Annotated in this window: 43 protein-coding genes (1 of these 43 running past the window's edge); 26 read left to right on the forward strand and 17 right to left on the reverse strand. The window is 59.7% G+C overall.

Features of this window, described 5'->3' with window-relative positions:
* A protein-coding gene (mfd, locus tag CAF74_RS26815; protein ID WP_085748346.1) for a transcription-repair coupling factor crosses the window boundary here: on the reverse strand, positions 1-2,998 show its 5' portion. Its footprint begins 452 nt before the window's first position; only the first 2,998 of its 3,450 coding nucleotides appear in the window; its start codon is at positions 2,996-2,998; its stop codon lies off the left edge, out of view.
* A gap of 355 nt (positions 2,999-3,353) precedes the next feature.
* Between mfd and CAF74_RS26820 the strand changes: the two genes are divergently transcribed.
* Positions 3,354-4,817, forward strand: coding sequence for a glyceraldehyde-3-phosphate dehydrogenase (locus tag CAF74_RS26820; protein ID WP_085748347.1), 1,464 nt, complete (start codon positions 3,354-3,356; stop codon positions 4,815-4,817).
* A gap of 65 nt (positions 4,818-4,882) precedes the next feature.
* Here the strand turns inward: CAF74_RS26820 and CAF74_RS26825 are convergent, their stop codons facing one another.
* Positions 4,883-6,175: an MFS transporter gene (locus CAF74_RS26825; protein WP_085748348.1), complete on the reverse strand. Its 1,293-nt coding sequence runs from the start codon at positions 6,173-6,175 to the stop codon at positions 4,883-4,885.
* 53 nt (positions 6,176-6,228) lie between these two features.
* Between CAF74_RS26825 and CAF74_RS26830 the strand changes: the two genes are divergently transcribed.
* Both CAF74_RS26830 and sthA read left to right on the forward strand, forming a co-directional pair.
* Positions 6,229-7,278, forward strand: coding sequence for an FAD:protein FMN transferase (locus tag CAF74_RS26830; protein WP_176240517.1), 1,050 nt, complete (start codon positions 6,229-6,231; stop codon positions 7,276-7,278).
* A gap of 197 nt (positions 7,279-7,475) precedes the next feature.
* Positions 7,476-8,870 carry a Si-specific NAD(P)(+) transhydrogenase gene (gene sthA / locus CAF74_RS26835; protein ID WP_007953019.1) on the forward strand — a complete coding sequence of 465 codons (1,395 nt, stop codon included), beginning with the start codon at positions 7,476-7,478 and terminating at the stop codon, positions 8,868-8,870.
* A 42-nt stretch (positions 8,871-8,912) separates the two neighbouring features.
* Here sthA and CAF74_RS26840 read toward each other — a convergent pair whose 3' ends face one another.
* Positions 8,913-9,635 (reverse strand): glycerophosphodiester phosphodiesterase family protein, encoded by a 723-nt coding sequence (locus tag CAF74_RS26840; protein WP_064381085.1) that lies wholly within the window; start codon positions 9,633-9,635, stop codon positions 8,913-8,915.
* A gap of 14 nt (positions 9,636-9,649) precedes the next feature.
* Positions 9,650-10,231: a PilZ domain-containing protein gene (locus tag CAF74_RS26845; protein WP_039772787.1), complete on the reverse strand. Its 582-nt coding sequence runs from the start codon at positions 10,229-10,231 to the stop codon at positions 9,650-9,652.
* Positions 10,232-10,325: 94 nt separating this feature from the next.
* Here CAF74_RS26845 and CAF74_RS26850 point away from each other — a divergent pair, with 94 nt between their 5' ends.
* From CAF74_RS26850 to CAF74_RS26860, 3 genes are all read left to right on the forward strand, one after another.
* A complete protein-coding gene (locus CAF74_RS26850; protein WP_039772786.1) occupies positions 10,326-11,576 on the forward strand; it encodes a lipoprotein-releasing ABC transporter permease subunit in 1,251 nt (416 codons plus the stop codon).
* 7 nt (positions 11,577-11,583) lie between these two features.
* On the forward strand, positions 11,584-12,267 hold the full coding sequence (lolD, locus tag CAF74_RS26855; protein ID WP_162831788.1) for a lipoprotein-releasing ABC transporter ATP-binding protein LolD: 684 nt from the start codon (positions 11,584-11,586) through the stop codon (positions 12,265-12,267).
* A 63-nt stretch (positions 12,268-12,330) separates the two neighbouring features.
* A complete protein-coding gene (locus CAF74_RS26860; protein WP_011335181.1) occupies positions 12,331-13,575 on the forward strand; it encodes a lipoprotein-releasing ABC transporter permease subunit in 1,245 nt (414 codons plus the stop codon).
* Positions 13,576-13,694: 119 nt separating this feature from the next.
* Here CAF74_RS26860 and CAF74_RS26865 read toward each other — a convergent pair whose 3' ends face one another.
* A complete protein-coding gene (locus CAF74_RS26865; protein ID WP_085748349.1) occupies positions 13,695-15,032 on the reverse strand; it encodes a heavy metal sensor histidine kinase in 1,338 nt (445 codons plus the stop codon).
* A complete protein-coding gene (locus CAF74_RS26870) occupies positions 15,032-15,712 on the reverse strand; it encodes a heavy metal response regulator transcription factor (RefSeq protein ID WP_007951608.1) in 681 nt (226 codons plus the stop codon). The genes CAF74_RS26865 and CAF74_RS26870 overlap by 1 nt, the downstream gene beginning before the upstream one ends.
* 154 nt (positions 15,713-15,866) lie before the next feature.
* On the opposite strand from CAF74_RS26870, the gene CAF74_RS26875 reads away from it, so the two are divergent.
* Complete coding sequence (locus CAF74_RS26875; RefSeq protein ID WP_085748350.1) at positions 15,867-16,400, forward strand: plastocyanin/azurin family copper-binding protein; 534 nt, start codon at positions 15,867-15,869, stop codon at positions 16,398-16,400.
* Positions 16,401-16,461: 61 nt separating this feature from the next.
* Positions 16,462-17,292, forward strand: a complete 831-nt coding sequence (gene queF / locus CAF74_RS26880) for an NADPH-dependent 7-cyano-7-deazaguanine reductase QueF (RefSeq protein ID WP_085608218.1) — start codon at positions 16,462-16,464, stop codon at positions 17,290-17,292.
* A gap of 64 nt (positions 17,293-17,356) precedes the next feature.
* Here the strand turns inward: queF and CAF74_RS26885 are convergent, their stop codons facing one another.
* Positions 17,357-17,620 (reverse strand): DUF4404 family protein, encoded by a 264-nt coding sequence (locus CAF74_RS26885; protein ID WP_039772780.1) that lies wholly within the window; start codon positions 17,618-17,620, stop codon positions 17,357-17,359.
* A gap of 108 nt (positions 17,621-17,728) precedes the next feature.
* Positions 17,729-18,349: a phosphatase gene (locus tag CAF74_RS26890; RefSeq protein ID WP_085748351.1), complete on the reverse strand. Its 621-nt coding sequence runs from the start codon at positions 18,347-18,349 to the stop codon at positions 17,729-17,731.
* Positions 18,350-18,535: 186 nt separating this feature from the next.
* Here CAF74_RS26890 and CAF74_RS26895 point away from each other — a divergent pair, with 186 nt between their 5' ends.
* The 3 genes from CAF74_RS26895 (at position 18,536) to rssC (ending at position 21,211) form a co-directional block, all read left to right on the forward strand.
* Positions 18,536-19,225 carry a VacJ family lipoprotein gene (locus CAF74_RS26895; RefSeq protein WP_085748352.1) on the forward strand — a complete coding sequence of 230 codons (690 nt, stop codon included), beginning with the start codon at positions 18,536-18,538 and terminating at the stop codon, positions 19,223-19,225.
* A gap of 322 nt (positions 19,226-19,547) precedes the next feature.
* The gene (gene rssB, locus CAF74_RS26900; protein ID WP_041475374.1) at positions 19,548-20,729 is read left to right on the forward strand and encodes a two-component system response regulator RssB; all 1,182 of its coding nucleotides are present in this window, start codon (positions 19,548-19,550) and stop codon (positions 20,727-20,729) included.
* Positions 20,729-21,211: an anti-sigma factor antagonist RssC gene (gene rssC / locus CAF74_RS26905; RefSeq protein ID WP_003226553.1), complete on the forward strand. Its 483-nt coding sequence runs from the start codon at positions 20,729-20,731 to the stop codon at positions 21,209-21,211. The genes rssB and rssC overlap by 1 nt, the downstream gene beginning before the upstream one ends.
* 73 nt (positions 21,212-21,284) lie before the next feature.
* Here rssC and tal read toward each other — a convergent pair whose 3' ends face one another.
* Both tal and CAF74_RS26915 read right to left on the reverse strand, forming a co-directional pair.
* The gene (gene tal / locus CAF74_RS26910; protein ID WP_085748353.1) at positions 21,285-22,211 is read right to left on the reverse strand and encodes a transaldolase; all 927 of its coding nucleotides are present in this window, start codon (positions 22,209-22,211) and stop codon (positions 21,285-21,287) included.
* A gap of 188 nt (positions 22,212-22,399) precedes the next feature.
* Positions 22,400-23,344: a glycosyl hydrolase family 5 gene (locus CAF74_RS26915; RefSeq protein WP_085748354.1), complete on the reverse strand. Its 945-nt coding sequence runs from the start codon at positions 23,342-23,344 to the stop codon at positions 22,400-22,402.
* Positions 23,345-23,634: 290 nt separating this feature from the next.
* On the opposite strand from CAF74_RS26915, the gene CAF74_RS26920 reads away from it, so the two are divergent.
* Genes CAF74_RS26920 through CAF74_RS26955 form a run of 8 tightly spaced genes read left to right on the forward strand, consistent with a single transcriptional unit; the run spans position 23,635 to position 33,121 of the window.
* Complete coding sequence (locus tag CAF74_RS26920; protein WP_085748355.1) at positions 23,635-24,075, forward strand: low molecular weight protein-tyrosine-phosphatase; 441 nt, start codon at positions 23,635-23,637, stop codon at positions 24,073-24,075.
* 38 nt (positions 24,076-24,113) lie between these two features.
* A complete protein-coding gene (locus CAF74_RS26925) occupies positions 24,114-26,336 on the forward strand; it encodes a polysaccharide biosynthesis tyrosine autokinase (RefSeq protein WP_085748356.1) in 2,223 nt (740 codons plus the stop codon).
* Positions 26,337-26,377: 41 nt separating this feature from the next.
* On the forward strand, positions 26,378-27,454 hold the full coding sequence (locus CAF74_RS26930) for a glycosyltransferase family 4 protein (RefSeq protein ID WP_085748357.1): 1,077 nt from the start codon (positions 26,378-26,380) through the stop codon (positions 27,452-27,454).
* 14 nt (positions 27,455-27,468) lie between these two features.
* On the forward strand, positions 27,469-28,581 hold the full coding sequence (locus CAF74_RS26935) for a polysaccharide pyruvyl transferase family protein (RefSeq protein WP_007951622.1): 1,113 nt from the start codon (positions 27,469-27,471) through the stop codon (positions 28,579-28,581).
* Complete coding sequence (locus CAF74_RS26940; RefSeq protein ID WP_085748358.1) at positions 28,578-29,810, forward strand: polysaccharide biosynthesis C-terminal domain-containing protein; 1,233 nt, start codon at positions 28,578-28,580, stop codon at positions 29,808-29,810. Before CAF74_RS26935 ends, CAF74_RS26940 begins: the two co-directional genes overlap by 4 nt.
* Positions 29,801-30,904, forward strand: a complete 1,104-nt coding sequence (locus tag CAF74_RS26945; RefSeq protein WP_011335164.1) for a hypothetical protein — start codon at positions 29,801-29,803, stop codon at positions 30,902-30,904. The genes CAF74_RS26940 and CAF74_RS26945 overlap by 10 nt, the downstream gene beginning before the upstream one ends.
* A 12-nt stretch (positions 30,905-30,916) precedes the next feature.
* Positions 30,917-31,960, forward strand: coding sequence for an acyltransferase family protein (locus tag CAF74_RS26950; RefSeq protein ID WP_085748359.1), 1,044 nt, complete (start codon positions 30,917-30,919; stop codon positions 31,958-31,960).
* A 12-nt stretch (positions 31,961-31,972) separates the two neighbouring features.
* On the forward strand, positions 31,973-33,121 hold the full coding sequence (locus CAF74_RS26955) for an SGNH/GDSL hydrolase family protein (RefSeq protein ID WP_085748360.1): 1,149 nt from the start codon (positions 31,973-31,975) through the stop codon (positions 33,119-33,121).
* 3 nt (positions 33,122-33,124) lie between these two features.
* On the opposite strand, the gene CAF74_RS26960 is transcribed toward CAF74_RS26955, so the two are convergent.
* Positions 33,125-33,532, reverse strand: coding sequence for a mannose-1-phosphate guanylyltransferase (locus CAF74_RS26960; protein ID WP_085748361.1), 408 nt, complete (start codon positions 33,530-33,532; stop codon positions 33,125-33,127).
* A 47-nt stretch (positions 33,533-33,579) separates the two neighbouring features.
* Positions 33,580-34,413 carry a UTP--glucose-1-phosphate uridylyltransferase GalU gene (gene galU, locus CAF74_RS26965; protein ID WP_007951629.1) on the reverse strand — a complete coding sequence of 278 codons (834 nt, stop codon included), beginning with the start codon at positions 34,411-34,413 and terminating at the stop codon, positions 33,580-33,582.
* A gap of 380 nt (positions 34,414-34,793) precedes the next feature.
* Between galU and galE the strand changes: the two genes are divergently transcribed.
* From galE to CAF74_RS26995, 6 genes are all read left to right on the forward strand, one after another.
* On the forward strand, positions 34,794-35,810 hold the full coding sequence (gene galE / locus CAF74_RS26970; RefSeq protein WP_039772766.1) for a UDP-glucose 4-epimerase GalE: 1,017 nt from the start codon (positions 34,794-34,796) through the stop codon (positions 35,808-35,810).
* Positions 35,811-36,037: 227 nt separating this feature from the next.
* Positions 36,038-36,274 carry a hypothetical protein gene (locus tag CAF74_RS26975; RefSeq protein WP_003226528.1) on the forward strand — a complete coding sequence of 79 codons (237 nt, stop codon included), beginning with the start codon at positions 36,038-36,040 and terminating at the stop codon, positions 36,272-36,274.
* Between the two features lie 90 nt (positions 36,275-36,364).
* Positions 36,365-37,480: a polysaccharide biosynthesis/export family protein gene (locus CAF74_RS26980; RefSeq protein WP_172829496.1), complete on the forward strand. Its 1,116-nt coding sequence runs from the start codon at positions 36,365-36,367 to the stop codon at positions 37,478-37,480.
* A gap of 11 nt (positions 37,481-37,491) precedes the next feature.
* Positions 37,492-38,157 (forward strand): YjbF family lipoprotein, encoded by a 666-nt coding sequence (locus CAF74_RS26985; RefSeq protein WP_085748362.1) that lies wholly within the window; start codon positions 37,492-37,494, stop codon positions 38,155-38,157.
* Positions 38,154-38,918: a capsule biosynthesis GfcC family protein gene (locus tag CAF74_RS26990; RefSeq protein WP_371855520.1), complete on the forward strand. Its 765-nt coding sequence runs from the start codon at positions 38,154-38,156 to the stop codon at positions 38,916-38,918. The genes CAF74_RS26985 and CAF74_RS26990 overlap by 4 nt, the downstream gene beginning before the upstream one ends.
* Positions 38,915-40,993: a YjbH domain-containing protein gene (locus tag CAF74_RS26995; protein WP_085748363.1), complete on the forward strand. Its 2,079-nt coding sequence runs from the start codon at positions 38,915-38,917 to the stop codon at positions 40,991-40,993. The genes CAF74_RS26990 and CAF74_RS26995 overlap by 4 nt, the downstream gene beginning before the upstream one ends.
* A 362-nt stretch (positions 40,994-41,355) precedes the next feature.
* Here the strand turns inward: CAF74_RS26995 and CAF74_RS27000 are convergent, their stop codons facing one another.
* The 3 genes from CAF74_RS27000 to CAF74_RS27010 all read right to left on the reverse strand — a co-directional run bounded on the left by CAF74_RS27000 (position 41,356) and on the right by CAF74_RS27010 (position 44,822).
* On the reverse strand, positions 41,356-42,750 hold the full coding sequence (locus CAF74_RS27000) for an undecaprenyl-phosphate glucose phosphotransferase (protein ID WP_064598067.1): 1,395 nt from the start codon (positions 42,748-42,750) through the stop codon (positions 41,356-41,358).
* A 381-nt stretch (positions 42,751-43,131) separates the two neighbouring features.
* Entirely contained in the window at positions 43,132-43,791 is a 660-nt protein-coding gene (locus CAF74_RS27005; RefSeq protein ID WP_085613143.1) for a helix-turn-helix domain-containing protein, read from the reverse strand.
* Between the two features lie 290 nt (positions 43,792-44,081).
* Positions 44,082-44,822 (reverse strand): winged helix-turn-helix domain-containing protein, encoded by a 741-nt coding sequence (locus CAF74_RS27010; protein ID WP_039772760.1) that lies wholly within the window; start codon positions 44,820-44,822, stop codon positions 44,082-44,084.
* A gap of 506 nt (positions 44,823-45,328) precedes the next feature.
* Between CAF74_RS27010 and CAF74_RS27015 the strand changes: the two genes are divergently transcribed.
* Positions 45,329-46,162, forward strand: a complete 834-nt coding sequence (locus tag CAF74_RS27015) for an undecaprenyl-diphosphate phosphatase (RefSeq protein WP_007951638.1) — start codon at positions 45,329-45,331, stop codon at positions 46,160-46,162.
* On the opposite strand, the gene CAF74_RS27020 is transcribed toward CAF74_RS27015, so the two are convergent.
* Together CAF74_RS27020 and dusA are read right to left on the reverse strand one after the other, a co-directional pair.
* The gene (locus tag CAF74_RS27020) at positions 46,163-46,534 is read right to left on the reverse strand and encodes a DUF2388 domain-containing protein (RefSeq protein WP_085748364.1); all 372 of its coding nucleotides are present in this window, start codon (positions 46,532-46,534) and stop codon (positions 46,163-46,165) included.
* Positions 46,535-46,618: 84 nt separating this feature from the next.
* Positions 46,619-47,614 carry a tRNA dihydrouridine(20/20a) synthase DusA gene (gene dusA, locus CAF74_RS27025; protein WP_011335151.1) on the reverse strand — a complete coding sequence of 332 codons (996 nt, stop codon included), beginning with the start codon at positions 47,612-47,614 and terminating at the stop codon, positions 46,619-46,621.
* Positions 47,615-47,644: the final 30 nt, after the last annotated feature.

Here is a 47,644-nt window from a genome sequence, read left to right on the forward strand (position 1 = left end):
GCGGTTGATCGAGGTTCGGCTGTTCGCCCTTGCGGATCGATTTCACCGCGCGCTCGAGCATTTCCATGTACAGCGTGAAACCCACGGCCTGAATCTGACCGCTCTGGCCGTCGCCCAGCAGTTCGCCGGCGCCACGGATTTCCAGGTCGTTGGTGGCCAGCACGAAGCCAGCGCCCAGATCCTGAGTATTGGCAATCGCCTCCAGGCGTTTTTCCGCATCGCCAGTGATTTGCTGGCGCGGTGGGGTCAGCAGGTAGGCGTAAGCCTGGTGGTGGCTACGACCAACGCGACCGCGCAACTGGTGCAACTGCGCCAGACCGAACTTGTCGGCGCGCTCAATGATGATGGTGTTGGCGCTCGGTACGTCGATGCCGGTCTCGATGATGGTCGAGGCGATCAGCACGTTGAAGCGCTTGTGGTAGAAGTCGCTCATCACCTGTTCGAGTTCGCGTTCGCGCATCTGCCCGTGGCCGATGCCGATCCGCGCTTCCGGCACCAGTTCGGCCAGTTCGGCGGCGCACTTCTCGATGGTCTTCACGTCGTTGTGCAGGTAATAGACTTGACCGCCGCGCAACAGCTCACGCAGCAAGGCTTCTTTGACCGTGCTCTTGTTCTGCTCCATGACGAAGGTGCGCACCGACAGGCGTCGCGCCGGCGGCGTGGCGATGATCGACAGGTCGCGCATGCCCGACACTGCCATGTTCAGCGTGCGCGGAATCGGCGTGGCGGTCAGTGTAAGAATGTCGACTTCGCTGCGCAGGGCCTTGAGCTGTTCCTTCTGACGGACGCCGAAACGGTGCTCTTCGTCGATGATTACCAGCCCGAGGTTTTTGATTTTGACGTCGTCCTGCAGCAGCTTGTGCGTGCCGATGACGATGTCGATATTGCCTTCGGCCAGTTGGGCCACCGCAGCGTTCACTTCCTTGGCCGACTTGAAGCGGCTCATCACTTCCACGGTCACCGGCCAGTCGGCGAAGCGGTCGCGGAAGCTGTTGTAATGCTGCTGGGCGAGCAGGGTGGTCGGCACCAGGATCGCCACTTGCTTGCCGCCGTGCACCGCTATGAACGCGGCGCGCATGGCCACTTCGGTCTTGCCGAAACCGACGTCGCCGCAGACCAGTCGGTCCATCGGTTTCGGCGAAAGCATGTCCTCGCGCACGGCTTCGATAGTGGATTGCTGGTCCGGGGTTTCTTCGAACGGGAAACCGGCGCTGAAGGTTGCGTAATCGGCCTTCGGATCGGCAAACGCATAACCTTCGCGGGCGGCGCGACGGGCGTAGATGTCGAGCAATTCGGCAGCCACGTCGCGGACCTGTTCGGCGGCCTTGCGCTTGGCTTTCTGCCAGGTCTCGGAGCCGAGGCGGTGCAACGGAGCCAGCGCATCGTCGCTGCCGGTGTAACGGGCGATCAAATGCAGGTTGGCCACCGGCACGTAAAGCTTGGCGTTCTCGGCGTATTCGAGGGTCAGGAATTCGGCGGCCTGATTGTCGATTTCCAGAATCGTCAGGCCGAGATAGCGACCGACGCCGTGGTCGATGTGCACCACCGGCGCGCCTTCACGCAGTTCGGTGAGGTTCTTGATCACCGCATCGTTGTTGGCGTCGGCGCGTTTTTCGCGGCGACGACGCTGCATCACGCGTTGGCCGAACAGCGGACTTTCCGCGACCAGTGCCAACGCCGGCTCGTCCAGCATCAGGCCTTCGTCGAGCGGGGCGATGGTGATCGCCAGGCGATCCTTGCTCGCGACAAAGTCCGGCCAGCTGTCGACGGTTTTCGGCCGCAGCTTCAGGCGATCCAGCAGCTCCAGCAGCACTTCGCGACGACCGGCGGATTCCGCGGTAAACAGCACGCGTCCGGGAAATTCGTCGAGGAATGCCGAGAGTGCGGCCAGCGGCTGGGTAGCCTTGGCTTCGATCGCCAGATTCGGCAGCGCCTGCGCCGGGAAGCGCTCACGACCGACGCCGGATTCAACGTCCTGCTGACTGGCGACCACGCGCGGCCAGTTCTTCAGGCGGGCGAAGCAGTCTTCCACCGGCAGGAACAGTTCGGCCGGCGGCAATAAAGGACGCGATGGATCGACGCGGCGCTCTTCATAACGATTGCGCACATCGTTCCAGAAGTTTTCTGCCGCCTGCTCGATACCTGGTAGCGAAAACACTTGCGTGTCCTGCGGCAGATAATCGAACAGGGTCGAGGTTTCTTCGAAGAACAGCGGCAGGTAGTACTCGATACCCGCCGGCGTGATGCCGCTGCTCAGGTCCTGAAAGATCGGGCAGCGACGGAAGTCGACGTCGAAACGCTCGCGAAAGCGCGCCTTGAAGCGGGTGACCGCGTCTTTCTGCAGCGGGAATTCCTTGGCCGGCAGCAGCTTGACCGAATCGACCTTGTCGATGGAGCGCTGGTTTTCCGGATCAAAGGTGCGCAGGGTTTCGATTTCGTCGTCGAACAGGTCGATGCGATACGGCAGTTTGCTGCCCATCGGGAACAGGTCGATCAGTGCGCCACGCACCGTGAACTCGCCGTGCTCGTAGACCGTGTCGACGTAGCGATAGCCGCTGGCTTCAAGCCGCGAGCGCATTTGCTCGACATCGAGTTTCTGCCCGACATCCAGCACCAGGCTGCTGCCGAGCAGGAATTTGGTCGGCGCCAGACGGTGCAGGGCGGTGGTGATCGGTACCACCAGCACGCCATGTTCCAGCTCCGGCAGTCTATAAAGGCTGGCGATGCGCTGGGAGATGATGTCCTGGTGTGGCGAAAACAGGTCGTAGGGCAGGGTTTCCCAGTCGGGGAAATGCAGCACCGGCAAATCCGGGGCGAAGAAGCTCAGCTCCTGCTCCAGCCGTTCGGCACTCTGGCTGTCGGCGGTCAAAAGCAGCGTGAAGCGCTTGGCAGCGCTGGCAGCCTCGGCAATCGCCAGGCTCAGGGCGGCACCGGGGAGGTTGCCCCAGTGCTGTTTACCTGCCGCGGCAGGGAGAAGCGGTAGACGCAGAACAGGCACGGAAGGTTGAGCTCCAGGCGTTGCGACAAAGTCGGTAATTGTAGCGGCGTCCGGTGCCGCCTGTCAGTTGCAGGATGCGTCTATCTGCGCTGTTTCGGAAAAATGTAGTGGTAACCATAAAAACCAGCGCTTTTTTTACGGTTATGTAGTGCCAAATGTTGGTGGTGTTACGGAGGGTTACAGACATCGTCTAACAGTCGTCGAAAAAATGGCTGCGCTGGAAGCCCCGGTTTTACTGGGCTGGCGGGGAGCGTTATTTTTTTTGGACGGATTTTTGTTACCGATTGCGCGACAAGCGCGCATTGCTACAAGAGGTTCTCGGCGGCATAATGTAGCCCCTTTTTTCTGCCCCTACATGTGGAAGGTTACCGTGACTCAGAAGCCCGACCAGTGTCTTGGTGAATGGATCGACCGTGAAGCACTCGCAGAAGCGATGATTCCGCTTATCGGTCAGCTCTACCGCAACAACAACGTGGTGAGCTCGATCTATGGCCGCAGCCTGATCAACCAGTCTGTCATCGCGATTCTCAAAGCTCACCGCTTTGCTCGCCACCGTTCTGCCGACGACAGCGAACTCTCCGTCCACGAAACATTCCCACTGCTCAAGGCCATGAGCGAGCTCAAGCTCGGCGCGGCCTCGGTAGATCTGGGCAAGCTGGCGTACAAATTCCGCAACGAAGGCAACGGCCGTACCGCCGAGCAATTCGTTCGCGAAGAAATGGCTGACGTGGTTGGCCAGCAAAACGCTTCGGCACGCAAAGGCACCGACGTTGTACTGTACGGCTTCGGTCGTATCGGCCGTCTGCTGGCGCGTATCCTGATCGAGAAAACCGGTGGCGGCGACGGCCTGCGTCTGCGTGCCATCGTGGTGCGCAAAGGCGCCGAAAACGACCTGACCAAACGCGCCAGCCTGCTGCGTCGCGATTCGGTACATGGTTCGTTCAACGGCACCATCACCATCGATGAAGAAAACAACACCATCACCGCCAACGGCAACCTGATCCAGGTTATCTACGCGAAGAACCCTACCGAAGTGGATTACACCCAGTACGGCATCAAAGATGCGCTGCTGGTGGACAACACCGGTGTATGGCGTGACGCCGATGGTCTGGGGCAGCACCTGGCGTGCCCGGGTATCGACCGCGTTGTTCTGACCGCGCCTGGCAAAGGCAAGCTGAAGAACATCGTTCACGGTATCAACCACAACGAAATCACTGCTGACGACAAGATCGTGTCCGCCGCTTCCTGCACCACCAACGCCATCGTGCCGGTGCTGAAAGCCGTGAATGACAAGTTCGGCATCATCAACGGTCACGTCGAAACCGTTCACTCGTACACCAACGACCAGAACCTGATCGACAACTTCCACAAGGGCGATCGCCGTGGCCGTAGCGCCGCGCTGAACATGGTGATCACCGAGACCGGTGCTGCCACCGCTGCTGCCAAGGCCCTGCCTGAGCTGGCCGGCAAGCTGACCGGTAACGCGATCCGTGTTCCGACGCCGAACGTGTCGATGGCCATTCTCAACCTGAACCTTGAGAAAGCCGCCTCCCGTGAAGAGATGAACGAGTACCTGCGCTACATGGCGCTGCACTCCGATCTGCACAAGCAAATCGACTTCGTCAACTCGCAGGAAGTGGTTTCGACCGACTTCGTGGGCTCGCGCCACGCCGGTGTGGTCGATGCTGAAGCGACCATCGTTCAAGACAACCGCGTTGTTCTGTACGTCTGGTACGACAACGAGTTCGGCTACAGCTGCCAGGTGATCCGCGTGATGGAAGACATGGCCGGTGTAAACCCGCCAGCGTTCCCGCGCTAAGCTTTAGCTGCAAATGAAAACGCCCCGACTTAGGTCGGGGCGTTTTTGTTTGTGCGCGATTTGTCTCAGCGGGGGATGGCGGCTTGTGCCGTTCGCAGTTCGTGCCTGTTGCCACGGAACAGCACCAGCGTAGCGATCAGGCCCAATACGGCTGCGCCACTGAGCCAGATCCCCGGTGCCGCCTTGTTGTCCAGCACATGGATCAGGTAAGTGCAGGCCGCCGGCGTAAAGCCACCGAAGGTTGCGGTCGCCAGGCTGTAGGCCAGCGAGAAACCGGTCGTACGAACTTCCACCGGCATGATCTCGGTGAGGGCAACCACCATCGCCCCGTTGTACGAGCCGTACAGGAACGACAGCCACAACTCGACGATCAGCAAGTGACTGAAGCTCGGGTTCGCCACCAGCCACGACAACGCCGGATAAGCGGTCAGGATCGCCAGAATCGTCGCCGCCAGCAGTAGGGGTTTACGCCCGACCTTGTCGGACACCGCGCCCATCACCGGCAGCCAGAAGAAGTTCGACAGGCCGATGCACACAGTCACTAGAAGCGCATCGAAGTCCGACAGGTGCAATTCCGCCTTGCCGAAGGTCGGTGTGTAGGCAGTGATCAGGTAGAACGACACCGTCGTCATGACCACCAGCGCCATGCCGGCGATGACGATGCCAAAGTTCTGACCGATCGAACGGACGATTTCCTGCAGGGTTGGGCGATGTTTACGCGCCTGGAACTCCGGGGTTTCCTCCAGCGAGCGGCGGATGACAAAAATCACCGGGACGATCATGCAGCCGATCAGGAATGGCACGCGCCAGCCCCATTCGCCCATCTGTTCCGGGCTCAGCCAGTGGTTGAGGCCGACACCGAGCAGCCCGGCGAATACCACCGCCGCTTGCTGGCTGGCTGACTGCCAACTGACGAAAAAGCCCTTGCGGCCCGGCGTGGCGATTTCCGCCAGATACACCGACACACCGCCCAATTCCACGCCGGCCGAGAAGCCTTGCAGCAATCGGCCGAACAGCACGATCAACGGCGCGGCAACCCCAAGGGTGGCGTAGCCCGGCACGCAGGCAATCAGCACGGTGCCGGCCGCCATCATGGCCAGCGTGATGATCAGGCCCTGGCGGCGGCCGTGACGGTCGATGTAGGCGCCGAGAAAAATCGCCCCCAACGGACGCATCAGGAAGCCGGCGCCGAAAGTGGCCAGGGAAAGCATCAGGGACGCGAAGGCGCTGTCGGTGGGAAAGAAGGTCTTGGCAATGGCCGTGGCGTAGAAGCCGTAGACCATGAAGTCGAACATCTCGAGAAAGTTGCCGCTGACAACGCGAAAAATCGCCTTGCCTTTGCCGGTCGTGGAGGACATGGGTAGGTACTCACTCTAAATCTTGTAAGAAAGCGTTGCGCTCGTAGCCCATAATGGCCGGCGCGGTTTTGCGGGGAGATGAAGAATTGTTAACTGGACGGTGGGGGATTCTCGTGCTGCTGACCGGCTTTTTGTCCGGCTGCGGCAACGGCGATTCTCTGGAGACTTTCGGCGGCCCGACGATGGGCAGCACCTATTCGATCAAGTACGTGCGCCACGCCAATCTGCCTGCCCCGCAGGAGGTGCGTGTCGAAGTGGAAAAAATCCTCGCGGACGTCGACCGGCAGATGTCGACTTATCGCGCAGACTCCGACATCTCGCGCTTCAATGCATTGCCGGCTGATCGCTGTCAGATCATGCCCGCACCGATCCTTGAATTGATCCGCGTGGGCGAGCAGCTGTCGCAACAAAGCGAAGGCTCCTACGACCTCACGGTTGAGCCGCTGATGAATCTATGGGGATTCGGCCCGCAAGGGCGTGAAGAAAAAGTCCCGGATGCGGCGGCGCTGGCCGAAGTGCGGCAGCGGGTCGGCCATCAGCACCTGCGCATCGACGGCGATCGCTTGTGCAAGGACGCGGCGGTCGAGGTGGATTTCAACAGCATCGCCGCCGGTTACGCGGTCGACACCATTGCCACGCGGCTCGAGGCCCTGGGCATTCATGATTACCTTGCGGAAGCCACCGGCGAGCTCAAGGCGTCCGGCAAAAAGCTTGATGGTTCGCCATGGCGTATCGCTCTGGAAGAACCGCGTGACGATCAGCAGGTGGCAGAGCGCGTCATCAATGTCGATGGCTATGGCCTGTCCACGTCCGGCGACTACCGCAACTATTTTCAGCAAGATGGCCGGCGCTATTCCCACACCTTCGATGCCCGGACCGGTGCGCCCGTCCTACACGATCTGGCGTCGGTCACGGTAATTCATCCTTCAGCGCTGATGGCCGATGGACTATCGACGCTGTTGCTGATTCTCGGGCCTGAAAGGGCCTGGGACTATGCGGAAAAACACGACATTGGTGCATTCTTTGTGATTCGTGCCGATACAGGTTTCGTCACACGCACCAGTCACGCTTTCGAACGGCTCAGTGGCGCAAAAGTTGACTGAGAACAGTACGAAAGCTGGCGTTGTAGTGCAGGCAAAAGTAGCCTACGACGCGACCAAGGGTTAATGTGCGCGGCGTTGACGCTTCTATAGACTGTGTCCGGGTTTTCTACTGGCCCCCAATTGTTCCTTCGCGCCGTCGTTCGGCGTGATTTAGCCGCCGGTGCTGCTGGCACCGCGGCCTGTTCTGAGGAGTACGCATGGCTGTCTACAACTACGACGTGGTGGTGCTGGGTTCCGGCCCGGCGGGAGAAGGCGCGGCAATGAACGCCGCCAAAGCAGGGCGCAAGGTGGCGATGGTCGACAGCCGTCGCCAGGTCGGCGGCAACTGCACCCACCTGGGCACCATCCCGTCCAAGGCCCTGCGTCACTCGGTGCGGCAGATCATGCAGTTCAACACCAACCCGATGTTCCGTGCGATCGGCGAGCCACGCTGGTTCTCCTTTCCGGACGTGTTGAAAAGCGCCGAGAAAGTCATTTCCAAACAAGTCGCTTCGCGTACCGGCTACTACGCCCGTAACCGCGTCGACGTGTTCTTCGGTACCGGCAGCTTCGCCGACGAGCAAACCATCGAAGTGGTCTGCGCCAACGGCGTGGTCGAGAAGCTGGTGGCCAAGCACATCATCATCGCCACCGGTTCGCGTCCTTATCGCCCGGCGGACATCGATTTCCACCACCCGCGTATCTACGATAGCGACACCATCCTCAGCCTCGGCCACACCCCGCGCAAACTGATCGTTTACGGCGCCGGCGTGATCGGCTGTGAATACGCTTCGATCTTCAGCGGTCTGGGCGTGCTGGTCGAGCTGGTCGACAACCGCGGTCAATTGCTGAGCTTTCTCGACTCGGAAATCTCCCAGGCGTTGAGCTACCACTTCAGCAACAACAACATCACCGTGCGTCACAACGAAGAGTATGACCGCGTCGAAGGCGTGGACAACGGCGTGATCCTGCACCTGAAGTCCGGCAAGAAGATCAAGGCCGATGCCTTGCTCTGGTGCAACGGTCGTACCGGTAACACCGACCAGTTGGGTCTGGAAAACATCGGGGTCAAGGTCAACAGCCGTGGCCAGATCGAAGTCGACGAGAACTACCGCACCTGCGTGCAGAACATCTACGGCGCCGGTGACGTGATCGGCTGGCCGAGCCTGGCCAGTGCCGCCCACGACCAGGGTCGTTCGGCCGCTGGCAGCATCGTGGACAATGGCAGCTGGCGTTTCGTGAATGACGTGCCGACCGGCATCTACACCATTCCGGAGATCAGTTCGATCGGCAAGAACGAGCAGGAACTGACCCAGGCCAAGGTGCCGTACGAAGTGGGCAAGGCGTTCTTCAAGAGCATGGCGCGTGCACAGATCGCCGGCGAGCCGCAAGGCATGCTGAAGATCCTGTTCCACCGTGAAACCCTGGAAGTGCTGGGCGTTCACTGCTTCGGTTATCAGGCGTCGGAGATCGTGCACATCGGTCAGGCGATCATGAACCAGCCGGGCGAACTGAACACCCTGAAGTACTTCGTCAACACGACGTTCAACTACCCGACCATGGCCGAAGCCTATCGGGTAGCGGCGTACGACGGCCTCAACCGGCTTTTTTGACGGGCTCCGGCCGGTGGCCTGAGCCGGCCGGGGAGACCGATTTCAGCCATTCCCGAGGGTGGCAGTGGCCAAACCGGGAAAGTCTGTAATCAGGCTGTCAACGCCGAAGTCGGCGAGTCTGCGCATCAGCGCAGGCTCGTTGACGGTCCACACCGACACATGCAGTCCCTGACGCTGCGCCTTTTGCAGGCGTTCCGGCGTACACAGCGTCCAGTTCAACGCCAGAATCTCGCAACCGTAACTTTGCGCGACCTTCAATGGGTCGAGCCAGGCATATTCGGCCACCAGGCCGCGTGACACGTCGGGCACCAGATCCAGCGCAGCCTTCAATACTTCCCGCGAACTCGAGGTGATTGTCACCTTGTCGAGCAGCCCGTGTCTGACCGCCATTTCACGGATCGCCAGCACGGTGGTCGCGGCGCGGGTGCGCGAAGCGCTTTTGACTTCCAGCTGCCAGTGCTCGAAATCACACTTTTCGAACAGTTCTTCCAGCGTCGGAATCGGGCACGGCTTGATCCAGCCCGGACCGCCCTTGCGCGCATCGTAGGTCACCAGCTCGGCGGCGGTGTGCTCGACTACCTTGCCGCGCCGGTCGGTGGTGCGCTTGAGGGTCGGGTCGTGGATGACCATCAGCTCGCCGTCCTTGGACAGGTGCAGGTCCAGCTCGCAGCGGCGCACGCCGTGCTTGAGACATTCCTGAAAGCTGCTCAGGGTGTTTTCCGGTGCTTCGCCCTTGGCGCCGCGGTGGCCGTAGATGAGGGTCACGGTTCTTCCTTAATTTAGATGCCTGATTCGTTCTGTTCGCGGGCCAGACGTCGTTCCTGGGCCTGCTTCTGCAAGATATAGCGGGCGAGCAACTGGCGCTGGGCGTCGGTCAGGTGTTCGAACTCGGTGCCGACGTCGTACCCGTCGCCCTTGCGGTCGCAATGGGTCACGCGAGCGCGCAGCAACAGGCCAAGCGCCTGGGGCATCAGCACCAGTTTCACCGACAGGTGGGCGCCGGTGGCGATTGGGGTCGGGTGCTGAAAGTCGATGCCACCCTCGGAGATGATCACCGGTTGCGGCTCGCCGATATGGCCGAGCACGGTCAGGGCGACCACCTGGCTGAGCAGGTCGATGCGTTTGTTCTGGGATTTCAGGAACGCCGCGATGGCGCGGTCGCGTTCACTGATCTGGCGCAGCAGGTGCTGCGACTCGAATTCGCTCAGGTGCAATTCGCTGAGCAGGTTGAACAGTGGAGAAGCATCCTGCAACACTTCCTGGCCTGCGGCTTCGGGAGCGGACAGGGGCCGAATTTCCAGTGCGATCGTGTCCTCGATACGGTAGTATTCGCGGCGATCTTCTTCATCTAATGTCGACATGGCGAACCCATGGTAGCGGCGGTGGTCTGAGTGTAAAGCTGGTTATCGACCCCCGCCACAAGGACGTTCCTTTTCCCTCCGAACAAGCCCCGACATGTTCAGACCTCTCTTCGTATTTATCGGCACGCGTTATACCCGTGCAAAGCGTCGCAATCATTTTGTGTCATTCATTTCCCTGACTTCGATGATCGGGCTCGCCCTTGGCGTGGTCGTGATGATCGTGGTGCTGTCGGTGATGAACGGCTTCGATCATGAGATGCGCACCCGCGTGCTGGGCATGGTGCCCCACGCGACCATCGAGTCCGGTGAAGCCATCAACGACTGGCCGAGCCTGGCCGCCAAGGTCAAGCAGAACCCGCAGGTGGCGGCCGTCGCGCCGTTCACCCAGATGCAGGGGTTGCTGACCAACAACGGCCAGGTGTCCAAGGTGTTGCTCAATGCCATCGACCCGGCGCTGGAGCGCAACGTCTCGATCATCGACAACTTCATGAAGCAGGGCAAACTCGACGATCTGACGCCGGGCAGCTTCGGCATCGTGATCGGCGACAAGGCCGCGACCAAGCTCGGCGTGGGCCTCGGTGACAAGATCACCTTCGTCGCGCCGGAGGTCAGCGTGACCCCGGCCGGGATGTTCCCGCGCATGAAGCGCTTCACCGTGGTCGGCATCTTCCATGTCGGCGCCGGTGAGCTGGACGGCTACCTGGGCGTCACCAACCTGCAGGATCTGGCGAAGATGCACCGCTGGAAGCCTGATCAGGTACAGGGCCTGCGCCTGAAGTTCGACGATCTGTTCCAGGCGCCGCGTGAGGCGTGGAACATCGCCCAACGCCTCGGCGAAGACCGTTACTACGCCCGCGACTGGACCCGTACCCACGGCAATCTGTATCAGGCGATCCGCATGGAAAAAGCCATGATTGGCCTGCTGTTGCTGCTGATCGTCGCCGTGGCCGCGTTCAACATCATTTCCACGCTGGTGATGGTGGTGAACGACAAGAAGGGCGACATCGCCATTCTGCGCACACTGGGCGCCACACCGGGCACGATCATGCGCACGTTCATGGTGCAGGGCACGGTGATCGGCGTGGTCGGCACGGCCATCGGCGCCGTGGTCGGGATCTTCGCCGCGCTCAACGTCAGCGCCGCGATTTCGGCCCTCGAAGGCGTGATCGGACACAAATTCCTCAACGCCGACGTGTATTTCATCGATTACCTGCCGTCGCAGGTGCAGAGCCAGGACGTGGTCATGGTCTGCGCCGCTGCGTTGGTCCTGAGTTTCCTCGCCACCCTGTATCCAGCCTGGCGTGCCGCGCGCACCCAGCCGGCGGAGGCGCTACGTTATGAGTGAGTCGGGCATGAGTGAAAAAGCAATCTTGAGCTGCCGCAACCTGGGCAAATCCTACGAGGAAGGCCCGGAGTCGGTGGAAGTGCTGGCCAACCTGCAACTGGAACTGCATCCGGGTGAGCGGGTGGCGATCGTCGGCAAGTCCGGTTCGGGCAAAAGTACCTTGCTCAACCTGCTGGGCGGTCTCGACACGCCGACCAAGGGCGGTGTCTGGCTCGACGGTGAAGAACTGTCGGCGCTGAGCGAAAAAAAGCGTGGCCTGCTGCGTAACCGTGCCCTCGGCTTCGTGTACCAGTTCCACCACTTGCTGCCGGAATTCACCGCGCTGGAAAACGTCTGCATGCCGCTGCTGATCGGCAAGACCGCTATCCCGGAAGCGCGTCAGCGTGCGACGGCGTTGCTGGAGCGGGTCGGTCTGGGCCATCGCCTGGAGCACAAACCGGCGGAACTGTCCGGTGGCGAACGCCAGCGTGTGGCCATCGCCCGTGCGCTGGTCAACAATCCAGGCCTGGTGATGCTCGACGAGCCGACCGGCAACCTCGACTCCCACACCGCCGAAGGCATTCAGGATCTGATGCTGGAACTCAGCACTTCGATGCGCACGGCGTTTCTGGTGGTGACTCACGACATGAACCTGGCTCGCCAGATGGACCGCGTCCTGCAACTGCAGGAAGGTTGCCTGACCCCCATCTGACGGCTTGAAACCCGATGCCTGAAAAGGCGTCGGGTCTTTTATTTTTATACGGTGCCCCAGCGAATGTTCAGACCGTTATCGATCTTTATCGGCACGCGCTATACCCGCGCCAAGCGCCGCAATCGCTTTGTTTCGTTCATATCGATGACCTCGATGATCGGCCTCGCCCTCGGCGTGCTGGCGATGATCGTGGTGCTGTCGGTGATGAACGGCTTCCAGCGCGAAATGAGCTCGCGCATCCTCGGCATGGTGCCTCACGCGACCATCGTCGGCGTCAAGCCGATCGACGACTGGCAGCCAGTCGCCGCCGCCGCGATGAAGAATCCGGAAGTGACGGCCGCCGTGCCGTTCACGGAGATGGAAGGCATGCTGTCCTACAAAGGCATGATGCAGCCGATCCAGATCAGCGGCGTCGACCCGGCTCAGGAAGGCAAGGTGTCGATCGTTGCCCAGCACATTGTTCAGGGCCGTCTCGATGCCTTGAAGCCTGGTGAATTCGGCGTAGTGCTGGGTGAAATCACTGCCCGGCGTTTCCGCCTCAACGTCGGCGACAAGATTACCCTGATCGTGCCGGAAGTCAGCACCGCACCGGGCGGCATCACCCCGCGCATGCAGCGTCTGAACGTGGTCGGCGTGTTCAAGGTCGGTGCCGAACTCGACGGTTCCATGGGCCTGATCCACGTCTCCGACGCCGCGACCATGCAGCACTGGGAGCCGAATCAGGTGCAGAGCGTGCGTCTGGCGGTGAAGGATCTGTACGCCGCGCCGAAGGTTTCGTCGGACATCGCCAGCGGCCTCGGCGCCGACTTCAAGGCTGACGACTGGACCCACACCCAGGGCAGCCTGTTCAGCGCGATGAAGATGGAAAAAACCATGATCGGCCTGTTGCTGCTGATGATCGTCGCGGTGGCGGCGTTCAACATCATCGCGACCCTGATCATGGTGGTGAACGACAAGGGCGCGGACATCGCGATCCTGCGTACTATCGGCGCCACGCCACGACAGATCATGGCGATCTTCATGGTGCAGGGCACGGTGATCGGGATCGTCGGCACCATCATCGGCGGCGTGCTGGGCGTGATTGCCGCGCTGAATGTCAGTGAGATGGTGGGCTGGGTCGAGCGAGTGACCGGGCAGCACATCTTCAGTTCGGACGTTTATTTCGTCAGCAACCTGCCATCGGAATTGCAGGGCGGCGACGTGCTGCTGATCTGCTCGGCGGGCTTCATCCTCAGCTTCCTGGCCACGGTTTACCCGGCGTGGCGAGCGGCGAAGATCGAACCGGCGCACGCGTTGCGCTATTCGTAAGTTCACGCGATGCTCGTTCCCACGCTCCGCGTGGGAATGCATCAACGGACGCTCCGCGTTCGGCTCTTAAGGGGCGCAGAGCGCCCCGGGCTGCATTCCCACGCAGAGCGTGGGAACGATCAGCTTCGAGGCAACTCAATCACAAACCGCGTCCAGCCCTGAGCCGATTCGCAATGAATCTGCCCGCCATGGGCCCGGATGATCGACTGAGTAATCGCCAGCCCCAATCCCGCATGCTCGCTGCTGCCTTCCTGGCGCACCGGATCCGCCCGGTAGAAGCGGTCGAACAAGCGCGGCAGCAACTCAGCAGAAATCCCTTCGCCACTGTTCTCCACGGTCACCCTCAAGGACTTTGCCTGCTCGGTTACCCGCACGCGCAGCTCGCCATTAGCAGGGGTAAAGCGCAACGCGTTATCCAGCAGGTTCGACAGCGCCCGGCGCAACATCGCGCGATCACCCGCAAACCGCCCATAACCGTCACGGCTCAGGCTGACCTGAGCGTCTTCGGCCAGCGGCGCAAAAAACTCCAGCAACGCATCGGCTTCTTCCGCCAGCTCCAGCGGTTCACGCTTGGGCACCAGCAAGCCGTGGTCGGCCTTGGCCAGATAAAGCATGTCGTTGACCAGTTGCGCCATCCATTGCAGCTCTTCCAGGTTGCTGTGCAGCGCTTCGCGATAGTCTTCGAGGGGGCGAGGGCGGGTGAGAGTGACCTGCGTGTGGGTCAGCAGGTTCGACAATGGGGTGCGCAGCTCATGGGCGATGTCGGCGGAGAACGCTGACAGTCGCTGAAAGGAGTCATCGAGGCGTCCGAGCATGGCGTTGAAGCTGTGGGCCAGTTCCGCGAGTTCTGCGGGCATCCGGGATTCCGGCAATCGGGCATTCAGCGATTGCGCCGAAATCCCACGGGCCACCGCACTCATGCGGCGTAACGGGCGAAGACCGCTGCGGGCCGCCCAGGCGCCGAGCAGCGCAGTAGCCAGCGCCGACAGGCCGACGGTCAGCCAGATCAGATGCTGCATGCGTTGCAGAAAGTGTTGGTGGTGGGTGATGTCAAGCAGCAAGGTCAATTGCGGGGAATCCGGTTTTTCCGGTTCAAGCGCGGCGTTGAGCAGGCGATAGTCGGTGCCGTTGTCGCTGATGGTGGCCAGACCGGGTTGCTGCGGCAGATTCGCCGGCGTATGCAACGAACGGCCGAACCAGCGTTGTCCCTCAGGGCTGCTGATGCGCAGCGAGACATCGCCCTGTTGGCTCAACTCATCGGTGATGTGCGCGGCGTCGCTACCACTCAGCAGTGTCTGACGTACGCTGAGCAGTTTTCCTTCGAGCAGTTGCTGGTCGAGCTCGATGAAGTGACCCTCGCTGGCCCGATTGAAAACGACCCCGGCGACCAGCGAAACCACGGCGGTGCAGCCGGCGAACAAAAGCGCCAGCCGACCGCTCAAGGACAGTCGGCGCATCAGTCGGCACGCTCTTCAAGGACGTAACCCATGCCGCGTACGGTGTGAATCAGCTTGTGGGGGAAGTCGTCATCAATCTTCAGACGCAGTCGACGAATCGCCACTTCGATCACATTGGTGTCGCTGTCGAAGTTCATGTCCCAGACCTGCGAGGCGATCAGCGATTTGGGCAGCACTTCGCCCTGGCGGCGCAAAAGCATTTCCAGCAGAGCGAACTCTTTGGCGGTGAGGTCGATGCGTTGACCGCTGCGTTCGACCCGGCGGCGGATCAGGTCCAGGCTCAGATCGGCCAGGCGCAGACTGGTTTCCTGGGGCGTGGAACTGCCGCGGCGCAACAGGCTGCGCACCCGCGCCAGCAATTCGGAGAAGGCGAACGGTTTGACCAGGTAGTCGTCGGCGCCCAGTTCGAGGCCGTGAACCCGGTCTTCAACGGTGTCCTTGGCGGTCAAAAACAGGATCGGCGTTTCCAGGCCTGCGCTGCGCACCGCTTGCAGGATCTGCCAGCCATTGCGACCGGGCAGCATCACGTCGAGGATCAGCAGCGCATAGTCGCCGCTCAACGCCAATTGCTGGCCGGTGGTGCCGTCGGCCACCAGTTCGGTGTTGAAACCGGCCTCGGTCAGGCCCTGGCGCAGGTACTGGCCGGTTTTGGGTTGGTCTTCGACGATCAGCAGTTTCATGGGCGGCTCGGGTAGCGGGAACGAGGACGTTATACCGTGGGCAAACGCGGTGAGCGCCAACCTGACAAAGTTGTAATCTGCCTGTCAGGTCGCTGCCAGAGCAGGCGGGCTAGAGTTTCCCACAGGCTGAACCTTGATTTGTTGGAGTACGACTATGTTTTTGCGCAATCGTCTGGCCCTTGCCGCGTGTCTGCTGGCGCTGAGTTCGCCGCTGTGGGCATCGCCGGCGCACACTTATGAATTCGGCCAACCGGCCCCGGCGGCCAAGGCCACCCGCAGCATTGAAGTGGTGATGGGCGACATGAGCTTCGATCCGAAGGCGATCGAGATCAAGGCCGGTGAGACCGTTCGTTTTGTGCTGGTGAATAAAGGCCAGTTGCTGCACGAATTCAACCTCGGCGACGCAGCGATGCATGCCAAACACCAGCAGGAAATGTTGCAGATGCAGCAAAGCGGCATGCTGACGCCGACCGGCATGAAGGAAATGTCCCACGACATGGCGGGCATGGATCACGGCTCGATGGGCCATGGCATGAAGCACGACGACCCCAACAGCGTGCTGGTGGAACCGGGCAAGACCGCCGAGCTGACCTGGACCTTCAGCAAAGCGGTGAACCTGGAATTTGCCTGCAACATTCCCGGCCACTACCAGGCCGGAATGGTCGGCAAACTGACTGTCAGTCAGTAAGCACTCAAAGGCGGGAGCAAAGGCTGGTAGAATCCGCTGATTCTTCAGTCAGGTTTCCGCCATGCATCCCGCAGCCGAACATTCGCCGCTGGGCAAATCCAGCGAATACATCGCCACGTACACGCCGTCATTGCTGTTCCCGATCCCGCGCACCGCGAAATGGGCCGAGCTGGGCCTGACCGCCGAAACCCTGCCGTACAAAGGCGTGGATTTCTGGAACTGCTTCGAGCTGTCGTGGCTGCTGCCGTCGGGCAAACCGGTGGTGGCGATCGGTGAATTCAGCATTCCGGCGGACTCGCCGAACATCATCGAATCCAAGTCGTTCAAGCTGTACCTGAACTCGCTGAACCAGACGCCGTTCGCCGACATCGCGAGCCTTGAAGCGACGCTGGTCAAGGACTTGTCTGCCGCTGCCGGCAAACCGGTGGGCGTGCGGGTTCGCAGCCTGAAAGACGTCGAAGCCGAAGGCGTTGTCGCGCTGCCGGGTGTGTGCATCGACGATCTGGATATCAGCGTCAGCAACTACGAACACCCGCGTCCTGAACTGCTGCGCTGCGACGATTCGCGCGTGGTGGAGGAGAGCGTGCACAGTCATCTGCTCAAATCCAACTGCCCGGTGACCAGCCAGCCCGACTGGGGCAGCGTGGTGGTGGAATACCGTGGCGCGGCGCTGGATCACGCCAGCCTGCTGGAATACATCGTCAGCTTCCGTCAGCACTCGGACTTCCACGAGCAGTGCGTGGAGCGGATCTTCCTTGATCTGCAGCGCCTGCTGAAACCGGAAAAACTCACGGTGTTTGCGCGTTATGTGCGCCGGGGCGGGCTGGACATCAACCCGTACCGCAGCACTGAAAGCGTGCAACTGCCGAACCACCGTCTGGTTCGTCAGTAACCCGCCTCGCGGACATGAAAAAGCCCTGCCAGTGATGGCAGGGCTTTTTTGCATTCGCGGGGTCTCAGATGCCCATGCTGACCAGGGAATTCATGATGTTGCGCAGTGTGCCGGCGATGGTGGGGTGATCAACTTCAAAGCGCTCAACGGCCAGGTTTACGCCATCGGCAATGTTGGAGTCCTTGGTTTTGGTTTCCAGTTCAAGTTCCAGTTCGATCTGTTCCATCAGGGCATGTAGATCAGCGCGCTCGGCTTCGGTCAGCGGAGGATTTTGATCCAGTTGCTCGCGCAGGGCATTGAGCTGTTTTTGCAGTTCTTGAGCGGGCATGGTTGTTTCCTTTTATCGAGAGGCACTGGCATAGACCGCAGCCGTGCGCCAAAGGTCTATGGCTCTCCTTAAGACTAATCCACTCTGGGCCAACCTGCATGATCCCGGTCAGGGCTTTTCGCCTTTGAGACGGCGCAGGCTGATGTCCGCCAGACAAGTGTCGAGTTCGCCCAGATGATCGATCACCGAGTGCACGCCGAGGCCGAACAGCTGCACCGTCGCCTTGCCGCGCAGCTGTTCGCGCTCCTTCTGGCTCAGGGCTTGCCATTCGCCCGGCGCCAGGCCGCACAGCGAGCCGCACGACGCCAGGCCAATGGTCCAAAGCCCCGCGTTTAGACCCGATTGCAGCAGGCGCGGTTCGCCGCTGACCAGCACGCAACCGTCGAGGCGATCGACATTCAAGCCCATCAACGCTTGCCAGCAGGCATTGGGCGCCGGCCACGGATTGATTGTTGCCGAATGTTGCGACGGTTTGATCCAGTCAGGCAGCGCCGATGACAGGACTTGAGTGCAGGCCGTCGACAGTTCATCGAGCCAGGCACAGGGGATTTGCTGGCGTTGCAGGCTGCTCAGGCTGTCGAGGGCGCCGGGTGTGACGTCGGCGTGTTCCGGGCCGACGCTGGTGTGATGACGGGCGCGGGCGCCGAAGTCCACCAGACAGCCGCTGAGTCCGAACAGCACGGCGGTCAGCGTCGGTGCCGCGAGGGGCAAGGCTTCGGCTTGAGGCATGGAAAACGTCCCTGAAATAGCGATCAGGCTAGGCAATGTCGGTGACAATTGCATGACAGGCCAATGACGAAGCGTCCTACAGTGGGTTTCACCGGGGGAACTGCCTAAAGCGCCGTTTCCGTCTTATACTGACGCACTAATCGCCGCGGCCCAGGTGCTGCGTCCGTACTATCCAAGGAGTTTTCTATGCGCTGGAGCCATCCTCTTGCTCAGCTTTGTGTATGTGCCAGCGTGACGCTGGTGCCGTTCGCCGCTCAGGCTGCAACGGAAGAAGACCCTTGGGAAAGCGTCAACCGTCCGATCTTCCAGTTCAACGATTTCGTCGACACCTATGCGCTGAAGCCTCTGGCGCAGGGGTACGAATTTGTTACTCCGCAATTCCTGGAAGACGGCATCCACAACATGTTCCGCAACGTCGGTGATGTCACCAACCTGGCGAACAACATTCTTCAGGCCAAACCGGCCGCCGCTGGCGTCGACACCGCTCGCCTGATCTTCAACACCACTTTCGGCCTGCTCGGTTTCTTCGATGTCGGCACCAAAATGGGCCTGAACCGCAGCGACGAAGACTTCGGCCAGACCCTCGGCTATTGGGGCGTCGGCAGCGGCCCTTACGTGATGCTGCCGCTGATGGGCCCGAGCACCCTGCGCGACGCGCCGTCCAAGTACGTCGACAGCTTCACCGGCCCGTACCGCTACATCAACGATGTGCCGGTGCGTAACTCGATTTTCGGCCTGAACATCGTCGACACCCGCGCCAGCCTGCTGTCGAGCGAGAAGCTGATCAGCGGCGACAAGTACACCTTCATCCGCAACGCCTACCTGCAGAACCGCGAGTTCAAGGTCAAGGACGGGCAGGTCGAAGACGATTTCTGATCTCGATTGATCAGTACAAAAGGGCGACCGCGAGGTCGCCTTTTTTGTGGGCGCGTCCAATGATTGGGTTACGGTTGAAGCCGTTCTTATAACTGCGAGTGATTTGACAAACAAAGTCTCCAAGCGACCATCGGCGCATGCTTGAAACGCTCGAAGGATGGGAGTACCGTCTGCGCCTTAGAAGGGCACCTCTGGTGCAACCGTGTGCGGGGCAAACGCTCCGAAGCGGTGCAGCAGAGAGGCTAGAAAGCGAATCCAGTAGTCTGCGCCGGGCCGTTGCCCCGCCTGCTACGCCAACCTAATTCTGGCGCCGTTTGCCCACATGCCAAAAACCAGTGCCACGCTGCTGATAATCGATGATGACGAAGTAGTGCGCGCGAGCCTCGCGGCCTATTTGGAAGACAGTGGTTTCAGCGTCTTGCAGGCCAGTAACGGCCAGCAGGGTCTTCAGGTATTCGAGCAAGACACGCCCGACTTGGTCATCTGCGATCTGCGCATGCCGCAGATGGGCGGTCTCGAACTCATCCGTCAGGTCACTGAGCGGTCACCGCAGACACCGGTGATCGTGGTCTCGGGCGCCGGCGTGATGAACGACGCGGTCGAGGCCCTGCGCCTGGGCGCGGCGGACTACCTGATCAAGCCTCTCGAAGATCTGGCCGTGCTCGAGCACTCCGTGCGCCGGGCCCTGGATCGTGCGCGTCTGCTGCTGGAAAACCAGCGCTACCGCGAGAAACTGGAAAAGGCCAACCGTGAACTCGAAGCCAGCCTGAACCTGCTCCAGGAAGACCAGAACGCCGGTCGCCAGGTGCAGATGAACATGCTGCCGGAAAGTCCTTGGGCCATCGACGAATTCAGGTTCGCGCACCAGATCATCCCGTCGCTGTACCTGTCGGGTGATTTTGTCGACTACTTCCGGGTCGACGAGCGCCGGGTAGCGTTCTACCTGGCGGATGTATCGGGTCATGGCGCCTCTTCGGCGTTCGTCACCGTGCTGCTGAAGTTCATGACTACGCGCCTGCTGTTCGAATCCAAGCGCAACGGCACGCTGCCGGAATTCAAGCCTTCGGAAGTCCTCGGTCATATCAACCGGGGGCTGATCAGTTGTAAGCTGGGTAAACACGTCACAATGGTCGGTGGAGTCATCGACGAGGAGACCGGTTTGTTGACCTATAGCATCGGCGGCCATCTGCCGTTGCCTGTGTTGTACACGCCTGACAGTGTTCGCTACCTCGAGGGGCGCGGTCTGCCCGTGGGGCTTTTCAATGAAGCCACCTACGAAGACCACGTGCTCGAACTGCCACCGACGTTCAGCCTGACGCTGATGTCTGATGGCATTCTGGATCTTTTGCCAGAGCCCACACTCAAAGAGAAAGAAGCCGCTTTACCGCAAAAGGTAAAGTCGGCGGGCGGCAGCCTGGATGGTCTGCGGCAGGTTTTTGGATTGGCCACGCTAGGGGAGATGCCGGATGATATCGCCCTGTTGGTGTTGAGCAGGAATCTTTGATGAGTACCGGTAGAATCCAGTTCGCCGAGCAGGACGGCACCTTCGTCCTGAAGTTCGTCGGTGAAGTTCGCCTGACCCTGTGTTCGGCGTTGGATGCGACTATTGAAAAAATCTTCACCGCGCTGAATTTCAACGCGATCGTGATCGATTTGACCGAAACCCGCAGCATCGACAGCACCACCTTGGGCCTGTTGGCCAAGCTGTCGATCCTGTCGCGGCAGAAGGTCGGCCTGCTGCCGACCGTGGTCACCACCCACGAGGACATCACCCGTCTGTTGCAGTCGATGGGTTTCGAGCAGGTGTTCAATATCGTCAACCATCCCGTGCCGTGCCCGGAATGCCTCGATGACCTGCCGGATCAGGATCAGTCGGAAGAGGTGGTGCGGATCAAGGTGCTCGAAGCGCACAAGATCCTCATGGGCCTGAACGACTCCAACCGCGAAGCCTTCCATGACCTGGTGAATGCCCTCGAACGGCACTGATCAGCCAGAACGCGAGGCACAAAAAAGGGCGAACCTGTGAGGGTTCGCCCTTTTTGCATTTGCGCTCGGCCGATTACAGCTTGGCTTGCAGCAGCGCCTCGAGTTTTTCCTGGTCACGGGCAAACTGACGGATGCCTTCGGCCAGTTTCTCGGTGGCCATCGCGTCTTCGTTGGACAACCAGCGGAATTGCGATTCGCTGAGGCTCAGGCGCGCTTCGCCGGCATGGCCCGGAGCGAGTTTGCGTTCCAGCTTACCGGTGTCGGCTGCCAGCTTGTCGATCAGGTCCGGGCTGATGGTCAGACGGTCGCAGCCGGCCAGTTGCTCGATCTGATTGAGGTTGCGGAAGCTCGCGCCCATGACCACGGTCTTGTAGTCATTGGCCTTGTAGTAATTGTAGATGCGCGTCACGGACTGCACGCCCGGATCGTCGGCACCGGTGTAGTCGTTGCCGTTGGCCTTCTTGTACCAGTCGTAGATGCGGCCCACGAACGGCGAGATCAGGAACACGCCGGCATCGGCGCAAGCAGCGGCCTGAGCGAAGGAGAACAGCAGGGTCAGGTTGGTCTGGATGCCTTCCTTCTCCAGGACTTCGGCGGCACGGATGCCTTCCCAGGTCGAGGCGATCTTGATCAGCACGCGGTCACGGCCGACGCCGGCCTTGTCGTACAGTTCGATCAGGCGATGGGCACGCTTGAGCATCGCGTCCTTGTCGAACGACAGGCGCGCATCCACTTCGGTGGAAATGCGGCCCGGAATGACCTTGAGGATTTCCTGACCGACTGCGACGCCGAAACGGTCGCTGGCCAGGCCGACATCGCCCTTGCAGTCGCGCACGCTGGCGTTCAGCAGTTCGGCGTAGGCCGGAATCGCGGCTGCCTTGAGCAGCAGGGAAGGGTTGGTGGTGGCGTCGACCGGTTTGACCCGGGCAATCGCTTCGAAGTCGCCGGTGTCGGCCACGACGGTGGTGAACTGTTTGAGTTGTTCCAGCTTGGAAGTCATGAGCGTGCTCTGTCCTATGGGTCTGGTGACATTACCCGAGCGCCGACAGCCACTCAAGGGCATGTCGGCGTATCGAGCGCCCCGGTGGCAACAACCTGAAAACGGCTGTTTGAAAGGCGGGGCGCGTTATCGATCAATACGATGCCAAAAAGAACCACAGGTTCAAAGCAACCGACCCGCTGTACGGCTTAATCGGCGTTCAAATGCGTCGAGACCGCCGCCTGTGCCGGTTTCGGCTGGCCATCGGAGGTCAGCAGGCCGAAATTCTTCTCCCGGTCGTTGCTCCCCGACTCGCTGTTCTTCCATTCATAAATCGACGTCAGCGGAATGTTGAGTTTTTTAACATCGGCGATGAAAGCGGAGATTTTACTGGCTTGCCCTTCCGGCCCACCGTTTGAAGCGAGCGCCGAGATGCCCCATTCACTGATGACGCCCGGCAGACGGAAGTTTTGCTGAATGAAGTTCTGCGCGTTACTGATCTGTGTCGCGGTCATGCCGTAGGGGTGGTAGGAAATGGCGTCCAGGCACTCAGGATAGGTGCCGAGAATGCTGTTGAGTGCCACGGTCGAGGCGGAACCGGCCGTCGGCGGGCGGGCAAAACCGAAGCCTACCAGAGGCGTCGATTGCGGTTTGCCCTGCAGCGTCTTGCACATGGCCGTCATGAACGGCACGAAGGTGTTTTTGAAGTCTCCGGTGGGCCAGTAGGTGTCGAGATCCGGCTCGTTCCAGATTTCGATCCCCACCAGTTGTGTGCTCCATGCTTGCTCAAGCCCGCTCACCGCGTTGGCGAACGCTTCACCGGCGGTTGTCAGGTCGCCGGTCAACGGCTTGGTGGCGCGCACAGTCATCAAGACTGGTAATCCGGCGGCTCGCGCCGCCGCGAACGCATCGCTGATCTGTTTCTGATAGGCCTTGGCGCCGAGGCTGTCGCTCCACACGCCGAAGCGCACGAAACTGAATCCCGCCGCCTTGATCTGCTCGGCGTCGGCCGGGGTGAAGTTCTGGATCTTGACCTGAACGCCGATGGTTCTGGCGGGCAGTGACGGGAACAACGTGCTGGCGTGAACCTGCGCGGTAGCACTGAGCATCAACAGGGCGGCGGCACCAAGATGTTTGAGATGTGCTGATTTCATGTCTGCTCTCCTGATGAGAATGACATCTAGCCAATTGTTATCTCGTTGCCTGTATTTCGATGACGAAGAGGGCGCGAAGTGCACGAATGTTATTTTTTGTCGGAAAACGTTCGCCTGAAAATCACAGTTATTTTTAGTCCGGTAATTCTGGTTGGGGGACTTTTAGAGGCCGTGGTACTTAATGCATCGGTATTAAGGGTGAATCTATTTCCGAGTGAAGGAAGGTCTTGCGGGTTCATTCGAATGTGCAAGGCATGTTGGCCGATTGACATTACACGGGAAAGTAAACCTTGTTCAAAAAGATTCTTGTCGTTTGCGTAGGCAATATCTGCCGAAGTCCGACAGCGGAACTTCTGTTGCGCAATGCACTGACACCTTCGGCGATCAGCGTGACCTCCGCAGGCCTGTCTGCGCGGGTCGGCGAAGGCATGGAGTCGACCGCGCGCCAGGTGCTGGAAGACCGCGGACACAGTGCCGAAGGGTTCACGGCGCGGCAACTGACAGCGGACATCGTCAATGAATCAGACCTGATTCTGGTCATGGAAAAACAACATGTTAATCAAGTACTGAAGATTGCCTCTCACGCCAGGGGCAAAGTGTTTCTGCTGGGCAAGTGGCAGAGCGAACGAGAAATACAGGACCCGTATCGTCAGGGGCAAGCCGCTTTTATTCATGCCCATGCATTGATTGAAGATGCTGTTAGCTCATGGGCGCAACGCCTGGCGCGTTGATGAATATTCTTCAGTTCAGTGAATGGTAAGAAAGACTTATGCAGTTACCGTCAGTAATCGGCACCCGCGACAACGATCAAGACAGTATTGATCTTCTCGGCATCTTCGGCAGCCTGATCGATCAGAAGTGGTTGATCGGTGCGTTCACCGGCGCGTTCATGATGACCGGTGTGGCCTATGCGATTTTGGCCACGCCGGTGTATCTGGCCAACGCGCTGGTGCAGGTCGAACCGAAAAAGAACGACATGCTCGGTTTTTCCGACCTCAACAGCATGCTCGGCGGGCAATCGCCGTCGGTGACCGAAATCGGCATCATCAAATCCCGCGCAGTGATCGGCAAGACGGTCGACGATCTGCGCCTGGATATCGACGTCACCCCCAACACCTTTCCACTGATCGGCGGCTTTCTCTCCCGGCGCTATCGCGGTGAGACCGAACTCAGCGTCGCGCCGCCGCGTTTCGGCCTGAGCAGCTACGCCTGGGGCGGTGAGCGTCTGGAGTTTGCGAAGCTCAATCTGCCCAAGGAACTGCTGGGCAAGAAACTCACCCTGATTGCCGGCGAACAACATCGCTTTCAGCTGTTGGACGACAACGACAACCTGTTGGTAGAAGGCGTGGCGGGCGAAGCCTTCGCCCAGGACGGCGTAGAAGGGCAGGTCGCGCAACTGTTGGCCAATCCCGGAACCCGTTTCGAAGTGGTGCGCTACCCACGAATCGTGACCATCCAGGGTTATCAGGACGCGCTGGACATCTCCGAGCAAGGCAAGGAGTCGGGCATCATCCGTCTGGCCCTGGCCAGCAGCGACGCCGCCGAAGCGGTGAAGATCCTCAACAAGATCGCCGCGCTGTACGTCGATCAGAACGTGCGCCGCACCTCCGCCGAAGCGGCGCAAAGCCTGGCCTTCCTGCAAAGCCAGTTGCCGCAGGTCAAGCGTGATCTGGCCAAGGCCAGCGATGCGCTCAACGCCTACCAGACCCACGGCAAGACCGTGAACATCTCCATGGAAACCCAATCGGTGCTCGGCCAGTCCGTGACGCTCGAAACACGGATTTCCGAGCTGAAACTGCAACAGGCGGAGATGGATCGCAAGTTCACCAAACAGCACCCGGCCTACCGCGCGCTGATGACCCAGATTGGCGAATTGACCCAGCAACAGCGCTCGCTGGAAGGCAAGGTTCAGGACCTGCCAGCCACGCAGCAGGAACTGCTCAATCTGACCCGCGATGTCGAAGTCGCCTCGCAGATCTACACCCAGTTGCTGAACAAATCCCAGGAGCTGGACATCGTTCGCGCCGGTGCTGTGGGTAACGTGCGTCTGGTGGATACGGCGGATGTCGACCTGACCAGCCCGGTCAAACCGAAAAAAGCCCTGATCGTGTTGATCGCCACTTTCCTCGGCGCCTTCGTCGGCGTGGCGCTGGTGCTGTTGCGCAAATCCCTGAGCAAGGGCCTGGAAGGGCCGGAAGGCATCGAGCAGCTCGGCTTGCCGGTCTACGCGTCGATTCCCTACAGCGCTCTGCAACAGGAAGAGGACAGCAAAAAAGTCCGGGCCAAAGTCGCGGCGGACGCGCCGGCGTATCTGCTGGCCCTGCGCAACCCGACGGACCTGTCCATCGAATCGATCCGCAGCCTGCGCACCTGCCTGCACTTCGCCGCACTGGATTCGACCAACAACCGCATCATGATTTCCGGCCCGAGCCCGCAGGTCGGCAAGACCTTCGTCTCTTCCAACCTCGCAGCGGTCATGGCCCAGAGCGGGCAGCGCGTGGTGCTGATCGATGCCGACATGCGCAAGGGGCATCTGCACAAGACCCTGAACACGCCGATCACCAACGGTTTGTCCGATTTGCTAGTCAAGCGCTGCACCCTCGAACAGGCGATCAACAAAGTCGAAGTCGACAACCTGCACTTCATCAGCCGTGGCCAGGTCCCGCCCAACCCTTCCGAACTGTTGATGCACGCCAATTTCCGCGAACTGCTGGCGCAACTCAGCGAGCGCTATGACGTGGTGATCATCGACACGCCACCGCTGCTGGCCGTGACCGATGCGGCGATTGTCGGTCGCGAAGCCGGCATCAGCCTAATCGTCGCGCGGTTCGGGGTGAACCCGGCCAAGGAAATCGAAATGACGATCCGTCGTTTCGCCCAGAACGGTATCGAGTTGAAGGGCGCGGTGTTCAACGGCGTCGAGAAGCGTGCGGCCAGCTATTACGGCAACGGCAGCTATTACAACTACGAATACGCGTCCGACCAGTCCTGAAATTCAGCGACGGTCCTTACAGGCATGAAAGTGGGTGGGTTGTGAAAAAAATACTGCACGTGGCGGAAACGATCAAAGGTGGGGTGGCGACGGTCATCCGCACGATTTCGGCGGCTCCGGAAGACGGGCGCTATGAGCTGGTGTATCTGGTCCCGCTCGACCAGAAGAAAGAACTGCACGGCATCGATGCACAGCAGATCCGCACCTTCGCCCGAAGCGGGCGGAATGTGCCGTCGCTGCTGCGTTTTGCCTGGCAACTGGCGCGGGTCCTGCTCAAGGAAAAACCCGATGTGGTGCATCTGCACAGCACCTTTTCCGGGGTGATCGGCCGTTGCGTGTGCGTGCTCCTGCGGCCGTGGCGCAAGCCGAAAATCGTCTACTGCCCCCATGCGTTTTCGTTCCTGATGGAAAGCTCGCCGATCAAGCAGAAAGTCTATGCGTGGATCGAGCGGGTGCTGCAGAAGGTCACGGACAAGATCATTTGCGTCAGCCAGTTCGAACTGGACAAGGCCGCGAAGTTTGGCATCGAGCGCAAGCGCATGACGCTGATCTACAACGGCATCGATCACAAGGATGACAAACGCAAGATCGTTGATCCGGAGCCGATTCATCTGCTGTTTGTCGGTCGCCTCGACTACCAGAAAGGCTTCGACGTGTTGCTCAAGGCCTACAGCGAAGCAAAACGCAGCGACCTGAAACTGACGGTGGTGGGCAGTGCGGTGAACGAGGACGTCGTCGAATGTCCGCCGCTGGACGGGGTGGAATACCTGCCCTGGGTGACGCCAACCGAAGTGCACGCGCTGTATCAGAAAGCCGATGCGCTGATCGTGCCGAGCCGCTGGGAAGGCTTTGCCATGGTGCCGCTGGAAGGCATGGCGCTGGGCCTGCCGGTGATTGCCAGCGACTGCACGTCGTTGCCCGAATTGGTCACCCATGGTGTGTCCGGTTACGTGTTCCCCGCCGGTGATCACCAGGCGCTGGCCGAGCGCCTGAAGAAAATCCAGAAGCCTGCGTTGTCGGCTCTCGGCATCGAAGGTCGGCGCATCGTCCGCGAGCGTTTCAGCGCCGCGTTGATGATCCGCCAGACCTACGACGTGTATTCCGCTCCCTCTTATTAAGTAGAACTCCGCTCATGAACGTAACGATTTTGCATGGCTACAGTGCTTCCAATTCTGGCGATGGTCTGTTGGTCGATCTGGCCATTGCGCTGGTGCAGCGCAACTTTGGCGAAGACACCGCGATCAGCGTGGTGGCGTCCGATCCGGACTCTTTCAAGTACCTGCCGCACCCGCGTTTCGACGCGCCGGTGATGGCGGCCAAGGGTCTGGGCCGGGTCAAAGAAGCGGTGTTCCTCAATCAGTCCTACGCGGGGCTGGCGGATCTGTTGAAGAAAACCGATCTGATCGTCGGCGTCGGCGGCGGCTACATGCGCTCCAAAAGTGCCTTCGAGCACATCAAGCTGAAACTCGGCCACGCCAAGCAGCTGGAAACCGCGATCCTCAGCAAAGTGCCGTCGGTGTACCTGCCGCAAAGCATCGGGCCGTTCCACGGCGACAGCGACAAGATCGTCGGCCATTACGCCAGCGCCGACGCGGTGTTCGTGCGCGATAACCGTTCCTCGGCGCTGTTCGATGCCTGTGAAAATGTCTACCGCGCACCGGACCTCGCGGTGCAGGCGCTGGCCGGCAAGATCCTTCAGCAACCCAAGTTCACCCGCTGCGCTTCGACGCCGGCCACGGTGTGCGTGGTACTGCGCAAGCCGCCGGCGTGGAGCAAGGAAAAGAAGCTCGCCTACGTGGCCAACCTGAAGGTGCTGCTGCAGCGCTTGAAGAACAAAAGCAAAGTGGTCTGCGCCGTACAGAGCGCCGTGCGCGGTAACGATGACGGCGCGTTTTACCGCGAGCTGGGCATCACCGAAGACTTGCTGCCGCTGAAAGCAACGCTGGCCAAATACCAACCGGACCTGGTGATTTCCGTGCGCCTGCACGGCGCGATCGAATCGCTGCTCTCGGGTGTGCCGGCGTACCACATCAGCTACGAACGCAAAGGCTTCGGCGCCTATCAGGACATGGGCGTCGAGGACTGGGTCATTAACGGCGGCGACATCAATGTCGACACCATCATCGACACGGTTTACGCGCCTGACGCGCTGTCGAATTTCGGCAAGCGCCTGACCGACACCTGCCGCGAGATCGAGGCGAAAACCGTGGCCATGGACGACATCATCAAGGGCGTCATTCGATGATATTCCGGCTGTTGCTGCGGGGCGGGGCACTGGGCGCGAAGTTCTTGCTGGTGCTCGCCATTACCCATTACCTCGGTTACGAGGCGCTGGGTTTTTACGGCGTGGTGGTCGCGGCGTCGTTGATCGCGTCGAAGTTCTACAGCGTCGGTTTCAGTTCCGAAATCAATCGGCTGATCAGCGTGGGCGGCAGTTCGCGACGGGTCGTGGACAAGGTGCTGCTGCTGTACCTGGCGGTGGGCCTGGCGTTGTCGGTGCTGACGGTGGTGATTTATTCACTGTTCCAGTCGGTGGAGGCGACCACCGCGCTGATCGCTTGCGTGACGCTGGTGCTGCTCACCGAACACCTGTCGTTCGAGATCAACTCGTTCGTGTTTTCCGCACAGAAAGCCACGGCGGGTGCGCTGCTGTTTTTCATCAAGACCGGGCTCTGGGCGTTGCTGGCGGTGGGCGGAATGGCGCTCGGCTGGGTGTCGGCAATCGCCAGCGTGTTGTGGCTGTGGGTCATCGCCAACGTGTTGGTGATCGTCGCCGGTTACCTGATCGTGGTGAACGTTCATCGCGGGCGGGAAGAGGGGACGCTAGCCACCGCCGCAGTGTGGAAAGCCGGGCTGCCGTTTTACCTCGGCACTGGCCTGATCGCCCTGAGTCAGTACGCCGAACGCTTTCTGATCATCGACCTCGAACCTTACGCCAGCCTCGGTAAATACGTGTACGCGTGGTCGGCGGCCAACACCTTGCAGGCGTTGTCTTACGCGGTGGTGGCGGTGGTCGGCATTCCGCTGCTCGCCAAGCGTTATCAGGCCGATCAGCAACCGTTCACGGTCCGGCAGTTGTTCGTGAACAAATGGATCGCGCGGTCGCTGGCGGTGTCGGCGGCAGTCGCGGTGGGGATTTATCTGTTCTTCAACGTGGTGCTCGATTACGTCGCCACCAGCGTTCCGCGTCCGGACAACGGCATCCTCGGCGTGCTGATTTTCTCCTTCGCCCTGCGCGCCATTGGCGACATCGTCTGGGGCGGCTTGATCGCCTCGAAAAACAGTCGGGTGTCCCTGGCCAGCGCGGCCATTTGTCTGCTGGTTTCAGTGCCGGTCAGTTACCTGCTGATCAAGCATTATTCGATCTACGGCGCGGCCTGGGGCAACGTCTTCGCGATCATCGTGCAGCTCGCCGTGATTGCGCTGCTGACTCGTGCCACGCGCGCGAAAAAGGCTGTCGTGTCATGGGCCTGAAACTGCCGTGCATCGAGTTTCGCGGCCGCCGTCTCGATTCGTCGCTGTCGTTCCTGATCCTGTTCACCGGGCTGTTTCTGTCCGTGGCGATGCCGCTGCTGGTGCCGCGCGATCCGGGCCCGGATGCGATGACCCTGTGGTCGTCCTATGCCCGGGCCGACAACTGTAATTTCTGGAACCCGTTCTCGCCGGATCGCTCGTCCTACGAGTGTTCGGCATTCCTGCTGCGGCCCACCGGGATCAACCTGACCAACGCCTGGGCCTACGGGATGTTCTGCAACTTTTTCCTCACGGCGATTCCCGTGGTGGTGTTCCGGCGCATGCCGCTGACCATCTTCGGAACCCTGTGCCTGTGGGGCATCGTGCGTTCGTTTTTCCTGGAAAACCTGACCAAGGAAATCATCGTGTCGGTGGCGGTGTTGAGCATTCTGTTCAGCTCGCTGACACGCAAATATCGCGGCGGATTTTTCCTCTCGGCGGTGATCTACGGCGTGCTGATCCGGCCCTACTGGATTCTGTTTTCGCTGTCCTGGGTCGGCGTCTGCGTGATGAAAAAGTACGTCTCGCGCACCACCTTCTTCCTGATGCTGTTCCTGTTCTACCTGGCGGTTGCGATGGCGATCCAGTTGGCGCTGGGCTTTCCGGTGTCGTCGATTCGTGCCAGCAACAACGAACTGCGCACGGCGGGCGAGGAGGGGTCCAAATCGCTGATCGTGTCGTGGCTCAGCGGCAGCGACTTCGTCTCGCAGGCCCTGGACTCGATGATCATTTTCTTCCGCTTGTCGTTCCCCGTAGAGCTGATCCTGCTGTCCGGGCCGGGCCAGGTGATCTTCGTGGCGTTGATGATCATGACCGCGCTGCTGCTGTTCAAAGTCATCACCTCGACCGATTACAAGGGCGCGCCGATCCAGACCAAACCCAAGGAACTGATCGCGATTCCGCTGGCATTCCTGCTGGTTCAAGGCTTGTTCGAACCGGACTTCGGTTCGTTCGCCCGGCACTTTTCGATGGTGGTGCCGGTGCTGTTCGTGGGCCTGGGGTTGATGCTGCGGGCGAACAAACCGGTGAAGGTTGAATCAAGAATTCTGAATTGAGGCGGGTGCTTTATGTCGAGCAAGAAAAAGTCCCTGGAGATCGAAACCCTGCGTGGCCTGGCGTGCCTGTTGCTGGTGCTTTATCACGTGATCGGGCCGTTGGGCGGTGGTTTGAAAATCGACATCGGCTCGCCGTTCCGGGTGATCGCCGATTCGATGGTGTACGTGCGCATGCCGCTGTTCACCTTCATCTCCGGCTACATCTATTCCCTCTACAAGATTCGCGGCAATGACTTTTCCGCGTTCTTCAGCGGCAAGGTGCGGCGCCTGATCGTGCCGCTGTTTTGCGTGGGTGTGCCGTTCTCGGTGTTGCAGGCGGTGGGGCCGGGCGTGAACAAGGACGTCAGCGTGATGGATGCGTTGTTGTCGTTCTACGTGCCGATCAACCACTTCTGGTTTCTGCAGGCGGTGTTCATCATTTTCATGTTCGTCGGCCTGCTGGAATGGCGCGGGTTGCTGCGTACACCGACGCGCCTGTACCTGTTGTTCGCCTTCTCGGCGGCGGTGTTCCTGTTGCCGCCGTTTCCCGTGGATGCGTTCGGCATCAACGGGGCGATTTATCTGCTGCCGTTCTTCGTGGCGGGCATGATCGGCCAGGAGAAAGTCAGCGAGCTGAAGCAGACGTTCAAGGTGATCGGCCCGCTGGTGTTTGTGCTGATCTCGCTGACGCTGCTGTACGTGGCGGCGGTGGATCGCGAGCTGATCGTCGACCGCCGCAGCCTGATCGGCCTGACGGTGGGCTGCGTGTCCTGCATCGCGTTGCTGTCGAGTGACATGCGCTCGAAGGCGCTGACCTGGCTCGGCGGTTACTCCTATGCGATTTTCCTGTTTCACGTTTTATTCGCTGCCACGTCGCGTTCGATCCTCGGCCGCTTGGGCGTGAAAGACGAAAGCGTGCTGGTGTTCTGCGGCGTGACGTGTGGCTTGCTCGGGCCGGTGGTATTGTCGATGATTTTCAGCCGGTTCAACTTCACCTCCGTGCTGTTCCTAGGCGAACGTGCCGCGACCAAGAAAAAACCGGCGGCGACCATCGCGCCGGTGGCGCAGATCCGATGAAGGAATCGATTCATGCTGGCTGTTGATGAGGTGCCGCCGGTGGCGGCGTCGGTGGTGCAGGTCGGCGACGCTCGCGAGCGGTTTGGCCAGTGGCGCGAAGGCAAGGCCGGCAAGGTGTTGTCGATCTCGGTGATCGGTGACAGCTACAGCGCCGGGCAGGATTTCTACCTGAACAAACTGGTGCAACGGGTGGCCGGGGAGGTCGGGTTTGCCGGGCCGGGTTATGTCGGTTTCAACCACGGCGCAGCGCTCGGCGGCACGCATTTCAAGTACACCCGCAGCAGCGAAAAATACTTCGGCGGCGACTGGCAGGTCTCCGGCCTCGGCCAGGCCAGCCCCGACAGCCGCACGGTGACCGGCCACCCCGGCGCCTGGCTGCAAGTCGAGGCCAGCCCGACGCCTGCCATCAACACCGCAGTCACCCAGGCGAAACTGCTTTACCTCGGCAACGGTGAGTCCAGTGAGTTGCGTTATCGCTGGTCACCCTCCGCCGACTGGCAGCCGTTGAAACTCGCGGGCGAGGGCGTACAGGAAGTCCCGCTGTCCGCTACGTCGGCCGCCACCGACTGGGCCTTCAGACTGGAAGTGCTGAAGGGCGCGCCGACCCTGTTCGGCCTGTGGCTGAGCAACGATCAGGACGGGGTTCGGGTATCGAAACTGGCCGCGTCCGGCGCGGCATCTGCTGATTTCTATCACGACGATGCGCGCTGGCAGGCGCAGTGGAAAGCCGTGGTGTCGAAGATCCCCGCAGACATTTACCTGATCATGCTCGGTGGCAACGACCAGGGTTTTGGCGTAAAGCCCGAGCAGTATCTGCATAACGTTCAGGGTCTGGTCGGCATGCTCCGCGAGATTCAACCGGCGGCAAGCATCAACCTGATCCTGCGTCAGGACACCACCCGCTCCAGCGCCTATCCGATGTCGGCTTATGCGCAGGTCATCGAGCCCTGGGCCCGTGAGCAGCGTCTGGGTTACGCCAATCTGCAATGCGCGTTCGGCACCGACGTCAAACGCTACGCCGCAGCGATGATCGGGCCGGACAAGATTCATCCGGTGCCGGCCACGGGCGGGCGGGTGATTGCCGATTACTTCTATCGTTGGGTCGTGGGCGGACAGCAAAAAGTCTCGCCACAGGACAGCTGTGGCGAGACTTCGAAGTAGCCGTCAGTTGTCGAACAGATCCAGATGGCTCAGCAGCTCTGCGGTTTTCTGCGGCATCAACTGCGTCACGCAACGGGTTTCCACGTTGACGATGATCGCCGGGTCGTTGCAGCAAATCCGCACGCGAAAACGCCAGTCGCTGAAAATCACTTTCAGGCCGTCGCGGTCATCGACCTCCAGCGCCTGTTCGCCGTAGATCCGTTTCAGGTGGGCGAGCAGGGGATACGGATCACGCATCGGTCGGCGTATGTCCCCGGACGACGGAAACACGCCGAGGCGGTCGACCAGCAGCAGGGTGCCCAGCCACGGGCCATTGGCGCTGGGCAATGGCTGATGGCGGGATAACCAGCTCATCACCCCGAGGTTGTCCACCTCACGTTCAATCTCTGCGGAATGTTGTGCAATGTTCATGGTTGCCTCGTTGGATGTGCGTGCGGCGATGAATCAGTGAGGGCCGCTCAGCGGCCCTTCAGATAGACGTTGTCGTAGCAGAAGTTGGTTGCCTGCAGGTAACCTTCGGCGTCGCCGCAGTCGAAGCGCAGACCTTTGAATTTGTAGGCCAGCACGCAACCGTTCTGCGCCTGTTTCATCAAGGCGTCGGTGATCTGGATTTCGCCGCCCTTGCCCGGCTCGGTGTCGGCGATCAGGTCGAAGATGTCCGGCGTGAGGATGTAGCGGCCGATGATCGCCAGGTTCGACGGTGCGTCTTGCGGGGCCGGTTTTTCCACCATGTGGTTGACCCGGTAGATGCCCTCGGAAATCGCCTCGCCGGCGATCACTCCGTACTTGTGGGTCTGGTCGCGCGGGACTTCCTGGATGGCGACGATCGAGCAGCGGAATTTCTTGTAGAGCTCGATCATCTGCGTGAGCACGCCGTCCCCTTCGAGGTTCAGGCACAGGTCGTCCGCCAGCACCACGGCGAAGGGTTCGTCACCGATCAACGGGCGGCCGCTGAGAATCGCGTGGCCGAGGCCTTTCATTTCAACCTGACGGGTGTAGGAGAAGGTGCAGGTGTCGATCAGCTCGCGAGTACCGGCCAGGAACTTCTCTTTCTCGGTGCCACGAATCTGGTGTTCGAGTTCGTAGCTGATGTCGAAGTGGTCTTCCAGTGCGCGCTTGCCCCGTCCGGTGACGATGGCCATGTGTTGCAGGCCGGCGTCCCGTGCTTCTTCAACGGCGTATTCGATCAACGGCTTGTTGACGATCGGCAGCATTTCCTTGGGCATGGCTTTGGTGGCCGGCAAGAAACGCGTGCCATAACCGGCAGCGGGGAACAAACATTTACGGATCATAAAAGTTTCCTGGTCATTCATGGCGCACTGCCATCGTTTATTGCAATAACGAAAGGTTGCAAGTTATTGAAGCTGTACTTTAATACCTGACTCGGGAGATGAGTGGCAAATAGCAATGAGTGTAAAACACGACAATGTTATGAGATGTCGGTTTGACACTTATTGGTTATTTTTAGTCGGCATCCGTTGATAGTGATGAATGCGCGGGAGTGCTAATAAGTACCAGGCAATACAGTTTGGCTTGTAAAAATATTTATAGCCAGTGATTGAACTGTTTTTGTTTCTGGTTGTTGTCGCGCTGTTTGTGTGAATCAAGACACACATTAAACAAACAGCGCTTGACACGCGAGTTGGCACTTTTCCCACTTATGGACCGCGCTATGAAGATTCTGGTAACGGGTGGCGCCGGCTATATCGGCTCGCACACCACACTTGCACTACTTGAAGCAGGTTATGAAGTTGTAGTTCTGGATAATCTTTGCAACAGCAGCGACGCCGCCTTGCACGCGGTGGAAGCCATTTGCGGCAAAAGTGCGCTGATGATTCGCGGGGATGTCTGTGACCGGGCCCTGCTGGACCGGATTTTCCAGCAGCACGCCATCGATGCCGTGCTGCATTTCGCCGGGCTCAAGGCCGTGGGCGAGAGCGTGCGCAAGCCGCTCGAATACTACGAAACCAACGTCAGCGGCAGCATCACGCTGTGCCAGGCAATGGCAGCGGCGGGGGTGTTCCGGCTGGTGTTCAGCTCGTCTGCCACGGTCTACGGCGAGCCGGCGCAGATGCCGATCCGCGAGGATTTCCCGACCGGCACTCCGACCAATCCCTACGGTCAGTCCAAGCTGATCGTCGAGAACGTGCTGCGCGACCTGTGCCAGTCCGAACCGCGCTGGAGCATCGCGCTGCTGCGCTACTTCAACCCGATCGGCGCGCATCACAGTGGCCAGATGGGCGAAGATCCCAACGGCATCCCCAACAATCTGGTGCCCTACATCAGCCAGGTGGCGGTCGGCAGCCTCAAGGAGTTGTCGATCTTCGGCGACGATTACCCGACGGTCGACGGTACCGGCGTGCGTGATTACATCCATGTAGTGGATCTGGCGGACGGGCACCTGAAAGCCCTGCAAACCATCGCCGACCGTACCGGCATTCATACCTGGAACCTCGGCACCGGTGACGGCTACAGCGTGTTGCAGGTGCTGCGGGCTTTCGAACAGGCCTGTGGGCAGCCGGTGCCTTACCGGGTGATGCCACGGCGTTCCGGGGACATTGCCGAGAGCTGGGCCGACGCCTCCAAGGCCGCCAAGGAACTCGGCTGGAAAGCCACACGCAACTTGCAGGACATGGTCACCGACACCTGGCGCTGGCAATCGAATCATCCCCGGGGTTATCAGGGATGATGGCGTTTTAGTGCAATGTTAGTTTCAGTCAGGTTGTTAGATATCGTCGGGAAATTAGACTGGCAATGCCTTTTGCAAGTCCGTAGATATAAACCTGCCGTTCGACTTTTATCAGTTGCGTAAGACTGTGAAAGAACAACGGATCTTGTTCGCGCTTTTTGCGACTTGAACTCTACCACCTCTAACCAACACCCGATGTTCAGGTGCGATGTTAGAAAGGAGTTGATATGAAGAAAGTGATGGCGATCGCCCTGTTGACGATGTTGAGCAACTGGGCCTCCGCAGCTGAAGCGCCGCTTACAGCAGTGACCAATGTATCTGGCAGTGTCGCGGCTTCTACAGCGCCTGCCGCCAGTACTGCCATGGTCGCCAGTGCTGTAGCGGCGTCCAACAGTGGTGGAAGTGCCAACGGCGGTACAACGGGTACCACCGGTACCACGGGTACAACCGGCACGCACAACTAACTGAAGTATCTGTTGGTGCAGTACAGGGTCGCCCGACGAAAGTCGGGTGACTTTGTTTTTGGATTCGCCCTTGAATAGCGTAGTGCCATTATGACCCGTCGTTTTTCTCTTTTATTGTTGGCAAGTATCGCTTTGCAAGGTTGTATGTTCTCCCCCGGCCAGTACCTGAGCACCAGTAGCATCACGCGCCAGGGCGCCAGCGAAAGCAGCCGGGTCGAGCTCATTCCGATCACCCCCAAACTCATCGCCATGAACCGCGCCACGTACAAGCGTGAGTCGGTGCCGGCGGAGTTGTTGGCGACCCCGGCCGAATACCGCATCGGCAGCAACGATGTGCTGTACATCACGGTCTGGGATCATCCCGAGCTGACCGCCCCTTCGGGTGCGCAGCAGCAGATCGACGCCAACGGTCGTCTGGTGCGTTCCGACGGCACCTTGTATTACCCGTACATCAAGGAAGTCCAGGCCGCCGGCAAAACCATCCAGCAACTGCGTTCGGACATCGAACAACGTCTCTCGGCGTTCATTGCCGAGCCGCAAGTGGATGTCGCGGTGTTGCGTTTCGCCAGCCAGAAAGTCGTGGTCTCGGGCGCTGTAACCAAGGCTGGCCCCCAGGCGATTTCGACCAACCCGCTGAGCGTGGTCGAGGCCCTCGGTTCGGCCGGTGTCGATACCAACAATGCCGACTTGTCGGGGCTGATGCTGACGCGCAACGGGCGGGTCTATCCGCTCAATCTCGATGCGCTCAATCAGCAGGATTCCGAATTGCAGAACGTCTACCTCAAGGGAGGCGATCAACTGTATCTGCCGTACAACGACAACAAGCGCATCTACGTGATGGGCGAGGTCAACCAGCCCCGTGCGCTGAGCTTCAAGACTGCCACCATGAACCTGTCCGACGTGCTCGGTTCGGTCGGTGGCCTGAGCCAGACCACCTCCAACGGCAACGCCGTGTACGTGATTCGCGGGGTGGAAAACCTCGACGTGGAGCCGGCGAAAATCTATCAGCTGGAAGCCGAGTCGCCGACCGCCATGGCGCTCGCCTCGCACTTCGAAGTGCGGCCCCAGGACGTGGTCTATGTCGGGCCTGCCAACGTGACTCGCTGGAATCGCCTGATCAGCCAGTTGGTGCCATCGGCATCGATTGTCGGGACGGGGGCTTCCGCTGCGAAGAACTGGAGCGAATACAGTAACAACAGCAAATAAGGCCGCCGACTGTGAAAACGTTGAAAGTGGGCGTGTGCCTGATGGCGGCCGTTTTGTTGAGTGGCTGCAATCCGCTGATGAGCGCTTCGTTGAACAACCTCAAGTCCGCCGTCATCGGACCGGATGAACTCGATGTGTCGGCGGAGCAGGTGGCCGGGGTCAAGTATCCCCAGCTCAAACTGACCACACCGTCCGGTTCCGGGGTGTTGGCGCTGGTGCGCGAGCGCGAGGACCTGCAGTTCTGGGTCGCCTCCGGCAAGCAGGTGCTGCTGATGCGCGACGGCCTGGCCATGCGCACTGTCGGCCTCGGCGTGGACGGCGATCTGGACGGCACGCGTCTGTCCGATGACTCGCCGTTCAAACAGGGCCTGCATCGCATCACCGACGGCTACACCAGCCGCCGCTGGATCGACCTCTACAAGGGCCAGGAAGTCGGGATCATCATCAACAGCCGCTTCTCCCGAAAATCCCTGGAAACCCTCGACATTCTCGACAAGGAATACTCCGTGCTGCGCGTCGATGAGCAGATTGACGCGCCGGCCATCGGCCTGCGCGCGACCAACCGTTACTGGGTCGATCCGGTGGACGGTTTCATTGTGCAGAGTGAACAGCAACTGACCTCGCAGTTGCGGGTCAGGATCGTGCAACTGACCCCTGACCGCAGGCATGTCCCGTGAAGCGGCTAAGAGCGCTCTCGGCGTGCCTGATGTTGCTTGCCGGTGCCAGCGAGGCCGCGGTCATCGTCAGCGGTGATGTCGCCAATCCGGGCCCGATCGAATTGCCGGCGGGCGGACGTTTGCGCGATGTGATCGGCGAGGCTGTACCGAATGCCGAAGGTTATTGGCTGGCGGGCGTTCTGTTGCGTCAGTCGCTGCTGGAGGAACAGACGCGGCTCAAGGTCGGCGTGCTGTTCGATCTGGACGTGCTGCAGCGCATGGCCATGCTGTTCGACAAGCCGAGTCGTGCGGCGCTGGCACAACGACTAGCCGAGCAGGTCCGGCAGATGCCGGTGACCGGGCGGCAGATCGCCGATCTCGATCCGGTGGCGGTGGAAGTCGGTTTCGCCCGCAACATCCGCCTCGACGATGGCGATCAGTTGATCTACCCGAAACGGGTCGACGAAGTCGAAGTGCTGGGCGCCGTCGCCGAGCCGTGCCGTTTGCCTTATCAGCCGTTGCAGGAGGCCCGTGAATACCTGCAGGGCTGCACGTTGCTGACGGCGGACGCCGATGCCGATTATCTGTGGCTGATCCAGCCCAACGGCGAATCGCGGCGGGTCGGCATCGCCCACTGGAACCGCGAGAGCGGGCAGATGCCCGTGGCCGGCAGCAAGATTCTGGTGCCGGTGAAAAACGATGATCTGGATCCGCCTGTCCCTGAACTGAATCAGCAGTTGGCCGAATTGATTGCCACGCAGTTGGCTGAGGTGGTTCGTTGAATTTGCGTTTTGCAGCTGTGTTGTTATTGCCGTGTGGCCTGGTGCATGCCGAGCCACGGATTACCCAGAATGACTTCGGCGGCGTCGGTCTGTTGCAGACCCCGACCGCACGCATGTCGCCCGCCGGTGAGTTGAGCGTCAACGCCAACCGCACCGAACCGTACAGCCGATACAGCGTTTCGTTGCAGCCGCTCGACTGGCTGGAAGGTTCGTTTCGCTACACTGCCATCACCAACCGCCCGTACGGTTCCGAAGCGCTGAGCGGCAGCCAGAGCTATAAGGACAAGGCGGTCGACGCCAAGGTCCGGCTGTGGCAGGAAAGCCACTGGGCGCCGGAAGTGGCGCTGGGCTTTCGAGACATCGGCGGTACCGGTCTGTTTGCCAGTGAATTCTTCGTGGCCAACAAGCGCTATGACAATTTCGATTTCAGCGCCGGCATCGCCTGGGGTTACATCGGTAATCGCGGCGATGTCGACAACCCGTTGGGTTCGATCAGTGACCGCTTCAACACTCGCCCTGATCTGGAAGGCACCGGTGACGTCAACGCCGGCTCGTACTTTCGCGGCAAGCCATCGTTTTTCGGCGGTGTGAGTTACCAGACGCCCTGGGACCGTCTCAGCCTGAAGCTCGAATACGAAGGCAACGACTACAAGCACGAGCCCAAGGACAACATCATCAAGCAGGACTCGCCGATCAACCTCGGCGCGGTGTTCAAGGTGACCGATTCTGTCGATGTGAGTGCGGCCTGGGAGCGCGGCAACACGGCGATGTTCGGCATCACGTTCCACACCAATTTCGTCAGCCGCAAGGCCCCGGCCAAGACCTTCGACCCGCCGGCCGAACCGCTGCCGGCAAAGGCGCCGAGCACGACGATGGAGGAGGTCAACTGGGCCGACGTATCCCGCCGCTTGCAGCAGAACGCCGGCTACAAGGTCGAGCGCATCACCCAGCGCGATTCCGAACTGATCGTGTACGGCGAGCAGCAGCGCTATTTCCATTCGCCCAAGGCTGTCGGCCGCGCGAGCCGGATCCTCGACAACAGCGTCAACGACGACATCGACTGGTTCACCGTGGTCAACAAGCGCTACGACCTGCCGCTGGAAGAAACCAGCGTGCCCCGGCAGACCTTCCGCGAAGTGATCAACAACGAAGAGCCGCTGGAGTCGCTGCACCGCACCACCGAGATCAACCCGGCGATGCCGCGCAACGAGAAAACCCTCTACACCGAAGCGCCGCAGCACTTCAATTACGGCGTCGGCCTGGGCTTCAAACAGAACGTCGGCGGCCCCGATGGCTTGCTCTATCAGTTCACGGCGGATCTGGACGCCGAGTACCGCTTCAACCGCAACACCTGGTGGAACGGTCTGCTGAGTCAGAACCTGATCAACAACTTCGACAAATTCACCTACGACGCACCCAGCGGCCTGCCGCGCGTGCGCACCGACTTGCGTCAGTACCTGACCACCTCGGACACCACCATGCCGCTGTTTCAGGTCAGCCACGCCGAGCAACTGGACAAGGATTTGTACGGCATGGTCTACGGCGGTTATCTGGAATCGATGTTCGCCGGGGTCGGGGGCGAGGTGCTGTTTCGTCCGACCGGCAAGCGCTGGTCGATCGGTGCGGACCTGAACTACGTGCGTCAGCGTGAATTCGACCAGGGTTTCGGCCTGCGTGATTACTCGGTCTGGACCGGCCACGTCACCGGCTACACCGACCTGCCATTCGACACGCTGGCCGCGGTCAGCGTCGGGCGTTACCTGGCGGGCGACTTTGGCGGCACGGTGGATATCTCCCGCGAGTTCTTCAACGGCGTGCGCTTTGGCGCCTGGGCGACCATCACCACCGCCGGCAGCGCCGAGTATGGTGAAGGTAGTTTCGACAAGGGGCTGTACCTGTCGATTCCGTTCGACGAAATGATGAGCATGTCGACCATGCGCCGCGCCAACCTGGTGTGGGCACCGCTGACCCGTGACGGTGGCGCGCGGCTCAACCGCAGCTTCCAGCTGCATTCGATGACGGACAGTCGGGAAGGGGACATGTTCTACCGCAACTTCGGGAAGATTACCGAGTAGGTTCGGGGGAGGGGGGAGTCAAAACGGGAGCCTGATGGCTCCCGTTTTGGTTTGTGGTGAAGGGTAATCTTGATGCAGCCGTGATTGCTGTGGGAGTTGGTGTGTTCCAGGTTCAAACCTGATGTTGAATGATCCGGCGCCTTCGCGGGCAAGCCCGCTCCCACAGGTTTTTAGGTGATGCCGTAATCTTCGCCACTCCTCGAAACTTGTGGGAGCGGGCTTGCCCGCGAAGGCGTCCGCTCAGCCGACATCAAAACATCAGACTCTCCTCGGCCGCAGAGCCCTCCGCCAACCCCCAAATCCCGCCCACAAAAAAGGGGACTTTCGTCCCCTTGCGGTGTTGCCTTCTCAAGCCCTGCGTCTCAGTAAATATCCTTCGACAACAGCGTAAACGGCGTCTTCACCAGAATTTTCAGATCCAGCCACAGCGACCAGTTATTGATGTACTTCAGGTCGATCTCGACACGCTTTTCCATTTTGTCGAGGGTGTCCGTCTCACCCCGGCAACCGCTGATCTGTGCCAGGCCGGTGATGCCCGGTTTGATTCGGTGGCGGGCCATGTAGGCGAGGATCTTGCCCGAGTAGTAGTTGTTGTGCGCCACGGCATGCGGGCGTGGGCCGACCAGTGCCATGTGCCCTTGCAGCACGTTGAACAGTTGCGGCAGCTCGTCCAGCGAAGTGCGACGGATAAAGCGACCGACCGCGGTAATGCGCGAATCGTTGCGGCTGGCCTGCTTGACGTCACGGTCATCGTGCACGCGCATCGAGCGGAATTTCCAGACCTTGATCACCTTGCCGTTCCAGCCATGGCGATCCTGCTTGAAGAACACCGGGCCCGGCGAGTTGAGTTTCACCGCCAGGGCCACGGCCAGCAGCACCGGGCTCAACAGGATGATGGCCAGCAGGGCGACGGCTTTTTCCACCAGGCTTTTGCTCAGCGCAGCGGTCGGGCGGCTGGTCAACGGGCTTTCGTTGAGGTAGATCGCCGGCAGGCCATCCACGACTTTCACCGAGTGATTAAGCAGTGTCAGGCTGTTCAGATCCGGCACCCAGACCACGTCAACGTTGGCATCCAGCAAGTCCACATACATCGCCTCGATCTTGGCGGCTTCCGACAGTGGCAGGGTGATGTACAGGCGGCGGATGTCGTGGTTCTGGATCAGCTCGAGCAGTTCGTCCTGAGCGCCGACAACGCGCGGGGCGTCCGCTTCCAGCGACGGGGTATCGCCGTTGCTGACCAGACCGACCAGCGGCAGGTTTTCGTGCTGGCTCAACTTCTTCGCCAGACCCAACGCCAGTTCGCCGGTGCCGACGATCAGGGTCTTGTGTTCGCTTTTGCGCGACCGCTGGTAGAACTTCGAGAACGCATGCAGCGGTGCGTACAGCAGCGCCTGACCGAGGAAACCGTACACCGCCCATTCAAGAATGACCTGGCGGGAAAACAGCGCATCGGCCTTGCAGATGAAGGCGATGAACGCCAGCCCGGCCATGGTCATGAACCAGCCCATGAACAGTCGACCCAGCCCGGTCAGGTAATTGTCTCGCTTTCGATACGCGCCGCTGAAGGTATAAGCCGGCACCGAAGCCAGTACCGCCAGGATCGTGCACATCCGATAGTAGAACTCGACGGTGCCCGTGTGCTGTTCGGCCAGTATGAACAACAGGGAAACAATGAAACTCTGTGCCAGCGCCCATTGGCCCCAAAAGGTCAGTCCCTTGAGGCCGGTGTTTCGATTGATACGAAGAGAAAGATCCATACGATATCCCCAAAAGACGTCCATTCAGGTTTCGACAGTAGAAAACCGAGTTGTTAAGCAGACTTGTTATTGTTGTTTGAGCCAGTGTCCTGAGGTAACAACGCCGGAATGCGGAACTGTCGTCAGTCAATAGACTAAGTTATTGTCGGGGATGCTGTCTGACGAGTTCTAACAAGATGGCACAGTGCCAAATTATTTGAATTTCCAATATTCAAACGTTAGAAAAGGTCGAAAGGCAGGGGGTGAATAATCAATATTGTGTTTGCTATCGTAGGTGGGGTCAGGAGGCGGGTATAACCAGGGAGGGGTGAAACCAAACAGAGTGCTTTTTTATTTTTGTAATCGCACTTGTATCTGTTTGTCTTGTAGGGGGGATGTTGTTTAGGCAACAACTTCCTGGATCAGGCAATAACCGCGATTGCGCACGGCACGAAACAATCGTTCACCGTTGCTGGCGTTCTTGAATTTGTCTTGAAGACGGCTCAGGCACATTTCCAGTCCCCGGTATTGCTCCGGCTCGCGGCCGATGCTGAGGATCAGATCGTCGCGACTGACAACGCGATCTTCATGGTGCAGCATCTTGCGGACCAGTGCGGTTTCAAGCCCGGTGAGACTGATCTCGACACCTTCTTTCGTCAATGCGCCCTGATCATTGTCCAGATGCCAGGCTTCGGTGCAGGGCGCGTCGGATTCGATCGTTCGGGAAGTATCAGCGGGGTTTTCGGACATGGCCGTGGAATTGTGGAATGAATGCGCCGATTGTGCGGCCAGCCATTCCGATTCGAGGGTGGCCAATATGCGCTGGGTATCATGTTCGATGCTACGTGCGACATGCTTCCTTGTGCCGCGTGGGTAAGTGAACTCCATCAGCATCGGAGTGGAAGAGGGCGAAGCAACACCTTCAATAAACATTTGTGCCTGAGACGTGCCAAACGAATTGAAACGCTCACTGGAGAGAATGCTCTCGAGTTCGCGCTGCGACGCTGAGCTGTTAGTCACGACAACAAAGTATTTTCTTGGGAGGGTCGTGCTGGTTTCCATGTCTCTCTCCTAAAGTACACACCAAATTTGGCGAAAAAATAATGGCAGGCGAGCAATGTTTTCCTCGGAATTAATCGATCAGGCAGGGTCTGGGCCCAAAGATGGCCTCGATAAGTTCCACTCGGTCTGCGTTAGAGTAATGGTTTATTGTTATGTTTAAGTGTTGCAGCGCTCATGCAATTGACAGCTTTTTATTAGATATGTGACGCGGTTAAAACTATGAGAAAGCGGATGTTTGAAGCGTTGCATCAGACGTTCCCTCGTATGCTGCAAAAGAGTGTTTCCCTGAATCAAGGAGTTGAGATCAACCCCCTCATCAGACGATAGCCATACCCGCGAATGCTCTGTATGGCGTTCGTACCGTACACGTCCTTGATTTTCCCACGCAAGCGGCTGATGGATTTTTCCAGCGCCCGAGGGTCGTAGAATTGGGTGTTCAGCCCCATGATGCTGGCGATTTCATCGTGGCTGAGAATGTGATTGCCGGTCTGCGCAAAGGCTTGCAGGATCTTCATTTCGGCAAAGGAGATATCCAGTTTCTTGCTGGTGTCCGAGAGGCAGATGCGGGTGGGGTCCAGCACCAGGCTGATATCCCGCTGCCATTCTTCGCTGTCGAAAAACTCACCCAGCAGTTCCGCGCTTTCATCGGACAAGGTATTGAGTTTGATACAGAAGTCGGCACCGGCCAGAAAGTACTTGATCTTGTTGTGGGCGCCGCGACCCGTGATCACTGCACAAATAATCGGCTTCAAGTTGTCGTTGCGCAGGTTTTCCACCAGTGCAAGGTTATCTTCGAGTGCCTGAGGGCTGTCGATGATAATGAAGATCGCCCGATACAGGCCGTGATATTCGTTGTGCTGATATGAACTAATGTAGGCGTCGGCTTCAACAGCCACACCGCTCTGCACATGCTTTGCGATTAGCGCGCTAAAGTGTTCAGCCACGCCACGGGTACGACCCAGGGTGAGAACACCTGGTTCGTCGCTTGTGCGGCGCGGGCTTCTAGTCGCTAAGTTACCTGTGAGCATCATGCATTGACTCGAAAAGGTGCTGACATCGGGATGTTAAAGCACCGGTTCTCATCTGTGACTGACAATTGGTAACATTTGGACGAATTTTAGACGTGGCTCCCGAGTTTTCTAACAATAATTAAGCGATTCAAGCTTTTAGTTGATTTTTTCGGGGCTGTGAACTAACGGAATTGAGGCCGTTAGATGGTGGCAATATGGAATGGTGCCACTATTTTGTAATTATCGCGAGCTGTTTTTATGTCCCTTGGCCATCACTCAACTGCATACGTATCAGAGCAGTGTGAGGTGGGTCACATTTTATGGGGAGGCCTGTCTTTTGGCTATAACGTCGACAAGTTCACACACGGACGTTTATTAACATGCCTTGAGTGTGGCTTTTGATAAGACATATTCTCCGTCCCCGAGTCGGGCAATGGGTGTACATCTGCCAATTGTTTTACTTCAGATACTCAATGCCTGAATGCATTTAACAGGGCGCCCGCAAAGAGCGCTCTGACGGAGGATTAATGGATTTACTGACCTTGTTCAAGGTGCTGATTCTTGGGGCGGTAGAAGGCCTGACCGAGTTCCTGCCCATTTCCAGTACGGGCCACCAGATTATTGTTGCCGACTTGCTGGAATTCGGCGGTGAACGCGCCATGGCGTTCAACATCATTATTCAACTGGGCGCCATTCTGGCGGTGGTCTGGGAGTTTCGCCCGAAGATCTTCGAGATCGTCAAAGGCCTGCCGACCCAAAGCAATGCCCAGCGTTTTACCCGTAATCTGCTGATCGCCTTTTTCCCGGCAGTCATTCTCGGCGTGTTATTCGCCGACACGATTCATGAATACCTGTTCAACCCGATCACCGTAGCGGTTGCATTGGTGGTGGGCGGCATCGTGATGTTGTGGGCCGAGCAGCGCGATCATGTAGTGAGCGTCGACCATGTGGACGACATGAAGTGGGCCGACGCCCTGAAGATCGGTTGCGTACAGTGCCTGGCGATGATTCCGGGCACGTCGCGTTCCGGTTCCACCATCATCGGCGGTCTGCTGTTCGGCCTGTCACGCAAGGCCGCCACGGAGTTCTCGTTCTTCCTGGCGATGCCGACCATGGTCGGTGCCGCAGTGTATTCCGGCTACAAGTACCGCGAACTGTTCCAGAGCAGCGACCTCCCGGTCTTCGCCCTGGGCTTCGTCGTAGCGTTCATTTTCGCGATGATCGCCGTGCGCGGCCTGCTGAAGTTCATTGCGAACCACAGCTACGCCACCTTCGCCTGGTATCGGATCGCCTTCGGCTTGCTGATCCTTGCCACCTGGCAATTTGGTTGGGTCAACTGGACGGCGGCCGCAGCCGCCTGATCATTGACTGCTGATCAGTGCAGCGACGGCGAGGTCGCTTAACTCGGTATCGGGCGATTCATGACGAAACCGCTGCAAGGCTGACGTGAAATACGCAGCCTTCAGCATGCCGTCGCTGGCTAGATAAAGCCGCGCGTCTTCCAGCTCCTCGGGGGAGTAAACGCGTTTATGGCTGTCGGTGGTTTCTTGCGAGGCTGTAAAAGGCGTGAGCAGCAGGGAAGCAAGCGAGAAACCAGACAACTTGGTCACCTCCCATGGCGTATCGGTATTACCCAGACACAGCCCGTCGCAGTGGGCCTGGGCATTAGGCGTGGCGCAAAACAAGGCAAGGAGGGTGCAACGCTTGAAACCTGAGAAATTCAACGCGGGCATAAACAAAAGACATCCTGTCAGTACATCAAAAGAATTACATCAGCGGGCAACAGTCATTCGTTGCCCGCGTATTCAAAGCATCGATCAACGACCCGCCAGCAACTCCGCTGCCTGATCCAGCAACGCCAGCGGATCCTTGGCCTTGTGGATATCCACCGACAACAACTGACGAAACTTGCGCGCCCCCGGGAAACCGGTGCCCAGGCCCAGCACATGCCGGGTGATGTGATGCATCGCGCCGCCGGCCAGCAAATGCTCGGCTATATAAGGCCGCAACTGCGCCAGCGCCTCGGCCCGGCTGATCACCGGCGCGCTGCTGCCGAACAACTGCTGATCCACCTCGGCCAGCAGATAAGGATTGTGATACGCCTCGCGCCCCAGCATCACGCCGTCAAAGGTCTGCAAATGCTCATGGCAGGCCTCCATCGTCTTGATCCCGCCGTTCAGAATGAACTCAAGCTCCGGAAAATCCGCCTTCAACCGCGCCGCCACGTCATAACGCAACGGCGGAATGTCCCGGTTCTCCTTCGGCGAAAGCCCCTCCAGAATCGCAATCCGCGCATGCACCGTAAAACTGGTGCACCCGGCATCACGCACCGTGCCGACGAAATCGCACAGCTCCTCATAACTGTCCCGCCCATTGATCCCGATCCGATGCTTCACCGTCACCGGAATCGACACCGCATCACGCATCGCCTTCACACAATCCGCCACCAACTGCGGATGCCCCATCAGGCACGCCCCGATCATATTGTTCTGCACCCGATCACTCGGGCAGCCAACGTTCAGATTCACCTCGTCGTAACCGTGCTCCTGCGCCATACGTGCACAAGCGGCCAGGTCCAGCGGGACACTACCGCCCAACTGCAACGCCAGCGGGTGCTCGGCTTCGTTGTGACGGAGGAACCGCTCGTGATCGCCGTTGAGCAGAGCGCCGGTGGTGACCATTTCGGTGTAGAGCAGGGCGTTTTTCGACAGGATGCGTAGGAAGTACCGGCAGTGACGGTCAGTCCAATCCATCATCGGCGCGACGGAGAAACGGCGGGAGAGTGGGGCAGGTGTGGCGGTGATTGGGGGCATTGGGGGTACGGAATCGGTGTGGCTGGGAGG

Origin of the sequence: Pseudomonas sp. R45(2017), assembly GCF_002112305.1 — a bacterium.
In the GTDB taxonomy this organism is placed as follows: domain Bacteria; phylum Pseudomonadota; class Gammaproteobacteria; order Pseudomonadales; family Pseudomonadaceae; genus Aquipseudomonas; species Aquipseudomonas paraglycinae.

What these genes read in the sequence shown, in the direction of transcription:
- CAF74_RS26820 (WP_085748347.1), top strand. Translation starts at nt 3,354, where the DNA reads ATGTGGAAGGTTACCGTGACTCAGAAGCCCGACCAGTGTCTTGGTGAA.
- CAF74_RS26825 (WP_085748348.1), bottom strand. Translation starts at nt 6,175, where the DNA reads ATGTCCTCCACGACCGGCAAAGGCAAGGCGATTTTTCGCGTTGTCAGC.
- CAF74_RS26830 (WP_176240517.1), top strand. Translation starts at nt 6,229, where the DNA reads ATGGCCGGCGCGGTTTTGCGGGGAGATGAAGAATTGTTAACTGGACGG.
- sthA (WP_007953019.1), top strand. Translation starts at nt 7,476, where the DNA reads ATGGCTGTCTACAACTACGACGTGGTGGTGCTGGGTTCCGGCCCGGCG.
- CAF74_RS26845 (WP_039772787.1), bottom strand. Translation starts at nt 10,231, where the DNA reads ATGTCGACATTAGATGAAGAAGATCGCCGCGAATACTACCGTATCGAG.
- CAF74_RS26850 (WP_039772786.1), top strand. Translation starts at nt 10,326, where the DNA reads ATGTTCAGACCTCTCTTCGTATTTATCGGCACGCGTTATACCCGTGCA.
- lolD (WP_162831788.1), top strand. Translation starts at nt 11,584, where the DNA reads ATGAGTGAAAAAGCAATCTTGAGCTGCCGCAACCTGGGCAAATCCTAC.
- CAF74_RS26860 (WP_011335181.1), top strand. Translation starts at nt 12,331, where the DNA reads ATGTTCAGACCGTTATCGATCTTTATCGGCACGCGCTATACCCGCGCC.
- CAF74_RS26865 (WP_085748349.1), bottom strand. Translation starts at nt 15,032, where the DNA reads ATGCGCCGACTGTCCTTGAGCGGTCGGCTGGCGCTTTTGTTCGCCGGC.
- CAF74_RS26870 (WP_007951608.1), bottom strand. Translation starts at nt 15,712, where the DNA reads ATGAAACTGCTGATCGTCGAAGACCAACCCAAAACCGGCCAGTACCTG.
- CAF74_RS26875 (WP_085748350.1), top strand. Translation starts at nt 15,867, where the DNA reads ATGTTTTTGCGCAATCGTCTGGCCCTTGCCGCGTGTCTGCTGGCGCTG.
- queF (WP_085608218.1), top strand. Translation starts at nt 16,462, where the DNA reads ATGCATCCCGCAGCCGAACATTCGCCGCTGGGCAAATCCAGCGAATAC.
- CAF74_RS26885 (WP_039772780.1), bottom strand. Translation starts at nt 17,620, where the DNA reads ATGCCCGCTCAAGAACTGCAAAAACAGCTCAATGCCCTGCGCGAGCAA.
- CAF74_RS26890 (WP_085748351.1), bottom strand. Translation starts at nt 18,349, where the DNA reads ATGCCTCAAGCCGAAGCCTTGCCCCTCGCGGCACCGACGCTGACCGCC.
- CAF74_RS26895 (WP_085748352.1), top strand. Translation starts at nt 18,536, where the DNA reads ATGCGCTGGAGCCATCCTCTTGCTCAGCTTTGTGTATGTGCCAGCGTG.
- rssB (WP_041475374.1), top strand. Translation starts at nt 19,548, where the DNA reads ATGCCAAAAACCAGTGCCACGCTGCTGATAATCGATGATGACGAAGTA.
- rssC (WP_003226553.1), top strand. Translation starts at nt 20,729, where the DNA reads ATGAGTACCGGTAGAATCCAGTTCGCCGAGCAGGACGGCACCTTCGTC.
- tal (WP_085748353.1), bottom strand. Translation starts at nt 22,211, where the DNA reads ATGACTTCCAAGCTGGAACAACTCAAACAGTTCACCACCGTCGTGGCC.
- CAF74_RS26915 (WP_085748354.1), bottom strand. Translation starts at nt 23,344, where the DNA reads ATGAAATCAGCACATCTCAAACATCTTGGTGCCGCCGCCCTGTTGATG.
- CAF74_RS26925 (WP_085748356.1), top strand. Translation starts at nt 24,114, where the DNA reads ATGCAGTTACCGTCAGTAATCGGCACCCGCGACAACGATCAAGACAGT.
- CAF74_RS26935 (WP_007951622.1), top strand. Translation starts at nt 27,469, where the DNA reads ATGAACGTAACGATTTTGCATGGCTACAGTGCTTCCAATTCTGGCGAT.
- CAF74_RS26940 (WP_085748358.1), top strand. Translation starts at nt 28,578, where the DNA reads ATGATATTCCGGCTGTTGCTGCGGGGCGGGGCACTGGGCGCGAAGTTC.
- CAF74_RS26945 (WP_011335164.1), top strand. Translation starts at nt 29,801, where the DNA reads ATGGGCCTGAAACTGCCGTGCATCGAGTTTCGCGGCCGCCGTCTCGAT.
- CAF74_RS26950 (WP_085748359.1), top strand. Translation starts at nt 30,917, where the DNA reads ATGTCGAGCAAGAAAAAGTCCCTGGAGATCGAAACCCTGCGTGGCCTG.
- CAF74_RS26955 (WP_085748360.1), top strand. Translation starts at nt 31,973, where the DNA reads ATGCTGGCTGTTGATGAGGTGCCGCCGGTGGCGGCGTCGGTGGTGCAG.
- CAF74_RS26960 (WP_085748361.1), bottom strand. Translation starts at nt 33,532, where the DNA reads ATGAACATTGCACAACATTCCGCAGAGATTGAACGTGAGGTGGACAAC.
- galU (WP_007951629.1), bottom strand. Translation starts at nt 34,413, where the DNA reads ATGATCCGTAAATGTTTGTTCCCCGCTGCCGGTTATGGCACGCGTTTC.
- galE (WP_039772766.1), top strand. Translation starts at nt 34,794, where the DNA reads ATGAAGATTCTGGTAACGGGTGGCGCCGGCTATATCGGCTCGCACACC.
- CAF74_RS26975 (WP_003226528.1), top strand. Translation starts at nt 36,038, where the DNA reads ATGAAGAAAGTGATGGCGATCGCCCTGTTGACGATGTTGAGCAACTGG.
- CAF74_RS26980 (WP_172829496.1), top strand. Translation starts at nt 36,365, where the DNA reads ATGACCCGTCGTTTTTCTCTTTTATTGTTGGCAAGTATCGCTTTGCAA.
- CAF74_RS27000 (WP_064598067.1), bottom strand. Translation starts at nt 42,750, where the DNA reads ATGGATCTTTCTCTTCGTATCAATCGAAACACCGGCCTCAAGGGACTG.
- CAF74_RS27005 (WP_085613143.1), bottom strand. Translation starts at nt 43,791, where the DNA reads ATGGAAACCAGCACGACCCTCCCAAGAAAATACTTTGTTGTCGTGACT.
- CAF74_RS27010 (WP_039772760.1), bottom strand. Translation starts at nt 44,822, where the DNA reads ATGATGCTCACAGGTAACTTAGCGACTAGAAGCCCGCGCCGCACAAGC.
- CAF74_RS27015 (WP_007951638.1), top strand. Translation starts at nt 45,329, where the DNA reads ATGGATTTACTGACCTTGTTCAAGGTGCTGATTCTTGGGGCGGTAGAA.
- CAF74_RS27020 (WP_085748364.1), bottom strand. Translation starts at nt 46,534, where the DNA reads ATGCCCGCGTTGAATTTCTCAGGTTTCAAGCGTTGCACCCTCCTTGCC.
- dusA (WP_011335151.1), bottom strand. Translation starts at nt 47,614, where the DNA reads ATGCCCCCAATCACCGCCACACCTGCCCCACTCTCCCGCCGTTTCTCC.